Here is a 51,523-nt window from a genome sequence, read left to right on the forward strand (position 1 = left end):
CGACTTCACCGCCGTCGTCGAGCTGTCCTGCGGGTCGAGGACCGGTCGCTTCGTGCAGCCCATCCGGGGACGTCGTCGGGCGGCTGCGGGCGCAGGTGCGGGAGCGGGCGGCGGCGATCACCGCACGGTACGCGCTGCGCCGGGCGGCCGGTGCCGAGCGGGCGGTGAACAACGAGCTGGGCCGCCGGCCGGTGCCGGGGCTCGTGGTGTCCTGCTCGGTGCGGCTGGCTCCGGAGGGTGCGACCGCGCCGGTGCCGCAGCCGGTCGTGGCCGCGCCGTCGGCGGACGTGCCGCTGACCGAGATGCTGGCGCGGGCGAGGACCGTGCTCGTCGGCTTCGACGGGCCGGTCGCCCGGCTGTTCTCGGCGGCGGCGGCCCGCGCGGCCGCGCTCGACCTGCTGGCGCTGGTCAGCGAGCACCGCGACCCGGAGGACGCCCTGACGGGCCGTCCGCTGGCCGCACAGGCGGCACGCGAGGCGTCGGTGCACCCGCTGGACGTGCTGCGGGCGTTCGCCCGCCACCGGCTGGGGCCGCTGCTGCGCGAACGACTGGACGAGCTGGAGCTGCGGGCCGTGCCGGACGCGCCCACCACCCACAACTGCGCGCCGCTGGTCCGCGCCCTGCACGGCTCCGGGCGCCGGGTCTCCGTGGTCACGGACGTGGGCGTGCGGGCGGTGCACCGGTATCTGGAGCCGTACCGGCTGCCGCTGGACGGCGTGCACGGCCGCGCCGAGGACCTCACCCGGCTGATGCCGGAGCCGGACTGCCTGCTGCGGGCGCTGGACCGGCCCGCACCGGCCGATGTGCTGATCGGGTCCTCGCCCGCCGAGCTGGCGGCGGCGCAGCGGGCGGGGATCCGGTTCGTGGGCCTGGCCCGCAATCCGACCGCCGAGCGGCGGCTGCGGGAGGCGGGCTGCGAGTTCACCGTGTCCTCGCTCGGTCCGCTGCTGGAGGCGGCGCGCGCCCTGCCGCCGGCGTGATTCGCCTTTATCCCGAAACCTACTTCGGATATCTCGGGCGAAACACCCGTTCAGCGGCGCCCCGCCCGGCCCTCTCCAGCAAGCGGCCCCCCTCCCGCCCCCGCAGGATGCGAAGCAGGCCCGCCACTCTCGGGAGGAACCGCCAGCCATGACCGCCAGTCTGGAGCAGTTGCGCCGCTGCCACTTCGCCGTCGACCTGGGGGCGGCCCGCACCCGTGTCTACGTCAAGGGCGCCGGGCTCGTCGTCGACCAGCCGTCCGCCGCCGCCGTCAACACCCGCACCGGCGCGCTGATCGCGGTCGGCGAGTTCGCCGAGAAGATGACCGGCCGTACCCCCCACTACATCCGGGTGGTGCGCCCCGTGTCCGGCGGCACGGTCGTCGACATCGAGATGGCTCAGCGCATGCTGCGGCATCTGCTGGGCGACAAGACCCGCCGTCAGCTGCGCCGCAAACCCTTCCTGCGCGCCGCCGCCTGCACCCCGCACGACGCCGACCCGCTCGCCCAGCGCGCCGCGATCGAGACGCTCGTCGGACTGGGCGCGCGGCGCGTGGAACTGGTCGACACGCTCATCGCCGCCGCGGTCGGCTGCGGACTGCCCGTGGAACGAGCCGAAGCCACCATGATCATGGTGTGCGGGGCGGCGGCCACCCAAGTGGCCGTGCTCTCCCTCGGCTCCATCGTCACCGCCGAGCGCATCCCGGTCGGCGGCGAGGCCGTGGACCACGCGATCGTGCAGCACCTGCGCCACGAGCACGAACTGATGCTGCCCAGCCAGTCCGTACGGCCGCTGCAGCTCGCCCTGTCCGGCAACGGGCTCACCCCGCACGGCCCGGCGTCCACCGAGATCCACGGCCGGGACGTGGCCACGGGGCTCGCCCGCAGCGTCCGGATCGACACCGCCGCCGTGCGGGACGCCATCCAGACGCCGCTGACCGCCGTGCTCGACGGCATCGGCAAGGTGCTGCGGGACTGCCCGCCCGATCTGGTCGCCGACCTCGCCGACCGGGGGATCATGATGGTCGGCGGCTCCGCCCTGCTGCCCGGTTTCGACCAGATGCTGCGTCAGGCCACCGGGATGCCCGTGCACATCGCCGACCGGCCCGACATCTGCGCCGCGCAGGGCCTGGGCGCCATGCTGGAGGGCCGCATCGAACCGCTCAGCCTGGACCCGCTGGGGGCCTGAGCGGCACGCCGCTCTCCGCGACCGGCCCTAGGCCCTGTCGTTTGGATCATCCCGGCGTCGCGGGGTCCGGCACGCTCCCCCGAGCTCTGCGAGCAGGGGGCACCCCCTCCCCAAGCTCTTCGAGCAGGGGGGACCCCCAGCCGCGTTGTCGTCGGTTGCCAACTCCCCCAAGCTCTTCGAGCAGGGGGCACCCCCACCGCGTTGTCGCCCTCCTCCGCCTTGCAGCTGCACGCCCCCCCCCCGCTCGAATCGAGCTCGCGCGGGGGCGCCCCCATCGCCCCCGCTCGGCTCGGCCGAGACGGGACGTCACTCTCAGCCGGCCTGATCCAAACGACAGGGCCTAGCGGGCCAGGTAGCTGCGGATGGTCGTGCCGTTCCCCCCGGTGTGCGTCCGCACCAGGTCGCTGACCAGGTTCACCAGCAGCAGCCCCCGGCCACCGCGCTGGTCTCGGGGTACGGGCCTGCGGCCGGCCAGCGGATCGGCGAGCCGCCCGGCGTCGCGGACCTCGCACACCACGTGCCCGTCCTCGGCCCACACCCGCAGCGTGCCGCGGCCGCCGCCGTGCACCACGCTGTTGGTGGTCAGTTCGGCCGCGACCAGCGCCAGGTCGTCCAGCCGCACGCCCTCCAGCCCGAGCCGCGCGCCCTCACCGACCGCGTGGTGCCGGGCCCCGGAGAGCGTGGCCCGGTCGAAGTCGTGGGAGGGGACGTCCGGCGCGGGCGGCAGCGGCTCGTTGTAGCGGGCGACGACCTCGGCGGGCGCGTACGCGTGGCTGTCCCGCTCCACCGTGGCCCCGCTCGGGATCACCGTGGGATGGGTGGCGTAGGCGTCGGCGACCACCCGCTCCGGCAGCCGGACGACGTCGTACGGGCACAGGATCGTCACCTCACGGCCCTCGAACGCCGCGTTGATCAGCGCCTCGTGCTGCACGCAGGCGGGGTACTCGGTGGCGCTGCGGCCGGCCCAGATCGGCTCGCCGATGATCCGCACCCGGCGCCCGGCCGGCTGGGCGTCGGCGAAGGCGCGCAGCACCCCGGGGATGATCCGGCCGGGGTTGCGTCCGGCCTCGCGCATGTCGAGCAGCCGCACCCGGCCGGCGTCCTCGCCCAGCTCCTCGCGGATCAGCCGCAGGTTGTCGCCGGGGACGGCGACCGCGACGGGCTCACCGGCGTCCAGTCCGGCCCGGACGAAGGACACGGTGCCGACGACGTACTCCTCGGGGTCGCGGTAGAACAGGGCCGGGTGGACGAAGGGGTCGTCGAGAGCGGCGGACGCCTCGCTCGTACTCATGACATCGACACCTCGATCGCCGCGATTCCGGGCCAGAGCATATCCAGCACCCTGCGCACCACGGCCGGCGGCCGGTGCAGCACGATCCTGCGCCCGTCCGGCAGCCGCTGTGCGGCGGCCGCGAGCGCACCGACCCCGGCGACGTCGACGAACGTCACCGCGGACAGCTCCAGGTAGTACTCATCCTCGTCCTCGCACAGCACGCCCTCCAGGGCACGTTCCCACTCCCCGCGCGTCCCCAGGCTGATCTCGCCCATGGCCCGCAGACCGGACCGCCCGGGCAGCGGGAGCAGTGTCAGTGCCGGCGCCACGTCGGCGGACCCGGCCGGGATCCCGTACCGGCTGTCCACATCCGCCTCCTCCTCGACGATCACCGTCTACCCGCCCGTCCCCCGGCCATGCGCCTGGTGTGCCCGTTCCCGCCGGCCGCCCCGGCCATGTGTAGGGAGACGGTACGCCGGGCAGGCGGACCGCGAGCACGAAACCGGACCGAAAGGCACAGGGGGCGCACGACGCCGTGACGACCGTCTCAGAGCACCGGGACGCAGACCGAACCGCCACAGCCCGGCCGCCGCTGACCGGACAGCTGGACACGCTGGTCGTCGAGGCCCGCGTGACTCACGGGCGGGCCGTGCTGCGACCACGCGGGGAACTCGTCCACGGCTGCGCCCGGACCCTGGCGCGCACGCTGGACGAGCTGCCGGCCGGGGTGCGGGAGATCGAGCTGGACATGTCCGGGGTGCACTTCATGGACACGGCCGGGCTGGCCTTCCTGGACCTGCTCGACGACCACCGGTACCGGCACGGGGTGACCGTGACCACCGGGAACTGGCGGGGCCAGCCGCGCCGCATCCTGGAGCTGGCCGGCCTGGACGGCACCGAGCCGCTGCGCAGCGCCGCCCACGGCGGTGCGGGGCCCGCCGGCCCGCCGCCGCGCACCACGTCGGCGGTGGCGCTGGAGCGCGCGGAGCGACTGCGGATGCTCCAGGAGGAGGTCGCGCAGCTGCGGCACGCCATCGCCTCGCGCCCGGTGATCGACCAGGCGCGCGGCATGCTGATGGCCACGCACGGCTGCAGCTCGCAGGAGGCGTGGACGATCCTGCGGGAGACCTCCCAGCTGTCCAACACCAAGCTGCGCACGGTGGCCGCGATGGTCACGGCCGGCGCGGGGGCCGACGGCGCTCCCCCGCCGCCGAGGATCCGCACGGCCCTGCGCACGGCGGTGGCCCGCCACCGCGTCTGACGCGCGTGTGGGCCGGTGATCTCCCGGGGTACTCGGCGCTCGACCGACGGACCCGGGAGGACACCATGACCACCCAACCCACCCCGTCCCAGGCCGAGGGCGAGCCGGACACCTCCGACCCGACGGACGAGCCGACGACCCCGCAGACGACACCGTCCCAGGCGGAGGGCGAGCGCGACGACGACACCGAGGTGACGGCGACGGCCGACACCACGCAGTGATCCGAGAGGGTGGCCGGAATCGGCCATGCGACTGAACGAGGCCCGGCACATCGGCGTGCCGGGCCTCACTTGTCGTATCCGCAGCTAGAAACGCTTCTGCACCTGTGGCGCCTGGTGGGGCGGGTGGGACTCGAACCCACGGCCGACGGATTATGAGTCCGCTGCTCTAACCGGCTGAGCTACCGCCCCATAGCGGCGTGTCGCGTACACGTGTACGCGCCGTGTGCCGCAGCATAGCCGCTCATACGATCTCCTGCCTCGCAGGGGCGACCTCGTATGCCCGCCACGAGCACGTCACATCTCTACAGGACCGCCCCGTCGCGCGGACGGTTCCCACCGCAATGAAAAAGGACCCCTACGGGGTCCTCGTTCAGCATGCTCCCCCGACTGGACTCGAACCAGTAACCTGCCGGTTAACAGCCGGCTGCTCTGCCAATTGAGCTACGGAGGACCGAGCTCCCCCGACTGGACTCGAACCAGTAACCTGCCGGTTAACAGCCGGCTGCTCTGCCAATTGAGCTACGGAGGAATGCCTCGTTCGCATCGAACGGACCTCCTGGGGTATCCGCCAGGGGGCGCTCGCTCGCTGCGACACATACATTAGCGCAAGCAGGGGGGTGCTCCGCCAATCGGTACCCCCGGCGCCGACGCCGCACCGCAGGACCGACACGAGGAAGGGTGGCCGCCATGCGCTACCGGCTCACGTTCGCCGCCGGACTCGCCCTGGGCTACGTGCTGGGCACGAAGGCCGGACGCGAACGCTACGAGCAGCTGAAGAAGTCCGCCCAGCAGCTGAGGCAGAACCCGGCCGTCCGCAACACCGCCGAGACGGCCGCCCAGCAGGGCCGCCAGTTCGCGGGCAAGGCGTACCACGCGGTCAGCGACCGCGTCGGCGACCACGTCCACATCCCCGACTCGGTGGCCCACCGGGTCAAGGCCCTGCGCGAACGCAGCGCCCACAACGGAGGAGCAAGCGACGACTGGGGCACGAGCAACACCTAGCCTTTCCGGCGCAGGGTGCTCGGACCCACCTCAAGGGGCGCGGGGAACTGCGCGAGCAACCACCCACGACCCGCACCCGACGACGAAGACCAGGCACCCCGATAACGCGCCCCCCACCCAAGCCGGCGCAGCGCTACGGCACAATCGGTGCTCATGGGGATAGTCGCCGGCTTGGACAGCTCACCGGACTTCACGCGCATCGTGGTCTGCGACACGGACACCGGTGCCGTACTGCGCCAGGGATACGCCCCGCATCCCGTGGAGGGGCGCCCGAGCGACGTGGACCCGCAGGCCTGGCTGCTCTCCCTCGGTGAGGCGGCCGGCGGCGGGCTCCTCGAAGGCGTGCAGGCGATCGGCGTCTCCGCGCAGCAGAACGCGCTGATCCCGCTGGACGCGCAGGGCGCCACCGTGCGCCCGGCGCTGGCCGGCGGCGACAAGCGGGCGCAGGTCGCGGCGGCCGACCTGGTGGACGCGCTCGGCGGGCGTGAGGCGTGGGCGCAGGCCGTGGGCTGTGTGCCGCAGGCCGCGCAGCCGGTGACCAAGCTGCGCTGGCTGGCCCGCAGCGAGCCGGACAACGCGCGGCGCACGGCGGTGCTGCTGCAGGCCCACGACTGGCTGGTGTGGCAGCTGCTGGGCCGGCCCGTCCGGAGGACCACGGACCGGGGCGGCGCCTCGGGCACCGGGTACTGGTCGGCGGCCACCGGCGCCTACCGGCCGGACCTGGTCGAGCTGGCGCTCGGCCACCAGGCGATGCTGCCGGAGGTGATCGGCCCCGCCGAGGCGGCCGGTACGACACCGGAGGGGCTGCTGATCTCGGCCGGCACCGGCGAGACGATGGCCGCCGCGTTCGGGCTCGGGATCGGGCTGGGGGACGCGGTGGTGTCCCTGGGCGCGTCGGGTTCGGTGATGGCCGTCCACCCCGAGGCGCTCGTCGACAGCACCGGGATGATCACCTCGCTGGCCGACGCGACCGGGATGCACCTGCCGGTCGTCACCACGCTCAACGCCGTCCGGGCCCTGCGCGGCGCCGCCGAACTGCTGGGGCTGCCGGACCTGGAGAGCCTGTCCGACCTGGCGATGAAGTCGACGCCGGGCGCGCACGGGCTGGTGCTGCTGCCATATCTGGAGGGTGAGCGCACCCCGCACCTGCCGCACACGGCGGGCACGCTGGCCGGGCTGCGGCGGGAGTCGATGAAGCCGGAGCACCTCGCGCGCGCCGCGTTCGAGGGGATGCTGTGCGGGCTCGCGGACGCGCTCGACGTGCTGCGCGGCCGGGGTGTGGACGTGCGGCGGATCTTCCTGCTGGGCGCGGCGGCGGAGCTGCCCGCGGTGCAGGCGGCGGCGCCCTCGCTGTTCGGCGCGCAGGTCGTCGTGCCGCAGCCGGCGGACTACGCGGCGATCGGCGCGGCGCGGCAGGCCGCGTGGGCGCTCGGGGTGTCGCAGGGCACGCTCGACCCGCGCACCCCGCCGGCCTGGCAGGGCGCGGCGGCGCAGGTGCTGGAGCCCGGTGAGGAACTGGCGGTCGGTCAGGCGGTGCGCCAGCAGTTCGTGTCGGTGCGGGAGCAGACCCACCCGGGGGCGCTGCGGCCGTGAGGGCCCACAGGCCGTGCGGCTCGCCGGGCCGTGAGGACCCACCGGTCGGCTTATCGGTTGAGGTAACGCGGGTGGAGTGTTCGACGATAGGGGCCACGGGCAACCGACGTGCCCCTGACGCCGACCGAGAGAACCCAGCGTGCTCATACGACTGCTACGGACCCATCTGAGGCCCTACAAGAAACCGATCGCCGTGCTGGTGCTGCTGCAGTTCCTGCAGACCTGCGCCACCCTGTACCTGCCCACGCTCAACGCGGACATCATCGACAACGGTGTCGTCAACGGCGACACCGGCTACATCCTCGGCCACGGCGGCCTGATGATCGGCATCTCGCTGGCGCAGGTCGTGTGCAACATCGGCGCCGTGTACTTCGGCGCGCGCACCGCCTCCGCGCTCGGCCGGGACGTGCGGGCCGCGGTCTTCGACCGGGTGCAGTCCTTCTCGGCGCGTGAGGTGGGTCACTTCGGAGCGCCCTCGCTCATCACCCGTACGACGAACGACGTGCAGCAGGTCCAGATGCTGGTCCTGATGACGTTCACCCTGATGGTGTCGGCGCCCATCATGTGCGTGGGCGGCATCGTGCTGTCGCTGGGACTTGATGTGCCGCTGTCCGGGGTGCTGGTCGCGGTGGTCCCGGTGCTGGCGGCCTGCGTCGCGCTGATCGTGCGCCGGCTGCGGCCGCTGTTCCGTTCCATGCAGGTGCGGCTGGACACGGTGAACCGGGTGCTGCGCGAGCAGATCACCGGCAACCGTGTCATCCGGGCCTTCGTGCGCGACGAGTACGAGCAGCAGCGCTTCCGGAAGGCCAACACCGAGCTGACCGAGGTGGCGCTGGGCACCGGCAATCTGCTCGCGCTGATGTTCCCGATGGTCATGACGGTCGTGAACCTGTCGTCGATCGCCGTGGTGTGGTTCGGCGCGCACCGCATCGACAGCGGCGGGATGCAGATCGGCGATCTGACGGCGTTCCTCGCCTATCTGATGCAGATCGTCATGTCCGTGATGATGGCCACCTTCATGTTCATGATGGTGCCGCGCGCCGAGGTGTGCGCCGAGCGCGTCCAGGAGGTGCTGGACACGGAGTCGAGCGTCGTGCCGCCGCTCGCGCCGGTCACCGAGCTGCGCCGGCACGGGCATCTGGAGATCCGCGCGGCCGGCTTCCGCTACCCGGGCGCCGAGGAGCCGGTGCTGAAGGCGATCGACCTCGTCGCGCGGCCCGGTGAGGTGACCGCCGTGATCGGCTCCACCGGCAGCGGCAAGTCGACGCTGCTCGGGCTGGTGCCGCGGCTGTTCGACGCCACGGACGGCGAGGTGCTCGTCGACGGCGTGGACGTACGCGAGATCGAGCCGAGGACGCTGGCGCGGACGGTCGGCATGGTGCCGCAGAAGCCGTACCTGTTCGCCGGGACGGTCGCGAGCAATCTGCGCTACGGCAATCCGGACGCCACCGACGAGCAGCTGTGGCACGCGCTGGAGGTGGCGCAGGCCAAGGACTTCGTCAGCCGGCTGGAGGGCGGGCTCGACGCGCCCATCGCGCAGGGCGGCACCAACGTCTCCGGCGGTCAGCGCCAGCGGCTCGCCATCGCCCGCACCCTGGTGCAGCGCCCGGAGATCTACCTGTTCGACGACTCCTTCTCCGCGCTGGACTACGCCACCGACGCCGCGCTGCGTGCCGCGCTGGGCCGGGAGACGGCCGAGGCGACCGTGGTGATCGTCGCCCAGCGGGTGGCGACCATCCGGGACGCCGACCGGATCGTCGTCCTCGACGAGGGCCGGGTCGTGGGCACGGGCACCCACCACGAGCTGATGGCCGACAACGAGACCTACCGGGAGATCGTGCTCTCCCAGCTGACGGAAGCGGAGGCTGCCTGATGGCGGGGCCCATGGGGCGGATGATGGCCGGGGGCGGCCCCGACAGCCGTTCGCTGGACTTCAAGAACTCGGGCAAACGGCTCGTCTCCCAGTTCAAGCCGGAGCGGGTCACCATCTACGCGCTGCTGGCGTGCGTGGTGGTCAGCGTCGGGCTGAGCGTGATCGGCCCGAAGATCCTCGGCAAGGCCACCGACCTGGTCTTCGCCGGGATCATCGGCCGGCACATGCCGGCCGGCACGACCAAGGAGCAGGCGCTGGCCGCCATGCGGGAGCGGGGCCAGGAACGGGTCGCCGACATGCTGAGCGGCACCGACTTCACGCCCGGCAAGGGCATCGACTTCGGCGCGGTCGGCAACGTCCTGCTGCTCGCGCTCGGCACGTTCCTGCTCGCCGGTCTGCTGATGGCGGTGGCGACGCGGCTGGTGAACCGGGCCGTGAACCGCACCATGTTCCGGCTGCGCGAGAACGTGCAGACGAAGCTGTCGCGGCTTCCGCTGTCGTACTTCGACAAGCGGCAGCGCGGCGAGGTGCTGTCCCGGGCGACCAACGACATCGACAACATCGGGCAGACGCTCCAGCAGTCGATGGGCCAGCTCATCAACTCGCTGCTGACGATCATCGGCGTGCTGGCGATGATGTTCTGGGTCTCCTGGATCCTGGCGCTGGTCGCGCTGGTGACCGTGCCGCTGTCGTTCGTGGTCGCCACCCGCGTCGGCAAGCGCTCGCAGCCGCACTTCGTGCAGCAGTGGCGCTCCACCGGCAAGCTGAACGCGCACATCGAGGAGATGTACACCGGGCACACCCTGGTGAAGGTGTTCGGCCGGCAGCAGGAGTCGGCGCGGCAGTTCGCCGAGCAGAACGAGGCGCTGTACGAGGCCGGGTTCAAGGCGCAGTTCAACAGCGGCATCATGCAGCCGCTGATGATGTGCGTGTCGAACCTGAACTATGTGCTGGTCGCGGTGGTCGGCGGCCTGCGGGTCGCGTCGGGTGCGCTGTCGATCGGTGATGTGCAGGCGTTCATCCAGTACTCCCGCCAGTTCTCCATGCCGCTGACGCAGGTCGCGTCGATGGCGAACCTGGTGCAGTCGGGCGTGGCCTCAGCGGAGCGCATCTTCGAACTGCTGGACGCCGAGGAGCAGGAGGCGGACCCGGTGCCGGCCGAGAGGCCCGTCGAGCTGCGCGGCCGGGTGGAGCTGGACCGGGTGCAGTTCCGCTACGACCCGGACAGGCCGCTCATCGAGGACCTGTCGCTGAAGGTGGAGCCCGGTCAGACGGTCGCGATCGTCGGCCCGACCGGCGCGGGCAAGACCACGCTGGTCAACCTCCTGATGCGGTTCTACGACGTGACCGGCGGCCGCATCACCCTGGACGGCGTGGACATCGCGCGGATGTCCCGGGACGAACTGCGCGCCGGCATCGGCATGGTGCTGCAGGACACCTGGCTGTTCGGCGGCACCATCGCGGAGAACATCGCCTACGGCGCGGCGCGGGAGGTCACCCGCGGGGAGATCGAGGAAGCGGCGCGCGCGGCGCACGCCGACCGGTTCGTGCGCACCCTGCCCGACGGCTACGACACCGTCATCGACGACGAGGGCACCGGCGTCAGCGCCGGTGAGAAGCAGCTGATCACCATCGCGCGGGCGTTCCTGTCCGACCCGGTGATCCTGGTCCTGGACGAGGCGACCAGCTCCGTCGACACCCGTACCGAGGTGCTGATCCAGAAGGCGATGGCCAAGCTCCAGCACGGGCGGACGTCGTTCGTGATCGCGCACCGGCTCTCCACGATCCGGGACGCGGACACGATCCTCGTCATGGAGAACGGCTCGATCGTGGAGCAGGGCTCGCACACTGAGCTGCTCGCGGCCGGCGGGGCCTACGAGCGGCTGTACCGGGCGCAGTTCGCGCAGGCCGTGGCCGAGGTCGACTGACCCATCCGGCGGGTCGCCCGGTGCCGGGCGACCCGCCGCTCAGTCCAGATAGCCCCTCAGCTGGTCCGCGAAGGCGTGGTCGCGGAGCTTGTTGAGGGTCTTGGACTCGATCTGCCGTATCCGCTCGCGGGTCACCCCGAACAGGCGGCCGATCTCCTCCAGGGTGCGCGGGCGCCCGTCGATGAGCCCGTAGCGCAGCTGGACGACCTTGCGCTCGCGTTCCCCGAGCGTGGACAGCACGGCTTCCAGGTGCTCCCGCAGCAGCAGGAACGCGGCCGACTCCACGGGGGAGGCCGCGTCGCCGTCCTCGATGAGGTCGCCGAGGGCGACGTCCTCCTCCTCGCCGACCGGGGCGTGCAGCGAGACCGGTTCCTGCGCGAGCCGCAGTACCTCGCTCACCCGCTCGGGCAGCAGGTCGAGCTCGGTGGCGACCTCCTCGGGCGTGGGTTCGTATCCGCGTTCCTGGAGCATGCGGCGCTGCACGCGCACGACCCGGTTGATGAGTTCGACGACGTGGACGGGCACGCGGATGGTGCGGGCCTGGTCGGCGAGCGCCCGGGACATGGCCTGGCGGATCCACCAGGTGGCGTAGGTGGAGAACTTGTAGCCGCGCGCGTAGTCGAACTTCTCCACGGCCCGGATCAGCCCGAGGTTGCCCTCCTGCACCAGGTCGAGCATGGTCAGGCCGCGTCCGACGTAGCGCTTGGCGACGGAGACGACGAGCCGCAGGTTGGCCTCGATCAGCCGCCGCTTGGCGACCCGGCCCATGACGACGAGCCGGTCCAGGTCGTGTGCGAGGCGGCTGTCCAGGTCGGGGGTGCCGGCGAGCTTCTCCTCGGCGAACAGCCCGGCTTCCACGCGCCGGGCGAGTTCGACCTCCTCGGCGGCGGTGAGCAGCGGGATACGGCCGATCTCGCGCAGGTACTGGCGGAACAGGTCGGCGGAGGGACCGCCGGTCTCGGCCCGGGCGGGTGCCGCCGCCTCGACGGGCTCGGGGTCCGGCTCGGCTTCCGCTTCGGCGGCCTCCCCGGCGGCCTCGACGAGGGCCTCGGCCGGTGGTTCGGCGGGCTCGGGCACAGCCTCCGGGTGGTGCACGGCGGGGCCCTGCGGTGGGACCGCGCCCAAGAGGTCGGCCTCCGCGTCGGCTTCCGGGGTGTCGGCGCCGGTGGCCGTACCGCTGTCGTTCTGGATGAGCGTCTGGGTCTGCACGGGGGCGACCTCCAGGGTGATCGCTGCTGAGGTGAGCGGACCGCGGCGGGTGTGGGACCCGTGGGGGACGGATCGGCCGCGCTCCGGGGACTCAGGCACCACACCCAGTGTGGGGTACGACACATCGCGGAAACGAGGGGCGTGCGATGACTTTTTGCGTCCGGTTCGTGACCGGGTGGTGACCGTGGAGGCCGCGGGGGTCAGAGCGCGGCGGCGCCGTGCGCGCGCAGCGCCTGGTCGTACTGCTGCAGGACCCACAGTTCGTTCTGCACGGCGGCCAGGGTGGCCGGGTCGCCGGTGGCGCCGAGGCGGGTCAGCTGGGACTGGATCTCGGTGATGCGGCGTTCCACGGCGCGGCGGCGGACGGTGACCAGGACGGTGCCGGCGTAGGTGTCGTCGACGGTGCGGCGCAGGATCGCCTCGACCGCCAGCTCCGTGACCATGGCGCGGACCTGGTCGTCGGGTGCGGCCTCGCGGACCCGGACCAGGTACTCCTGGGCGTCCTGGATGCCCTGCTCGGCGCCGCCGGCGTCCAGGATCGCCTGGCGTACGGCGGCGTAGGGCGGGGCGGTGAACTCGTCGACGCCGTACGCGTCGAAGGCCGGGGAGACCAGCTCGGGGCGCTGCAGGGCGAGCTTGAGCAGTTCGCGTTCGGTGGCGTAGACGGGGTTGCGCAGGGTGAGGGCCGGGCCGGAGAACGCCGGTCCGGAGCCGGCCGCCCACTGCTGCCGCGGGGACTGCGCGGCGGGTGCCGGGCCCTTGCCGCCGCGGTCGCGGGCCCAGCGGGCCAGCTGGGCCACCCGCTTGACGACGAACTGGGTGTCGAGGATGCCGAGCATCCCGGCGAGCTGCACGGCGACCTCGTGCTGGGCGCCGCTGTTCTTGATGCGGGCGACGATCGGCGCGGCCTCGTCCAGGGCGGCGGCGCGGCCGGCGGGGGTGTCGAGGTCGTAGCGGGCGACGATCTGGCGCAGCGCGAACTCGAACAGCGGGGTGCGCGGCTCGACCAGGTCGGCGACCGCCTCGTCGCCCTTGACCAGGCGCAGCTCGCACGGGTCCATGCCGTCCGGCGCGATGGCGATGTAGGTCTCGGCGGCGAACTTCTGGTCGTCCTCGAAGGCGCGCAGGGCCGCCTTCTGGCCGGCCGCGTCGCCGTCGAAGGTGAAGATCACGCGGGCGCTGCCGTTGTCCATCAGCAGCCGGCGCAGGATCTTGATGTGGTCGGTGCCGAAGGCCGTGCCGCAGGTCGCGATGGCCGTCGTCACTCCGGCCAGATGGCAGGCCATGACGTCGGTGTAGCCCTCGACGACGACCGCGCGGGAGGACTTCGCGATGTCCTTCTTCGCCAGGTCGATGCCGTACAGCACCTGGCTCTTGCGGTAGAGCGCGGTGTCGGGGGTGTTGAGGTACTTCGGGCCGTTGTCCGCCTCGTACAGCTTGCGGGCGCCGAAGCCGACGACGTCGCCGCCGATGTCGCGGATGGGCCACATCAGGCGGCCGCGGAAGCGGTCGATGGGGCCGCGGCGGCCCTCCTGGGCGAGCCCGGACAGCAGCAGCTCCTTGTCCGTGAAGCCCTTGCCGCGCAGGTAGCGCACCAGGTGGTCCCAGCCCTGGGGGCTGTAGCCCACGCCGAAGTGCAGGGCGGCGTTCTGGTCGAAGCCGCGCTCGGCGAGGAAGATCCGGCCGGTGTCGGCCTCGGGGCTGGTGGCGAGCTGCTCGGCGTACCACTCGGCGGCCACCTTGTGCGCCTCGACCAGGCGGATGCGCTCGCCGCGCTGGTGGGCGGGGTTGTAGCCGCCCTCCTCGTAGCGCAGGGTGATGCCGGCCTGGCCGGCGAGGCGCTCGACGGCCTCGGAGAAGGTCAGGTGGTCGACCTTCATCACGAAGGCGATGGTGTCGCCGCCCTCCTGGCAGCCGAAGCAGTGGAAGAGTCCCTTGCTCGGGCTGACCTGGAAGGACGGCGACTTCTCGTCATGGAAGGGGCACAGGCCCTTGAGGTTGCCGCCCCCGGCGTTGCGCAGCTGGAGGTACTCGGAGACGACGGCGTCGATCGGGACCGCGTCCCGTACCGCCTTCACGTCCTCGTCTCTGATCCGTCCTGCCACGCGTGAATTCTACGGGGCGGGAGTGACACTTCCGGGGCCACCGGTCCGGCCCCCGGCCGGGGGTCCGGGGGTTCCCCCCCCCCGGGAATCACAGCACGGGGCGGGAGTGACAGGCCTGATGCTCAGGAAGCGAGGCGCTCCAGCGGCACGTGCGGGTCGGCCAGGGCTTCCAGGTCCACCGGGGTCCGGGCCCGGATCAGTTTCTGGATCGGCTCTGTGACGTCCCACACGTTCACGTTCATCCCGGCCAGGACGCGGCCCTCCTTCACCCAGAACGCGATGAACTCCCGCTTGCCGGCGTCCCCGCGGATCACGACCTCGTCGTACGTGCCCGGGGGCGCCCACCCGCTGTACTCCATGCCGAGGTCGTACTGGTCGGTGAAGAAGTAGGGGATGCGGTCGTAGACGACGTCCTTGCCGAGCATCGCGCGGGCGGCGGCCGGTCCGCCGTTGAGCGCGTTCGCCCAGTGCTCCACCCGCAGCCGGGTGTCGAACAGGGCGAGCGGGAAGGACGCCACGTCACCGGCCGCGTGGATGTCCGGGTCGGAGGTGCGCAGCCGCTCGTCGACCACGACCCCGCCGCCGTGCGCCCGGTCGGCGATCTCCAGGCCCGCGGCCTCGGCGAGGCCGGTGCGGGGCGCGGCACCGATCGCCGCGAGCACGTCGTGCGCCGGGTGCTCCTGGCCGTCGTCGGTGCGGGCCGCGAGGACCACGCCGTCCTGGCCGACGATCTCGGTGAGCCGGGCACCGAAGTGGAAGCGGACACCGTGCTCGCGGTGCAGCTGCGCGAAGACGTTGCCCAGCTCGGGTCCGAGCGCGCCGTGCAGCGGGGTCTGCGACGGCTCGATCACCGTGACCTCGGCGCCGTACTCGCGGGCCGCCGCCGCGACCTCCAGGCCGATCCAGCCGCCGCCGGCGATCAGGAGGTGGCCGTTGTCCCGGCCGAGCGAGGTCAGCACGTGCTTGAGCCGCTCGGCGTGCGCGAGGCGGCGCAGATGGTGCACACCCGCCAGGTCGGTGCCCGGGATGGCCAGCCGGCGCGGCTCGGCGCCGGTCGCCAGCAGCAGCTTGTCGTAGTGGACGACGGTGCCGTCGTCTCCGAAGCGGACCGTCTTGGCGGCGCGGTCGATCGCGTCGACCGTCTGGCCCAGGTGCAGTTCGATGTCGTTCTGCGCGTACCAGGCCGGTTCGTGCACGAAGACGCTGTCGCGCTCCTCCTTGCCGAGGAGGTAGCCCTTGGACAGCGGCGGGCGTTCGTAGGGGTGGTCGCGCTCGTCGCTGATCAGTATCACGCGCCCGGTGAAGCCCTCCGCGCGGAGCGTCTCGGCCGCCTTGGCGCCGGCCAGGCCGCCTCCGACGATGACGAATGTCTGGTCCGCGTCGACCACTTGATGCCTCCTCGTAAGGGTGCCGCCACAGGGGAGCGTCCCGCACGGAGCGTGATGCGGGAAGAGGGTGTGGCCCGATCAGGCCACGGAGGGTCACATTCGGGTGGGGTTCGTTCCGGGTCTACGGCACAGGAACCTCCAGTGTCACGCGTGTCTCGTCAGCCTGGCGTGAAGGGAACGCGCCGAGGCGTCGGTGAGGGAGGCGATCTGGTCGACGATCACCCGTTTGCGCGCCCGGTCGTCGCCGGCCTTGTCGAACAGGGCGCGGAACTGCGGGTCGAGACCGTCCGGCGCGCGGGCGGTGAGCGCCTCGGCCAGTTCCAGGACGACGACGCGCTGGTCGGCGCGCAGCCGCTCCTGCTCGTCGCGCTGCATGACGTACCGGTCGGCGACCGCCTTCAGCACGGCGCACTCCAGGCGGGTCTCCCACGGCACGACCAGCTCGGCGTCGTAGCGGGTGAGCCGGCCCGAGCCGTACGCCTCCCGGGTGGCGCCCTCGGCGGCCAGGCAGAACCGGCCGATGAGCTGGCTGGTGGCGTCCTTCAGACGGGCCTGCGCGACGGCCGAGCCGTCGTAGCCGTGCGGCCACCACGGTTCGTCCTGCAGCCGGTCCAGGGCGGCGGCCAGTTCCGCGGGATCGGTGTCCTCGGGAACGTACCGGCCGATCGCGACGCGGAAGATGTCCTGCCGTTCGGGCTCGGCGTGCAGGCACACGGGGTCGATGTGCCCGGCGTGCAGGCCGTCCTCGACGTCGTGCACCGAGTACGCCACGTCGTCCGACCAGTCCATGACCTGCGCCTCGAAGCATCTGCGCGTGCCGGGGGCCTGCTTGCGGACCCAGTCGAAGACCGGGCGGTCGTCCTCGTACACGCCGAACTTCCCCGAGGACGGGTCGGTGGGGTGGGCGCCGCGCGGCCACGGGTACTTGGTGGCGGCGTCCAGCGCGGCGCGGGTGAGGTTGAGGCCGACGGAGCCCTCCTCGGTGAAGCGTTTGGGTTCGATGCGGGTGAGGAGTCTGAGGGACTGGGCGTTGCCCTCGAATCCGCCGCAGTCCTCCGCGAACTCGTTCAGCGCCTGTTCGCCGTTGTGGCCGAAGGGCGGGTGGCCCAGGTCGTGGGAGAGGCAGGCCGCCTCCACCAGGTCCGGATCGCAGCCGAGGGCCGCGCCGAGCTCCCGGCCCACCTGGGCGCACTCCAGGGAGTGGGTGAGCCGGGTGCGGGGGCTGGCGTCCCAGGCCGTGGCGCTGCGCTCGCCGGGGGTGACGACCTGGGTTTTGCCGGCGAGCCTTCTCAGGGCCGCGCTGTGCAGGACTCGGGCTCGGTCGCGCTGGAACGCGGTGCGGCCGGGGCGTTTTTCCGGTTCTTGGGCCCAGCGTTCGGTGTCCTGCTCGTCGTACGGCATGTCTCGACAGTAAGCGGGGGGTGTGACAAACGTGCGCCTACGCGTCTGCCGAGTTCTGTTTTCGTGCGAGTACAGGTGGTCTGTGGCTGGTCGCGCCCACGCGGCGGAGCCGCATGTCGATACAGCCCCGCGCCCCTTTCAGGCGGCGGTCGTCACCGGCATCGACAATGCCTGGTCGTATCTGCTCAGCACCAGACGCGCCATCGCCGGGTGGGCTCCCAGGGGGGCCGTCGCTATCCACGGTGTGGCCTTCGCGCACTCCGTTGCGAAGCGGCCCGGGGCCGTGAAGCAGGACGCCACGGCGATGCGGTGGCGGCCTCGTGCCGTCAGGGCTCTGATCGCCGTCTCCACCGTCGGGGTCGCCGCCGAGGCGTACGCCGGGACGACCGGGACGCCGAGGCGGTCGGCGAGGAGGCTCGCCGTGCGGCGGGTGCCGGCCGTCGAGTCGGGGTCGCGCGAGCCGGCCGAGGCCAGGACGACGCCGCCGGTGCGGCGGTCGGCGTCGGTCATACGGGTCGGCCAGCCGGCCTCGGTGAGGCGGGCGTGCAGGGCTTCCACCAGGAGGGGGTGCGGGCCCAGCGGGTCGGCCAGGCGGGCGCGTACCGGGGAGGCGGCCGCCAGCTCGGGGATGTCCTGCTTGACGTGGTAGCCGCGGCTGAGCAGCAGCGGCACCAGGACCGCCTCGGTGTCGCCGAGGGCGGCGAGGGTGTCGGGCAGCAGCGGGGCGTTGAGCTCGATGTGGCCGAGATGCACCGGCAGGTCCGGGCGCAGTTCGCGGACGCGTTCCAGCAGGGCGCGCACGGTGGTCAGGGCACGCGGGTCGCGGCTGCCGTGGGCCACGGCGACCAGGGCGGGCGGGGCGGGGCGGCGTCGGCCGTCGGGACGGACGAGGCGGAGCCGGCTGGCGAGCTGGGTGCCGATCGCGTTCATCAGGTGCGCCGTACTGTCGAGGTGGGCTTCGTCGCGGGGAGGGTTCGACGCCGTCATGGAAGGATCCTGCCGGTGTGAGGTTGCGTCTCCGTTGCGTGACCGTGACGGCTGTCTTTTCCTGGGGCTCACCTCGGGCCCGTGCGCGGTGTGAGCGAACCGGATCGTGTGGTGGCGCGTCCTGATGGATCGGGACCGATCAGGAGGGGGCCGCGGAAACGATGCGCCGATGGAGACTGCCCCGCACGCGTACCGGACAGCGCCGGCTGGTGCAGGCGGTGATGGCCGCTTGTGTGCTGGCGCTGCTGCCGGCGACCTGGATGTACGCCGTCACGGGCGACCGGCTGCGCAGTGCGGCCGACGTGCCGCACACCGAGGTCGCCGTCGTGTTCGGGGCGGGCCTGTGGGACGGCGAGCCGTCGCCGTACCTGGCGCACCGGCTGGACGCGGCGGCCGAGCTGTACCGGGCCGGGCGGATCGAGGTCGTGCTGGTGACCGGGGACAACAGCCGCGCGGACTACGACGAGCCGGACGCCATGCGGACGTATCTGCGCAAGCACGGGGTGCCGACGGAGCGGATCGTCAGCGACTACGCCGGCTTCGACACCTGGGACTCCTGTGTGCGGGCCAAGAAGATCTTCGGCGTGGACCGGGCGGTGCTGATCAGCCAGGGCTTCCACATCCGGCGGGCGGTCGCGCTGTGCCAGGCGGCGGGGATCACGTCGTACGGCGTCGGGGTGGCCGAGTGGCACGACGTGACCTGGTACTACGGCGGGACCCGGGAGGTCTTCGCGGCCGGCAAGGCGGCGCTGGACGCCCTCTTCCGGCCCGATCCGCGCTTCCTCGGGCCGAAGGAGCCGGGCGTGGCGCGGGCACTGGCGAGCCGGCGCTGACCGGCACCTCACGGCGGGGCCGGCCGGGCGGGGAGGTCGCCGTCCCGGCCGTGTAACACCAGGCCGTGCGGGCCCGTAACACGGCCGACGCAGGCTGAGGGGCATGCAGAACTCCGTGACGCCCACGCACTGCCCGTACTGCGCCCTGCAGTGCGGGATGAATCTCACGCCCGCGCCCGACGGGAGCGTGGAGGTGACGGAGCGCGCGGACTTCCCGGTGAACCGGGGGGCGCTGTGCGGGAAGGGGCGCACCGCTCCGGAGGTGCTGTCGTCCCGGGTGCGCCTGACCTCGCCGCTGGTGCGCTCCGACGAGGGCACGCTGGTGCCCGCCTCCTGGGAGGACGCGCTGGACCGGATCGCCGGGGCGCTCAGCGCGGTGCGCGCCGAGCACGGTCCGGACGGGGTCGGTGTGTTCGGCGGGGGCGGCCTGACCAACGAGAAGGCGTACACGCTCGGCAAGTTCGCCCGGGTGGTCCTCGGGACGTCCCAGATCGACTACAACGGGCGCTTTTGCATGTCGTCCGCCGCCGGGGCCGGGATCAAGGCGTTCGGGCTGGACCGGGGGCTGCCGTTCCCGCTGGAGGACATCCCGAGGACCGGCTGTGTGATCCTCGTCGGCTCCAATCCGGCGGAGACCATGCCGCCGTCGCTGCGCTACTTCAACGAGCTGAGGGAGAACGGCGGGAAGCTGATCGTCGTCGACCCGCGGCGCACCAGGACCGCCGAGCAGGCCGATCTGCACCTGGCGCCCCGGCCGGGCACCGATCTGGCGCTGGCGCTGGGCATGCTGCACCTGGTCGTCGCCGAGGGCCGGGTCGACGAGGAGTACGTGCGGCGGCGCACCGCCGGCTGGGAGCAGGCCCGCGCGGTGGCCATGGCGCACTGGCCGGAGTACGTGGAGCGGATCACGGGGGTGTCCGTTCCCGAACTGCGCGAGGCGGTGCGGATGTTCTGCGAGCCCGAGGCCGCGATGGTGCTCACCGCGCGCGGTCCCGAGCAGCAGTCCAAGGGCACGGACACCGTGGGCGCGTGGATCAACCTGTGCCTGGCGACCGGGCGGGCGGGACGGCCGCTGTCCGGGTACGGCTGTCTGACCGGGCAGGGCAACGGGCAGGGCGGGCGCGAACACGGGCAGAAGGCCGACCAGTTGCCCGGATACCGCAAGCTGGACGACCCGGCGGCGCGGCGCCATGTGGCCGAGGTGTGGGGGGTGGACCCGGACTCGCTGCCGGGGCCGGGGCGCAGCGCCTACGAGCTGCTGGACGCCCTCGGCACGGACATCCGCGCGCTGCTGCTGATGGGGTCCAACCCGGTGGTGTCGGCGCCGCGCGCCGCGCACATCGAGGAGCGGATCAGGTCGCTGGACTTCCTCGCGGTGTGCGACGTGGTGCTGTCGGAGACGGCGGCCCTCGCGGACGTCGTGCTGCCGGTGACGCAGTGGGCGGAGGAGACCGGCACGACGACGAACCTGGAGGGCAGGGTGCTGCTGCGCCGGCAGGCGCTCACGCCGCCCGAGGGGGTGCGCAGCGACCTGTACGTGCTGCACGAGCTGGCCGCCCGCTTCGGTGTGGAGAAGGGCTTCCCGGTGGACCCGGAGGAGGTCTTCGAGGAGCTGCGCCGGGCGAGCGCGGGCGGGCCCGCCGACTACTCCGGGATCACCTACCGGCGGCTGGCGGAGGAGAACGGCGTGTTCTGGCCGTGCCCGGCGCCGGACGAGGCCGGATCCGACCTGGCGGAGGGGGAGGACGCCGTGCTCGACGCCCCGCCGGCGGACGACCCGGCCGGTGAGGCGCCGGCGGGCCTGATCACGGCCCCGGCCGTACATCCGGGCACGCCCCGGCTGTTCCTCGACCGGTTCGCGACGCCGGACGGCCGGGCCCGGTTCGTGCCGGTGCCGCACCGCCCCTCGGCGGAGGAGCCGGACGAGGAGTACCCGGTGCTGCTGACCACGGGCCGGGTGGTCTCGCAGTACCAGTCGGGCGCGCAGACGCGCCGGGTGGAGGAGCTGAACAACGCGGCGCCCGGACCGTTCGTGGAGCTGCACCCGCGTCTGGCGGCCCGGCTGGGCGCGGCGGAGGGCGACCCGGTGGCCGTGGTCTCGCGGCGCGGCCGGGCGGTGGCACCGGCCCGGATCACCACCGCGATCCGCCCGGACACGGTGTTCATGCCGTTCCACTGGCCCGGTGCGGGCCGCGCCAACACCCTGACCAACCCGGCCCTGGACCCGACGTCGCGGATGCCGGAGTTCAAGGTGTGCGCGGTGCGGCTGGAGGCGGTCGCCTCCGGCCGGGTCACCGGCGACTGAGCCAGTCCCCGCCCTCGATGGGCCTGCCCCGCGCCCGCAGTCGTGCCGCGACCGCGGGCGCGGCGACGTACACCCAGGCGCGCACCGGGGTGCCGTCGGACTCCCGTACGGCCCGCCGTTGGACGCGCTCGTAGAGGTTGCGCGGGTCGCCGGGGACGTAGTCCTCCAACCGGTCGAGCTCCGCGAGCAGTTCGCCGTACGCCTCCGGCCGCGCGGTGACCAGCGCGCCACTGGCCACCGAGCCGCTGTCCTCGACGCCGTAGGGATAGCCGGGCCCCTCGTACAGGCGCAGACCGGTCATTGTCGCCGGCTCCTCGTGCGCCGTGCGGCCGCGCAGGAACACGTCGTGGTTGGGCTCGCCGGGGCGCAGGGTGCCGTAGACGAAGAACGGGAGTCGCGGCGGGGTCGGGGGCGTCACAGAAACGATTCTCACTCCTCACACACCTCCCCGTACGCGCTATGGACATGACATGTCGGGGCGCTTTTAAATCTGGGTCAACATCCGCGCCGCCCCCACGCGCCCCAGGGCGCCTCCCCGAGGAGACCGATGAGTCGGATACGGCAGCACGACCCGCAGTCCCGCACCCACCGCAGCTCCCGCACCGCCCGCCTCGCCGCCGCAGGCGTCGCCGCGACCACCGCGGCCCTGCTCGCCGCCACCCTGTCCCCCGCCGCGCAGGCGGCCGACAGACCGAGCCGGGCCACCGCGATCGCCAACGCCACGGACGTCCTGCGCTCCCACGCCACCGCGCTGGACCTGACCGACGCCGCCGTGCGCACGAGCGTGCGCGACGTGATCGTCGACAAGGACGGCACCCAGCACGTGCGCTACGACCGCACCTACCGCGGACTGCCGGTGCTGGGCGGCGACTTCGTGGTCCACCTCGCCCCCGACGGCGCCTACCGCAGTGCCTCCCGGGCCACGCGGTCCCCCGTGTCGCTGCCCAGCGTCACCCCGCGGGTCAGCGGTCCCAAGGCCGCCGACCTGGCCGCCAACGCGCTGCGCGCGGTGAACCTCGGCGAGACCCTGCGCAAGCTGACCGCCAAGCCCGAACTGGTCGTCGACGCCCTGCACGGCACGCCGAAGCTGGCCTGGCGCACCAACGCCGTCGCCCAGGACGCCCAGGGCAACCCGGTGGCCCGCACGGTCCTCACCGACGCCACCAGCGGCGCCCAGATCGACGCCTGGGACACCCTGGAGCACGCCACCGGCGACGGCAAGTCCCTCTACAGCGGCACCGTCGCGCTGGAGACGACCCAGTCCGGCTCGTCGTACCAGCTGAAGGACCCCACCCGCGGCAACACCTACACCGGTGACGCGGCCAACAAGACCGACCTGTGCTTCCTCGGCATCTGCTTCAGCCGGGCGCCGGCAACCGTGTTCACGGACGCCGACAACCACTGGGGCAGCGGCACCACCGCCGACCGCGCCTCGGCCGCCGTCGACGCCCAGTACGGAACGAACGAGACGTGGGACTACTACAAGAACGTCCACGGCCGCAACGGCATCGCCGGCGACGGCAAGGGCTCGTACAACCGCGTCCACTACGGCAGCAACTACAACAACGCCTTCTGGGACGACAGTTGCTTCTGCATGACCTACGGCGACGGTGACGGCACGACGTTCGGCCCGCTGGTCGCCCTCGACGTCGCCGGGCACGAGATGACGCACGGCGTCACCTCCAAGACCGCCGCGCTGACCTACTCCGGCGAGTCCGGCGGGCTCAACGAGGCCACCTCCGACATCCTCGGCACGATGGTGGAGTGGTACGCCAACAACTCCTCCGACCAGGGCGACTACCTCATCGGCGAGAAGATCGTGAAGCCCGGCTTCGGCAAGGCCGCCCTGCGCTTCATGGACAAGCCGTCCAAGGACGGGAGTTCGGCGGACTACTGGAGTTCCTCGGTCGGGAACCTGGACGTGCACTACTCCTCCGGCGTCGCCAACCACTTCGCCTACCTGCTCGCCGAGGGCAGCGGCGCCAAGACCATCAACGGCGTCAGCTACGACTCGCCGACGGCCAACGGCTCCACGGTCACCGGCATCGGACGGGACAAGGTCGGCAAGATCTGGTACCGGGCGCTGACGGTCTACATGACCTCCTCGACGAACTACGCGGGCGCGCGTGCGGCGACCCTGAACGCCGCGAAGGACCTCTACGGCGCGGGCAGCGCCGAGTACAACGCGGTGGCGGCGGCGTGGAGCGCCGTCAACGTGAACTGACCCACCCGACATCCGACTCAGCGACGGCCGCCCCTCACCGGGGCGGCCGTTTCGCGTTCCCGGCCGGCTTCCGCCCTGGTCCGCCGCCCCCGATACGGGGCCGATGCACTCCCGGTGCGCCTGCGGAGCGGCTGCGATACCGCGGTCCGGTTGGCTCGTACCCGTAAGCCAGTTCAGCGACGCACCTCTTCCAGGCACATCCCACTTCTCGACGAACGGGGGCGCGATGAAGACGCCGGGGGCCGGGCCCACGACCGGCACCGTGGTGCAGAAGTACGGCGGCAGTTCGCTGGCCACGCCCGAACACCTGCACAAGGTCGCACAGCGCGTCGCCGCGACCGCCGGCTCCGGCCGGCGGGTGGCCGTGGTCGTCTCGGCACAGGGCAAGACCACCGACCGACTGCTCGGCGCGGCCCACGAGATCAACCCGCACCCCGCCGGACGGGAGCTGGACCTGCTGCTCGCCACCGGCGAGACCGCCTCCGCGTCGCTGACGGCCATGGCCCTGCAGCGGCTCGGCGTCGCCGCGACCGCGCTGAGCGGGGCGCACACGGGCATCCTGGGCACCGGGCCGCACGGCGCCGGGGTCGTGGCCGCGGTCGACACCGAGCGCGTCGAAGGGCTCCTGGCGGCCGGGCACGTGGTGGTGATCGCCGGCTTCCAGGCGGTCGGCGCGGACGGCGAGCTCGTCACCCTCGGCCGGGGCGGCTCCGACACCACGGCCGTGGCCGTCGCCGCCGAACTCGGCGCCGGCCACTGCGAGATCTACACCGACGTGCCCGGGGTGCTGACCGCGGACCCGCGTCTGGTGCCGGGCGCCCGGCTGCTGCCCGAGCTGGACATGGACGTCATGGCCGAGATGGCCTTCGCCGGCGCCAAGGTCATGCACTCGCGCGCGGTGGAGCTGGCCGCCCTGTGCGGCATCGACATCCACGTGGGGCACGCGGCCGGCCGGGACATCGGCACCCGAATCCATGCCAACGACGGAGAGAGCATGCTGGAGACCAGGACCGCCGTCGTGGCGGTCGTGCACGATCAGAACGTCGCGCAGGTCACCGTGCGCACCGGCCGGGCCCTGGAGAACCCCGCGCGGGAGATCTTCCGCGCCCTGGACCGGCAGGCCGTGCCGGCCGACATGACGACCGTGGTCGCCGAGACGGGCGGCGGGCACGCGGTCACGCTGACGGTCCCGCACACCCGGGTCGAGGCCGTGCGCCGCTCGCTCGCCGAGCACGCGGGCGGCTCGGCCGGCGCGGTGACCGTGGACGAGTCCGTGGCCACCGTGTCGATCGTCGGCAAGGGCCTGCTCAGCCGCCCCCGGTACGCGGCACGCATGCTCGACGCGCTCACCGGCCGCGGCATCCACGCCGGTTCGCTGACGGCCTCGCAGTCCCGTGTGTCGGTCACCGTGCCGCAGGGCGAGGTGGGCCAGGCCGTACGCCTGCTGCACACGGAGTTCGGTCTCGACGCGCCGCAGGACAGCGGCTCGCCGGTGCTGGCCGTCCGCCCCTGACCGCGTCCCTCTGCCGGCCCCGGGCGGCACCGACGACACCACAGGAGTACCCATGACCACCCTGACCGCGCCCGACGTCCATCTGCCCTTCGCCCGCAGGCTGCGGCTGAACCGGCTGCACCACCACACGCCGGGCCGCCTGCTGATCGTCCCCCTCGACCACTCCGTCACCGACGGCCCCGTCACCGGCGGCAGCCGGCTGGGCTCGCTGGTGGGCGAGCTGGCCTCGCACCACGTCGACGCGGTGGTGCTGCACAAGGGCTCGGTACGGCTGGTGGACCCCGAGTGGTTCACCCGTACCTCGCTGATCGTGCACCTGAGCGCCAGCACCGTGCACGCGCCCGACCCCGACACCAAGTACCTGGTCGCCAGCGTCGAGGAGAGCCTGCGCTGGGGCGCCGACGCGGTCAGCGTGCATGTGAACCTGGGCTCCGGCGAGGAGGCCCGCCAGGTCGCCGACCTCGCCGCGGTCGCCGACGCCTGCGACCGCTGGAACGTCCCGCTGATGGCGATGATGTACCCGCGCGGCCCCCGGATCGACAATCCGCGCGACCCCGCGCTGGTCGCCCACGCCGTCCAGCTCGCCGCCGACCTCGGCGCCGACGTCGTCAAGACCCTCTACGTCGGTGACGTGGAGGCGATGCGGGACGTCACCCGGACCGCACCCGTCCCGGTCGTCGTGGTCGGCGGGCCGCGCACCGACGACGAGAGCGCCACCCTCGCCTACGTCGCGGACGCCATGAGCGGCGGCGCGGCCGGCGTCGCGATGGGCCGCAACGTGTTCCAGGCCCCGGACCCCGGGGCGATGGCCGACAAACTCTCCGACCTCATCCACAACGGGTCCACGGCCGGGCAGGCATCGCCGGCCAAAGGAGCCGTGCCCGCCTGAGCAGCGCCCGGGCACCTCGCACCACGTTCGCGACCGCTCCTCCAGTGACACACAGGAAACGAGGCATACGTCCATGAAGATCAGCTGGCTCGACATCCGTTCGCTCGGCGAGGCCCGGGACGCGATCGTCCAGGAGGCCCTGCACCACCGGGTGGAGGCGATCGTCGCCGACGACGTGGCGGACCTGAAGGACCTGCCGCCCACTGTCACGAAGGTGCTGCTCCCGCTGGGCAAGCCGCTGCCGGAGGACTTCGGCGAGGCCACGGTCGTCGTCGTCGACCCGGCCGCGCACGGGGTCACGCCCGCCGAGCTGGCGCTGCGTCACCCCGAGCTGGAGTTCGGGCGGTTCGTGGAGATCGTCGACGCGCCGACGCTGGAGGACGCCTGCGAGTCGGCGCGCACCGAGAAGTGGAGCGTGCTGCTCTTCCGCGACCCGACGAAGATCCCCCTGGAGATCGTGATCGCCGCGGCGGCGCGGGCCAAGGGCTCGCTCATCACGGTCGCCCAGGACGTCGAGGAGGCGGAGATCATCTTCGGGGTGCTGGAACACGGCTCGGACGGCGTGATGATGGCGCCCAAGGCCGTCGGCGACACCGCCGCGCTCAAGCGGGCCGCCGAGGCGGACGTGCCGAACCTCGCCCTGGTCGAGCTGCGCGTCGTGAAGACGACGCACATCGGGATGGGTGAGCGGGCCTGCGTGGACACCTGCACGCACTTCCGCGAGGACGAGGGCATCCTCGTCGGCTCGCACTCCAAGGGCATGATCCTGTGCGTCAGCGAGACCCACCCGCTGCCGTACATGCCGACCCGCCCCTTCCGGGTCAACGCCGGCGCGATCCACTCGTACACGCTGGGCAAGGACGAGCGCACCAACTACCTCAGCGAGCTGACGGCGGGCAGCAAGGTGACCGCCGTGGACGTCAAGGGCAACACCCGGCTGGTGACGGTGGGCCGGGTGAAGATCGAGTCCCGCCCGCTGATCTCCATCGACGCGGAGGCCCCGAACGGGCAGCGGGTCAACCTGATCCTGCAGGACGACTGGCACGTGCGGGTGCTGGGCCCGGGCGGCGCGGTGCTCAACAGCACCGAACTCAAGCCCGGTGACACGGTGCTGGGCTACCTGCCGAGCGAGGACCGCCACGTCGGGTACCCGATCAACGAGTTCTGCCTGGAGAAGTAGCCCCGTCCTTCCCCCGGCACCCGGCCGTGCCGCCCTGCGACGGGCGGCACGGCCGTCGCGTGTCAGCGGCCCGGTTCCCGCGCCGGCTGAGGGGGCGCGGCCGGCTGCCGCGGACCGGCCGCACCGGCCCGCAGCAGCCGCGGAGCCAGCAGGACGGCCGTCGCACCCACCGCGCCGGCCAGCGCGAACAGCGGAAAGCCCCAGTGCTCCTGGTGACGGCTGATCAGATGGCCGCCGAGCCAGGGGCTGACCACCGCACCCACCCGGCCCACACCGGCGACCCAGCCGAGCCCCGGCGCGCGCAGGGACGGCGGATACAGCCGGCCGGCCGCCGCGTAGACCATCGTCGAGGCGCTGTAGAGCCAGATCCCGGCGAGGGTGATGACGACGTACGTGACCGCCACCGGCAGATGGACGGCGAGCAGGAGCAGCACGCCGGCCGTCAGCAGGAACCAGATCCCGGACACCCGGACCGGGCCGAAGCGCTCGGCGACCGTGCCCGCGATCAGCATGCCGACGACGCCCCCGGCGTTGAGGGCCATCAGCATCCCCACCGACGAGGTCACCCCGTACCCGGAGGACCGCATCAGCTGCGGCAGCCAGGTGCTGACCCCGTACACCAGCATCAGCCCGCAGCCCGAGCCGAGCCACAGCAGCGCCGTCGACCAGCGGCGGCCCGGTGCGACCAGCCGGCCCACCGCGCGCAGCCGCCCGCCGGCCCCCTCGGCCTCCTCGGCGCGCTCGGCGGCGGCCGGCACGCCGTGGCGCCGGGCCACCGCCTCGGCCTGTGCCGTGCGCCCCTTGAGCCGCAGCACGGCCGGCGACTCCGGCAGCAGGAACAGCAGCAGCGGGGCGGCGACGACGGCGGGCAGCACGCCGGCGCCGAACGCCCACCGCCAGCCGTGGTCCGGGATCACCGCCAGGCCCAGCCCGGTCGCGGCCATGCCGCCCGCGTGATAGCCGGACATCAGCACACCGGTGGCCAGAGCGGCCCGACCGGCTGGGGCGAACTCGGTGACCAGCGCGATACAGACCGGGATCAGCCCGCCGAGACCGAGGCCGGTCACCAGGCGCCCGGCGGCGAACACCGGGACGGAAGGGGCCAGGGCGCACACACCGGAACCGGCCGAGAAGGCCAGCACACAGCCGACCAGCACGGGCCGGCGGCCGAGCCCGTCGGTGAGGCTGCCGCAGCCCAGCGCGCCGAGCAGCATCCCGAAGGTGGTCCAGCTGCCGATGGTGCCGGCCGTCGCCGCGCCCAGGCCGAAGTGCGCGTCGTCGAGCAGATACGGCAGCGCGGCGCCGTAGACCATGACGTCGAAGCCGTCGAAGAAGACCGCCGTCCAGCACAGCGCGAGCACGGCCGCGGTGGCCGCGGGGAACGTCCGGGGGGTCGTGGAGAGGGACATGGTGAGCCTTCGGTGTCCGAAGCGGAAACGGCGGCGCCGGACCTCGGGCCGTGTGGGGCTGTTCCGAGGTCCGGCGCCGCCGGAGGGGAGCTACTTGTCGTAGCGGTACCACTTGGTGTGGTCGATGAGGTCCGCCGGCGTCATGGTGTGCCAGGGGCCGAGCGGGGTGTGCAGCGAGGGCACGTCCTCGGTGTCCTCGATCGGCAGGTAGTGCGGCACGTGCGGGTGCCGCTGCTGCCACAGCGACCAGCACCGGTCGATCATGCAGTGGTTGAGGAAGAACACCGGGTCGTTCGGGGAGCCGATGTACATCATGTGGCCGCCCACCCAGACGTGCCCGGCCGCGTGCAGCTTGCCCGCCTTCTCCTCCCAGGGGAACTTGGTGTAGCCCTCCAGGTGGTTGCGGAAGCTGTTGTACGGCGCCTCGCTGCCCGAGGTGTGGTTGAACGGCGCGCTGTCGTAGACGGTCAGGTTCAGGGTGTCGTCCAGCTCCTTGGGCGTGGGGAGCTTGTCCGTCAGGGTGCCCATGTCGCGGACCAGGTAGTCGCGGTCGTCCTGGGTGTAGTGGCCGTTGAGGGCGGGGTTCTCGTCACCCACCGGCACGACGCTGACGTTGAGGACCCAGCCGTTGTCCCGGGCGAACGCGCCGGTCATCACCCGCCGGTCGCCGGGCCGGCCGTTGCCGCCCATGAACTCCTCGTCCCACAGCGGGGAGTCCTCGCCGTGGTCGATGCTCCAGTCCCAGTACGGCAGGGTGACCCGCGGGTCGACCTTCTGCAGTTCGCGTTCGAAGCGCAGCAGGTACTGCCGGTGCCAGGGCAGGAAGCCGGGGTTGATGTGGCCGAGCCGCTTGCCGGTCTCCTTGTCGAGGTAGTCCGTGGAGTTGACCCGTATGTGCAGGGCCACGAACCGGTCGTAGATCCCTCTGCGCTTGATCTCCTTGACGGCGTGGATGAAGCGGCGCTTCTCCTCGCGGGTCATGTCCAGATGGTTCTTGCGGATGTGCGCCATGGCGGGGTGTCCGTTCGTCCTTGATGAGGTCGCGGGGCGTGTCAGGCGTCGACGACGGTGATGTGGGAGCCGTGCGGCGAGGGCAGCAGGGCCGCTCCGCGCAGCTCCTCGACGGCCCGGCGCGCGGCGTGCAGCGGGGTGGGCGCCATCTCGTAGTGGCACATGGAGCTGAGGTAGGCGTGCTCGCCGAACTTCATCAGGTGCAGCGGACGCCCGTCGATGGTGACGCCGCCGCCCTCGGAGGCGGGCGCGACGCGGATGGTGCGGCCCTGGTAGCGCTCGGTGTGGCCGGTGTCGGCGGCGCCGGCGGCCGCGGCGGCCGGCTCCTGTGCGGTGTCGCCCGCGGCGCCGGTGGCGAACGGGACCGCTCCGGCGGCGGCGACGAAGGCCGCGCCCGCGGTGAGTTTGACGACGTCGCGCCGGTCCATGGACATGTGCGTGCCTCTTTCGTGAGTGACGGGGAAATCGGTCGCGGTTGCCTCAGCCGGCGACCACGACGCCCTTGGGCTCCAGCAGGAACTGGGTGTAGTTGTCGTCGTGCGGGATGCCCGGCACGGCCGTCCACGGCAGCACGGTGCCGCGCGTCACCTTGCGCACGCTGGGCTCGCGCACCGCCGCGTCCAGCAGGTCCTCGCGGTCGGTGAGCAGGTTGAGGACGAGGGAGTCGCGCAGCGGTGCCGTGCCGTCGGCCTCGGTCCAGGGCGCGACGACGACGAACGGGAAGGGCAGTTCGACACCGACGGCCGGATGGTCGGCGCGGTCGGCGGACAGCACCAGCGGGCGCAGCAGGCAGGAACCGTCGGGCAGCTCCACCACCGGTCCGGCGCCGTCGTGGCGGGCGCTGTGGTCGGTCAGGCCGGCCGGCAGCGCCGCGATCTGCCCGCGGATGCGCTCGGCCCGCTCCCGGTCGGTGACCAGCAGGGTGGCGCCCTCGTCGGTGGCGGACACCGACGGCAGGGCGGCGAGGTGCCGGGCGAGCCGGTCGGCGACGTCGGGCGCGGGCCGGGTGGTGAGCACCGCGGAGAGGTTGGTGCAGCGGGTGCCGCCGTCGAACGCGGCGGACAGCGCCAGATGGGCGACGACCGTGTCGTCCGGGTCGGTGTCCAGCAGGGCCTTGGTGCGGCCGGGCCCGCGCACCGCGACCGACTCCGCGCCGCGCCAGCGCCGCACCGCGCTGTCCCCGCCGTAGACGATGCCCCGGTCGGCCTCGCTCAGCAGGAACTCGCCGGTGCGGTGGGAGCAGGGCAGATACGCGGCCTTGTGGGCGGGCAGGCCCGCCGCGAGCAGGGCGCGCAGCAGCCGCAGCGGGGTGAACGGGTCGCGGCTGCCGGGCCGTACGACGACGCTGTAGCCGTGGTAGAGGGCCTGCGCCCAGGTGACGTTGGGCACCGGGTGGTTGCTGGCCATGACGGCGGCGAACACCCGGCCGCGGGGCACCCAGCGGGTCTCGTAGCCCTCGCCGAAGCCGGTGCCGGGCAGTTCGGCGGCGGTGGTCTCGGGCAGTTCGCACAGCTCGGCGGTCAGGTCGCGGATCGCCTGCCGCAGGGCGGCCCTGGTCAGACCGGTGGCGTGGGCGGTGTGCCGGAGGTAGTCCTCGGGGCTCTCGCCGTCCAGGTCGGCCGCGGCGAACAGCTCGGCGGCACGCTCGAAGACATGGGCGCCGGGCGGGCGGCCGTCGGCGTGCCGGCGCAGCTCGCCGAGTGCCGCGACCGCCATCAGCTGGGGCGCGGTGCCGATGTCGGCGAGGTCGCCGCCGCGCACGCTGGGCAGCGGGGCGCGGTCGGAGCTGGGCTGGGTGCGGCCGCAGACGAACGGGTCGACGGTGAGCAGGGCGGCGGTGGCCATCAGTAGACCCCCTCGATGACGCGGACGTCGTCGACGCTGCGGTAGGTCTGCACATCGGCCAGCCCGTCCACGGGTGAGCCGTCGGCCGCGGCGACGCGGATCGCGCTGTCCCGCTCCAGCACGTTGGGCAGGAACATCTCCTCGCTCACCAGGTGCAGCCGCACCCGGCCGCGCTCCCCCGGCGCCACCAGCGCGCCGTCGTCGTCGACGAGTTGGAGCCGGGTGGTGTCCGGGTAGGGCTCGAAGACGCAGCGGTGGGTGTCGTCCGGCCGGGGCGGGCGCTGCGGGGCGACGCCCATGAGGCTGTTGCCGTAGATGCCGACGACCGCGGCCTCGGGGAAGAACACCTCGTCGAGCTGGCGCAGGTTCTCGGCGCTGATGGAGGTGCCCGCCCAGATGATCGCCCGCACACCGCGGCGCACCGCCTCGTACAGCTTCGGCCGGGCGCAGATGGCCTCCAGCAGCGGCGGGGTGGTGCTCAGCACGGTCACCGGCTGGCTGCTCAGGACGGTCTCGGCCTGGTCCAGGACGTGCTGGACGTACTCGTCGGTGTCCGCCTGGCGGCCCTGGCCCAGCAGCCGCTTGACCCAGCGCGGGTCGAGGTCGACGGTGTAGAACAGGCCGCGGCCCAGGGCGGCGTACCCGGCGACGTCGAAGCCGATGACGTGCGGTCCGCTGGGGCCCAGGTGAAGCCAGTTGCCGCGCTCGGGCACGCCGGCGTCGATGAGGCGCTGCCGGGCCCATTCGAGCATCACGGAGCGGTAGCCGCTGTCGACGATGCGCTTGGGCGAGCCGGTGGTGCCGCCGGAGTCGTACACCCGGAAGGCGTGGCCGGACAGGCCCCGGGGGATCAGGTCCTCGGCGGGCACGGTGCGCAGCTCGGCGCTGACGTCGGGGAAGTGGGCCAGGTCGGCGAGGCCCCGCACGTCGGTGACCGGGTCGAAGCCCAGCGTGGGCCGTTTGGCGAGCCAGAACGCGGAGCCGGTGTCCGCCCCGAAGTGCCAGGCCATGGCGGTGCGTATGTGCTGGTCGAATGCGGAGTCGGTACGGGTGGCTGTGGTCATGGCAGCGATGCGCTCCTCGACATGGAAAGGCGCCGACCCGCTCATCCTTCGGTCGGCGCCTATCGCTGCTGTATCGCTGTTGTTTCGCGGGGTCGTGACGTGCTCAGTCGGCCTTCCTGCCGAGGGTGAGCGCGGCCAGGGCGCCCACGAGCGGGAAGACGGCGACCAGGGCGAGGACGTCGGTGAGGTCGAGCGACTTCACCAGCGCGCCGGCGGTGGCGCTGCCGACGCCGCCGCCGACGAAGAAGCTGAGGTTGAGCAGGCCCATCGCGCCGCCGCGCAGGGCGGGTTCGACGCGGGCGGACATCAGGGCGGTGGTGATGACCTGGGTGACGGCGAACGCGGCGAAGCCCAGGGAGGCGCCGACGACCGGGGGCGCCGGGTTGCCGGTGGCGGCGGTCAGGGCGACCACGGCGGCCATGGCGAAGGCGATGCCGCTGAGCAGCAGCCGGCCGCCGCGGCCCCCGGCGACCCGTCCGGCGACCCGGGAGAGGACCGCGCCGAAGGCGGCGCCGGGCAGCAGCCAGGAGCCGACGGCCAGCACGCTCCAGCCGTGCTCGCGGACCAGGATCTGCGGTACGGCGTACATGGCGGCGAACAGACCGGCGTAGACGCCGACGCCGGTGAGCGCGGCCCGCAGGAAAGTCGCGTCCGTGACGAGCACGCGCGGCACGAACGACACCGGGTTGGTGCGGACCCGGGCGGTCAGCGCGGCGGCGGACACCAGCAGGGCGACGGCCAGGGCGATCACCACGGGGGCGGTCAGGCCGAGCGCGTAGGACTGGATCAGCACCAGGAACGACATCGCAGCCACCGTGAGCAGGACCGCGCCGGGCAGGTCCAGCGTGCGGCCGCTGCCGCGCCTGAGCGAGGCGGGGCGCAGGCACAGGGGAACGGCGAGCAGGGACAGGGCGGGCAGGACGAGGGTGACGCGCCAGGTCACCCACTCGGTGAACACGCCGCCGGCGAGGGTGGCGCTGGCCGAGAACACGGCCATGGTGGCGCCGAACCCGCCGAGCACCTTGGGCCGGTCGGCCGGGTCGGCGGCGGCGGACAGCGCCAGCGCGCCGGAGGTCATGGCGCCGGAGCCGGAGGCGAGCACGAACCGGCCGACGACCAGGGTGCCGATGTTCGGGGCGAGCAGGCACACGACGGTGCCCAGGGCGAGGACCAGCGAGCCGAGCAGCAGGGAGGTGCGCAGGCCCCGGGAGTCGGCGAGCCGGCCGAACAGCGCGGTGCCGACGCCGAGGGCGAGGGCGTGCGCGGTGAGCACCCAGGCGGCGGCGGACGGGGTGGCGTGCAGGGAGGCGGCCACGTCGGGCAGGGCGACGCCCGCCGCGGTGACGCCGAAGACGGCGGGGCCGAACAGGGCCCCGTAGCGCAGTCCGGCGGAGCGGGCGCTGAGGACGAGCGGGGGCGGGCCGGCCGTGGTGGTCACGGCCTGTTCAGTGGTCATGGGTTTCCTCACAGGAGAGCGGAAGAGTCAGGGGTGAGGGGGGATCAGGGCAGCTCGGGTCGCAGGGCGATGCCGCGGCGGAAGAGGTTCTTCGGGTCGTAGGCGTCCTTCGCGCGGCACAGCCGGGCGTACGTCTGCGGGTCGTAGCAGTCGGCGGCGGTGTCCGCGGCGTCCGGCCCGGCGAGGAAGTTCAGGTAGCGCCGGCCGGTGCCCCAGGGCGCGAGCGGGCGAAGGACGCGGTCGGCGCGGCCGGGCAGCGACAGGGTGGACAGGGTGAAGGCGCCGTCCCGGTTGCCGACGGCGTTGGGCACGGCGGGCGGCCGGGCCAGGGCGCCGCCCAGGTGGCGCAGTTCCACCATCGGGTCGGTGCAGTCGGCGTCCGGCCCGGCCACGGTGAGCAGGGCGTCCAGGGCGGCGTCGTCCAGGTCGCGCAGCACGATGTTGCGCTCGTGGTAGGGCAGGGGCTCGGTGGGGTCCTGGTGGATGTCCGCGACGGAGGCGTACGGCATCTCGCCGACGGTGTCGCACAGCGTGGTGCCGGCCGCGCGCAGCGGCCGGACCAGTGCCTCGCCCTCGTCGGCCGGGCCGGTGGAGGCGATGCGGACGTGGACGGCCAGTGCTCCGCTCGGATGGCCGGGCACGCCGGGAAGCTCGGGCAGCCGCAGCAGGGCCACGGAGGACGTCATGGACTCGGGCACCTCCCGTGTCCAGTCCCGCCAGGCGCGCAGCACGGCGGGTGCCTGGTCGCCGGGGAAGTACAGGCCGCCGCCGTAGAGGCGGGCCACCGGCATCAGGCGGAACTCCAGGGAGGTGACGATGCCGAAGTTGCCCTTGCCGCCGCGCACGGCCCAGAACAGCTCGCCGTCCTGCTGCGGGGTGACCGTGCGGTGTTCGGCGTCGGCGGTGACGATCCGGAAGGAGGTGACGTGGTCGGCGGCGTAGCCGTACTGCCGGCCGAGCGGGCCGAGGCCGCCGCCCAGGGTGTAGCCGACGACGCCGACCAGCGGGGAGGAGCCGTTGAGCGGGGCCAGGCCGTGCCGGGCGGCGGCCGCGATGACCTGATGCCACTGGGCGCCGGCCTCGACGCGGGCGGTGCGGGCCGCGGGGTCGACGCGGACGGCGTTCATCCGGCGGGTGCCGATGAGCAGGGCCCGTTCGTCGGGGGCAGCGATGCCGTGCCCGGTGGCCTGTACGCCGACCGGCAGGCCCAGCGCGTCGGCGAACCGGACGGCGGCGCTGACGTCCTCCTCGCGGGCCGCCGCGACCAGTACGGCGGGACGGTGGCGGGCGATCAGGTTGAAGCCGGCGAGCTCGGCCTCGTAGCCGGGGTCGTCCGGGAGCAGTACCTCGCCCTTGAGCTGGCCGGCGAGGCCGTCCAGGGCGCTGTCCTCGACGGGTGAGTGCTGCGGCAAGCGTGCCACGGGCGGTCCCTTCCTGTGCGTGCGGCCAGTCGCGCCGCGTTGACGACACAGGCGAGTGTTCCGGCCGCCCGGTGCGGCCCCCATCCCCTTCCGGCGAGGGAGTTCACGACGCGGCGCCCCCTCATTCGAGGGGGCGCCGACGGTGGTTCAGCCCCCGTAGGAGGCGGTGGGCCGGCTCGCGAGGTCGTCCGGGCAGAAGGGGAACGCGCCGCTCCCGCCGCTGCGGTCGGCCGCGCCGCCGAGGATGAACCGCTCCAGTGCCTGGAGCCGTTCCCCGGGCTCGATGGCGAGTTCCTCGCGGAAGCGCCGGTGGGTGTCCCGGTACAGCGCCAGCGCGTCGGCCGTACGGCCGGAGCGGTACAGGGCGATCATCAGCTGGGCGACGAGCGTCTCCCGGAACGGGTGCTCGGTGACGTTGTGGGTCAGCTCCCCGAGGATGCCGCGGTGGCCGCCGAGCTGTAACTCCAGCTCGAAGCAATCCTCCAGGGCGGAGTGGTAGTCCTCGTGGTACTTCAGGGACACCGCGTCCAGCAGGGCGCTGCCCAGTCCCGCGCCGAGCGGGCCGCGCCACAGGGCCAGCGCGTCCCGGTAGAGCAGCGCCGCGGCCGTGCCGGGCGAGCGGTGGGCCTCGGCGCGGGCCTGGGCGAGCGTCCGGGTGAACCGGATCAGGTCGACGTCGTCCTCGCTGACCCGCAGTTGGTAGCCCGTGCGGTGCGTCTCGATGACGGCGGGCACGTCACCGGCGCAGAACTGCCGTCGCAGGGACGACACACAGATCCTTATCTGGCTGCGTGCGGTCACCGGCGGCGCGTCGTCCCATATCCCGCGGATCAGGCGCTCGACGTCGACCACCCGATTGCTTTCCAGGAGCAGCATGATCAGAAGAATGCGCTGCCGGTTTCCACTGAGCTTCACTTCCCCCTTGGCGCCGTGCACGACAAGAGGCCCGAGTACCTGAAATGTGGGCCGCCTACTCAAGATCTCCCCCATGATCTTCGTCGGCGGCGTGGTCATTCGCCGCCTGTTCAACAGCTCACCAGCTGGGCAGGAACTTTAGCCCCCATCCTTCAACCGCTGCCAACTGGTGACTGATTTCACTGCCCAGACGCACCATTTCGTCGAGCAATCGCGCGCGGTCCAGGCCGCCCGCGTCCAGCGCCCGCAAACCGGAGCGATTCGCCAGCTCGATCACCCGTACTTTGGCGTTCTCGTCGTCGGACGCCACGAAGACATCGACGGGTTGCTCGTCGATGTCCCCGCGGAAGATCGACTCGGCGTCGCCCGCCGCGCACGCACGCACCCATCTGGCCTGGGGGTACGCGGTGACCAGGTCGCGCATCCGCCCGTCGAGCGGAGACCGGCCCGGCGGCGCGGTGACATCGACGAGGATCTTCCCGTCCGGTTCTTCACTCAACATTTGCAGAAAGCACACAGACTCATGACGGTTCAGCGCGAGGATCACGAATTCTGGCCGAAACGCCACAGTCGGTGACGTGGCGACGACGCCGCCGGGCGCACCCGCGGCGGCCTCCACGGCCACCTCCCGGGCCCGGCCCTCCGCGGGGTCGGCCAGCAGGACGTGCGCGCCCGCGAGTGCCGCGCGGCGTGCCATCGCCCTGCCCATGTCGCCGGCCCCGATGATTCCCACCTTCATATCTCGCTCGACTCCTCGTCACGGACCTGCGGCCCCCCACCTCGTCCCCTCGTCGAGGCCGCTGCGGGCCGGGGGCGCGGGACGCCGGGCCGGACCGCCACCGCAGATGCTGGCGCCGCCGGACCGCGGCCGCATCCCCGCATTCGCGGGGTTCCGGGCCGGTGCGCCCGTGCCGCCAAGCGGCCGGCCGCACCCCCCCCTCAAACGTGGGGTTGGCCCGCCCCGCCCGGGCTGGAAGGATCGGAACGTGACCAGTGCCTCGCGTATCGAGACCGGCCGTACGGAACTGCTCGCGCGCGCCGCCAAGAGCTCCGACCCGCTCGCCCTGTTCGCGCAGGCCTCGCAGCACCTGCGCAGGCTGCTGCCGTACGACGCCGCCGTGTGGCGGGCCACCGACCCGCACACCGGGATGATGTCGGCGCCGATCCGCGCGGAGAACCTGGACGAGACCGGCTGTGCCGTCTACTGGGAGAGCGAGCTGTTCACGGAGAACGTGAACCTCTTCCGCGACCTGGCCCAGGCACCGGTCCCGGTCGCCGGGCTGCGGGAGACGACCGGCGACCTGCCGGCCCGCAGCAGCCTGTACCAGGCGTTCATGAAGCCGCGCGGGCTCCAGGACGAACTGCGCGCGGTGCTGCGCGTCGGAGGCCGGCCGCACGGGCACATCAGCCTCTTCCGGGCGGCCGGCCGGCCCGCGTTCGGACCGGCCGAGACCCGGCTGGTGGAGAGCCTGGTGACCCCGCTGGCGAAGAAGCTGCGCTCGTTCGCGGGGGCCGCCCCGCACTCCCTGCCGGACGCCCCGCACGGGCCCGGCCTGCTGCTGTTCGACGCGTCCGGGGCGCTGATGTCGGCCAACGACGACGCCCGCGCCCATCTGGAGGACCTGCCCGACGCGCCCGCCGCGCCGGCCGCGGGCGGGCTGCGGGTGCCGGCCTGGGTGCAGTCCACCGCGCTGAAGGCCCGCGCCATCTCCGAGGAGCGCGACCGCGGCCACGCGCGGGTACGGGTCCGCTCGCGCAGCGGCCGCTGGCTGGTGTGCCACGCCTCCTGCCTGCGCGAGCCGAACGGTTCTCTCGGCCCGTCGGCCGTGGTCATCGAACCGGCGAAGACCTCCGAGATAGTCCCTTTGATCGTCGACGCCTACGAACTGACCGACCGGGAGACGGAAGTGACCGGCTGTATCGCCCGCGGGCTGTCCACGGGGCAGATCGCGGAGCAGTTGCTGCTGTCGCCGCACACGGTCCGCGACTACATCAAATCCGTCTTCGAGAAGGTCGGGGTCTCCAGTCGCGGCGAACTGGTGGGGAAGTTGTTCACGGAGTACTACGCGCCTTATGCGGAACCCGGCATTCTCCGGGTCCACGACTAATTCCCGGGGTATTTCCGCTTCCCTCTCCGCACCCCTCCGTCCGCCGTAAAACCTTTCACCGAACCTTTTTCTGATTCAACGAAAGGCGCTCTTCCCCCGGCTGTCAGGAAACGGTCGTGGCGTAGGAGCTGAGCAGGTTGAAGTTCTGCACGTACGCGTCGTGCGGGGCGTCGCCCTCCAGACGCAGCAGCGCCTCGTCGTTGTCCCGCAGGGAGGACTCGTCGAGGTTGTGCGAGCCGGTGAAGGTCCACTTGGTGTCGGGGTGGCCGGCGTAGTTGCCCTCGATCGTGAAGTACTTGGAGTGCACCAGGTAGCCGTCGGTGGTGTTCAGCTTCTTCAGCGAGAGGTTGGCGTGGCCCTTGAGGGTGGCCTCGTCGTTGCTGTTGGCGTACACGATCTGCACCGAGCAGCCCTGGCCGGCCAGGTTGACCAGCGCCTGGGCGACCGCGTCGCGGTGCAGGGCGAAGGCGGCGACGCGCACGACGGACTTGTGCGTGGAGGTGCCGACGGTCGTGTTGCCCGGGCAGGAGACGTTGTTGAGGATGTCGACCACGACGTCGCCGGTGGACTGCGGGAAGAAGTAGTACTTCTCGGTGCCGACCTTGGCGGTCGTGTAGTAGTTGCTGGTGCGGTTCTCGGCGGCGAGGTCGTTGAAGTAGTTGACGTACGCCGTGTACAGCTCGGTGTTGCCGACCACGGTGTAGGCGTTGTTGAAGTACTTGTCGACGTTCAGCGAGGTCTGGTTGGCGGAGGCCTGGATGACCACGTCCTCGGCCACGCCCGCGTCGCCGATGCGGGAGAACGTGAAGAACTTGTTGTGGTTGATCGGGTTGGTGCCGCCCGTGGCGATGCAGGCGCCCTGGCTGCCGCACACGTGCACCCAGGAGGTCGCCGACATGGAGGTGCCCAGCTCGGCCTTGAGGCTCGCCACGGCGGCCGAGTCGGCGTACTGCGCGTCCAGCACGACGCGGATGTCGACGCCGCGCTGGTGGGCGCGGATCAGGGCGTCGGCGTAGTCCTGGTCCTTCAGCGCGTACATGCTGGCGCGGATCAGGCGGCCGGGCTGGGTGTTGTCGATCGCCTTGATGATGTGGTCCTTGACGGCGTTCTGTTCGGCCGTCGTGCCCTTGGGGTTGTTGAACACCGCGCCGGTCACGATGGGCGCGTCGACCGCGCTGGAGACACCGGTGGTCGGCAGGAACATGGTGGTGGCCAGAAGGGTCGTCACGAGCAGGCGCTTGCGCACGCGGGGGCTCCTCGAAGATCGTCGCGGATGCGGGCACCAGATGAGACCACACTTCTCCACGTCTTCGCCATGCTCATGACTGTGAGGTGGGAGACGGTCCGTCAGGGGTGACGGACGGCCCGTCAGTCGCCGGTGAAACGGATGCGATGGTCGCCCTCCGGCGCCGCCACGCACCGCCGCGCCCACGCGCCGAGCGTCTCCAGCACCGTCGCCTCCGACGGCGTGAGGTCGCCGGCGTCGACCCGGTCGAGGTCCGCGAGCAGCAGCTCGCACCAGTAGGCGTCGAAGACGTGGTCGGCGTAGGGGTCGAGGCGGGCCGTCGTCGGCAACCGGTCGCGGCCCTGGCGGTCCACCAGGCGGGCGATCTCGCCGTCCTCGATCAGGAGGTCCAGGACCTCCTCCCGGTGTCGCTTGCGTCCGGCCTTCGCCGCCTTGGCCTGAGCCGGCGCGTATCTGACGAGTTCGATGGTGAAGCCCATGGGTGGCCGTTTCGGTGAGGGAACCGCAGCACGCCGGCTTCGGTACGACGGCGACGCCGCCCGCCACCAGTGTGCTGTCCACCGGCCGACCGGTGCGGTGCTCGGCGCACGCCTGTGACCGAACCGTGCCCGCTCCCCCGTTCACACAGGTGGGCCACGCCCATCCGGTGCTCTTCGCCGGCCGGCTCGATCCCCCCGGTGACCTGCTGAAACAGCGTCGGGGGCGGACTGTGCGGCTCCCTGACGACACCCGTTCGGCGTGCTTTTGACGAGCTCTCAGGAAGCGGACGCGGCGCGCTGCGACTTACCTCGGAAGGGCAGGGGCAACCGATCCGCTCGAAGGAGCACCGATGCGACGCACCGCCCGCGCGCTGACCGCAGCCGCGTTCGCCGCCGCCGCCCTGGGCGCACTCGCCGCGCCCGGTCACGCGGCCGACACCGGCGCCCTCCAGGTGTACCCGACCACCGCGGTGCCCGGCGCCGACGTCACGGTGAACACCGCGGCGTGCGGCGACGGCAACGCCGCGACGGGCGACGCCGGCGCGGTCGGCGCGGGCAGGTTCACGCTGGCGCCCAGCACGCACGAGGGCGAGGCGATCGGGCAGTTCCGGGTGCCGCCGAGCGCGCAGCCGGGGACGTACGAGATCGTCGCCACCTGCGCCGAGGGCGGCCGCGTCGTCCGCGGTGACCTGGTGGTGGCGCTGGACGCCGGGCGCGGGCAGTTGCAGCCGCACGGCAGTGTGAAGACGGGGGTCGGCGGAGCCCTGGGCCCCGACCCCGTACAGACCGCGGCAGGCGTGGCGGCTCTCGCCGTCGCCGCCGCGGGCGGTACCTGGCTCCTGCATCGCCGGGCGAGAGGCGACGGGATCTGACGGACACCCTCCGCTGTCCGTCCGCCGGTACCGCGGGTCCCTCCCCCTCCGGGTCCGACGCCCCTCGCGGCCCGGAGGGGGGCACGGGGCCGCCACAGCTCCGGGCGGCTCAAGCAGCCGTCCACGTCGAGAGGGGTCACCATGCGCCGGGTCGGCAACACCCCGATAGCGGCCGTCACCGCCGCCGCCCTGTGCACCGGCGCCTGGCTGCTGCACAACGGCACCGCCGGGCACGCCCCGCCGCAGCCGTCGGCCGCCGAGGCGTCCGCCGACCCCGGCGCCGAGCGCTCCGCGGCGCCCGCGCTGCCGCCCTCCCCGCCCGACCGGATCCGCATACCCTCGATCCGCGTGAACGCCCCGCTGATGGGCCTGTCCCTCACCCCCGCCGGCAGCCTGGACGTGCCGCCCGCCGGCCGCAGGAACCTCGCCGGCTGGTACGAGGCCGGCACCACCCCCGGCGAACGCGGCACCGCGATCGTCGCCGGGCACGTCGACAACGCCGACGGCCCCGCCGTCTTCTTCGCCCTCGGCGCGCTGAAGAAGGGCGCCGCCATCGAGGTGGACCGGCGCGACGGCTCCACGGCCGTGTTCACCGTGGACGCCGTCGAGGTCTACCGGGCGCGGGACTTCCCCGACGACAAGGTCTACGGCGCCGCCCCGCGCCCCGAGCTACGCGTGATCACCTGTGGCGGCGGCTACTCCCGCTCCACCGGCTACCAGGGCAACGTGGTCGTCTTCGCCCACCTCACCGGAAGCCGCCGCTGACCCCTCCCCCAGCACATGCTCCTTGCCCCACTCCCCCAGCGGCGCCAGCGCGGCGTTCAGCGCCTCGCCGCGCGCCGTCAGGGAGTACTCCACGCACGGCGGCACCTCGTCGTACTCCGCGCGGTGCACGATCCCGTCCGCCTCCAGCTCCCGCAGATGCGAGGCGAGCACCTTCTCCGTGACCCCGGGCAGCGCCCGGCGCAGCTCGCCGAAGCGGTGCGGGCGCTCCGACAGCGCCCACAGGATGAGCACCTTCCACTTGCCTCCGATGACGTCCATCGCCGCGTCGATCCCGCACTGGTACGCCCCCGGCCGCCGTCCGATCGGCATGCCCTCCCCTTCCTGCCTGCTCGCTTTCCCGGTGGTAACCACCCACTTCCAAGTACGTACTTGAGCAGGCCGTTCCCCCCTACCAGCCTTAACGGCATGACCGACCCGAACCGTTCCCCCGTCGACCTACCCACCACCCTTCCCACCGCCGGGCCCATCACCCTGCTCGGCACCGGTGACATGGGCACCGCGCTGGCCCGTGCCTGGCTCGCCGCCGGCCACCCCGTCACCGTCTGGAACCGCACCGCCGCCCGCGCCGAACCCCTCGCCGCCGAGGGCGCCACCGTCGCCGCGAGCGCCGCCGAGGCCGTGGCCGCGAGCCCGCTGGTCGTGGCCTGCCTGCTGGACGACGCCTCCGTCGGGGCGGCCCTTGAGGACGCCGACCTCACCGGCCGCGACCTGGTGAACCTCACCACCGGCACCCCGGCCGACGCCCGCGCCCGCGCCGAGTGGGCGACGGCGCGCGGCGCCCGCTTCCTGGACGGCGGGATCATGGCCGTACCGCCGATGATCGGTGCGCCGGACAGCGGCGGGTACGTCTTCTACAGCGGCTCGGCCGAGCTCTTCGAGGAGCACCGCAACGCGCTCGCCGTCCCCGCCGGCACGGTGTACGTCGGCGCCGACCCCGGCCTCGCCGCGCTGCACGACGTGGCGCTGCTGAGCGCGATGTACGGCATGTTCGCCGGGATCACACACGCCTTCGCGCTGATCGGCGGGGAGGACGTCGAGCCGAAGGAGTTCGCACCGCTGCTGACCTCCTGGCTGGGCGCGATGGCGCCCATGGCCCTGCAGACCGCGGAACGGCTGACCACCGGCGACTACCGCACCGGGGTCGTCTCCAACCTCGCCATGCAGGTCGCCGGCAGCGCCACCCTGCTGCGCACGGCCGAGGAGCAGCAGGTCAGCGCCGAACTGCTCACCCCCGTCCTGGCCCTCATGCGGCGCCGGCTCGACGACGGCCACGGCGAGGAGGACACCACCGGCCTGGTGGACCTGCTGCGCCGGGCGGGCCGGCCGCACTGACCCGCTGCGGCGACCGCGCGGGCGGTCGAGCGGGGCGGACATGACCCGGCCCCGCTCTCCCGGTACCGGGAGAGCGGGGCCGAAGGGAGCAGGCGCCGGCGTCAGCGGGTGCGGACCTGGTAGGCCGTGACCCGGACCGTCTCGTCGTCCAGGCACTGGCCCGAGGCCAGGTCGAAGCGCTGCTTGAGCAGCGGGGAGGCGACGTAGGGGCGGCCCTGGTGGGTGCCGGTCAGGCCGCGGGAGAGGACCGCCGCGCCGGTGAACGGGTCGCGGTTGTCGATGGCGTACACCGCGCCGGTGCGGTCCTGGAAGACGGCCACCTGCCGGCCGTCGGGCAGCAGGGCCGCCACTCCGCGGCCCGGAGTCAGGACGCTCAGGTCGCACACCGTGAACCAGGCGTCGGCGAGCTGCAGCTGAACCTTCAGGTCGGTGGTCTCAAGAGCCAGGGTCATCGCTGGGCGCTTCCTTCCAGGACGTCCACCGCGTCACCGGTGGGCCGCATGCCGATGGACAGCAGCGGCAGGTCGGGCTTGATCTGGTCGCGTTCGGGGACGAAGGCGACGACCGGATCCGGGATGTCCGGCGCGTTCACGAAGGAGACGAACCGGGCGAGCTTGTCGGGGTCGTTGATGGTCTCGGCCCACTCGTCGCGGTAGTGCGCCACGTGCGCCCGCATCAGCGTCTCCAGCTCGTCGCAGATGCCGAGCGAGTCGTGCACCACCACGTCCCGCACGTGGTCCAGGCCGCCCGGGATGCGCTCCAGCCAGGTGCTGGTGCGCTCCAGGGGCTCGGCGGTGCGGATGTAGAACATCAGGAACCGGTCGATCAGACGGACCAGTTCGGCGTCGGACAGGTCCTGCGCGAGCAGGTCAGCGTGGCGCGGGGTGGCGCCGCCGTTGCCGCCGACGTACAGGTTCCAGCCGTTGGCGGTGGCGATGACCCCGAAGTCCTTCGACTGCGCCTCGGCGCACTCCCGCTGGCAGCCGGAGACCGCCGACTTGAGCTTGTGCGGGGAGCGCAGCCCCCGGTAGCGCAGCTCCAGGTCGATCGCCATCCGGACGGAGTCCTGCACGCCGTAGCGGCACCAGGTGGACCCCACACAGGACTTCACGGTGCGCAGCGCCTTGCCGTAGGCGTGCCCGGACTCGAAGCCGGCGTCCACCAGCCGGGCCCAGATCAGCGGCAGCTGCTCGACGCGCGCGCCGAACAGGTCGATCCGCTGGCCGCCGGTGATCTTCGTGTAGAGCCCGAAGTCCCGGGCGACCTCGCCGATCACGATCAGCTTCTCGGGGGCGATCTCACCGCCGGGGATGCGGGGGACGACGGAGTACGAGCCGTTCTTCTGCAGGTTGGCGAGGAAGTGGTCGTTGCTGTCCTGCAGCGCCGCCTGCTCGCCGTCCAGGACGTAACCGCTGGCGCCGATCGTCGGGGCGAGGGAGGCGATGATCGACGCCACCGCCGGCTTGCAGATCTCGCAGCCGTCGCCGCCCCGGGCGCCCTCCCGGCCGTACCGGTCGAGGAGCTCCTGGTAGGAGGTGATGCGCAGGGCGAGGACGATCTCGTACAGCTCCTCGCGGGTCTGGCCGAAGCAGCCGCACAGCCCCTTGTCGACCTCGACTCCGGACGCCTCCAGCTCGGCGGTGACCAGCTGCCCGAGCACCTTCACACAGCTGCCGCAGCCGGTGCCGGCCTTGGTGCACTTCTTCACCTCGGGCACGGTCGTGCACTGGTGGTCGGTGACCGCGCCCCGGATGGTGCCCTTGCTCACGTTGTGGCAGGAGCAGATGATCGCGTCGTCGGGCAGGGCGGAGGGACCGATCTGGGCGGGTGCGCCCGCGCCGGCCGGCAGGACCAGGGCCTCCGGCGCGACGGGCGGGACCGACCCGGTCAGCGCCCGCAGGGTGCCGTACGCGTCCGCGTCGCCGACCAGGATGCCGCCGAGCAGTGAGCCGTCGCGGCCGATGACCAGCTTCTTGTACAGGCCGGCGCGGGAGTCGGAGTAGACGACGTCCAGGCAGTCCTCGGTGGTGCCGTGCGCGTCGCCGAAGGAGGCCACGTCGACGCCGAGCAGCTTGAGCTTGGTGGACAGGTCGGCGCCGGTGAAGGACGCCTCGTCCGCGGCGATGGTGGCGGCGGCCGTCTCGGCCTGCTCGTACCCGGGCGCGACCAGCCCGTACACGCGCCCGTCCACGGCCAGCGCGCACTCGCCGATCGCGAACACGTGCGGGTCGGTGACGGTGCGGCACTGCGCGTCGACGCTGATGCCGCCGCGCTCGCCGACGGCCAGGCCGCAGTCGCGGGCGAGCTGGTCGCGGGGCCGGACACCGGCGGAGAAGATCACCATGTCGGTGGCGATCTCGGACCCGTCGGACAGCTTCATACCGGTGACGGCGCCGTCGGCGCCGACCAGGATCTCCTGTGTGCCCACACCCGTGTGGACGGACAGGCCCATGTCCGCGATGGTGCGCAGCAGTGCCGCACCGCCGCCCTCGTCGACCTGCACCGGCATCAGGCGCGGCGCGAACTCCACGATGTGCGTCTCGACCCCGAGCCCCTTGAGCGCGCCGGCGGCCTCCAGGCCGAGCAGTCCGCCGCCGACGACGGCACCGGTGGACGCCTTGCTCCTGGCGTACTCCTCGATGGCCAGCAGGTCCTCGATGGTCCGGTAGACGAAACACCCGGTGGCGTCCTTGCCGGGCACGGGCGGGACGAACGGGAACGACCCGGTGGCGAGGACCAGGGTGTCGTAGGCGAAGACCCGCCCCGAGCGGGCGGTGACGGTGCGCTCGTCGCGGTCGACGGCGACGGCCGGATCACCGACGTACAGCTCGATGCCGTGCTCGTCGATGAACTCCATGTCGGTCATGGAGAGGTCTTCCGGCGTCCGGCCGGAGAAGTACGAGGTGAGGGCGACGCGGTCGTAGGCGGGGCGCGGCTCCTCGCACAGCACGACCACGCGGTGCGTGGCGGTCAGACCGCGCTCGGCGAGCGCTTCGAGGAAGCGCTGGCCGACCATGCCGTGGCCGACGAGCACGATCGTGGGGGTGGTGTCCGTGGACATCAGGAGCCTCCGTCATGGGTGAGCAGGTGGAGCAGGGGGCCGCCGTCCGACGGGAGCGGCTCTGCTCCCTCCCAGGCGCGGGCGAGCGCGCCGACGGTGCGGAGTTCGCCGACGAGAACCCCGCCGACCAGGCGGTCGTCGCGGACGACGACCTTGCGGTAGGTGCCCCGGGTGGCGTCGGTGAGCTGCACGACGTCGTCGCCGGGAAGCGGAACGGTCTCGCCGAACGCGGCGAGGTCGAGACCGGCGAGGGTGAGCCGGGTCAGGGAACGGGTCCCGGTGTAGCGGGCGGCATCGCGGCCGGCCAGCAACTCGGCCAGCACGTCCGCCTGTTCGAGGGCCGGGGCGGCGAGCCCGTAGACGTTGCCGTCGTGCTGGGCGCAGTCCCCGATGGCGCGGATCGCCGGGTCGGAGGTGCGCAGCTCGTCGTCGACGAGGATGCCCTTGTGGACGGCGAGCCCGGCGTCCTTGGCGAGCCCGGCGCGCGGATGCACTCCGCAGGCGAGGACGACCAGTTCGGCGTCGAGCGCGAACCCGTCGCCCATCTCCACGGACCGGACCGCACCGCCGACGCAGCGCACGTCGCGCACCCGGCACTCGGTGTGCACCTCGACGCCGAGATCGGTGAGGTGCCGCTTGACCAGCTTCGAGGCGTTCGGGTCGAGCTGCCGTTCCATGAGCCGCTCGGACTGCTGGGCGAGCACGACCTGGGCACCGCGGACGGCGAGCGCGCGGGCGGCGGAGACCCCGAGGAGCCCGCCCCCGATCACGACTGCCTTGCTGCCGGGCCGCACGGCCTTCGACAGCCCGAGACAGTCGTCCATGGTCCGAAAGGCGTGAACGCCCTCGGGCAGTTCATGATCAGGCGTGAACAGCCCCCGAAGCGGCGGCAGCACGGGATTCGACCCGGTGGCCAGAACCAGCGTGTCGTACGCGATCCGGGTCCCGTCCGCGCAGCGGACGGTCCGCTCGGCGCGGTCGATGCCGGTCACCCGGGCACGCACCAGGTCGGCCGGCGCGGGGAGGGCGATCACGTCCGGGCTGTACCGGCCGGCCAGCACCTCGGCGAGCAGCACCCGGTTGTACGGGCGGTGCTCCTCCTCACCGACCAGCGTGGCGGCCACACCCAGCTCACCGAGCCGCTGGGCGAGACGAACGCCCGCGAGCCCGGCGCCGATCACCACCACACGCGTTTTCGAGGTCATGCCCAAGAGCGTGCGGCGCGGGTGTTTCCCGGTGGGTTCACCTCTGTTTCCCCGGAGGAACGCTGCGCTCAGCGGGGGCGGGGGTGGGTGTGAGGGTTCGGGGTGGGGGTGGGGCGGCTGTGAGGAAGGCGTTTTGGCAGGTGGGGAGCGGGGTCCGAGCACCAGACCCCGCCCGCCGGAGCCGCTCGCACGGGGGGCGTCAGTCCCTGCGGATCAGCTCGGGATCGATCCGCCGCCCGATCAACGGCAGGGACCCGAGCGCGGCGACGCCTACGGCGCCGATGGCGCACCCGATCAGCAACGGCACCCCGTCCCCGTCCCAGAAGATGTCCCCGCCCCCGGTGACGAGATAGCTCGACTCGGCCGCCTTCCCGGCGACCACGGCCAGCACGAGCCCCACGGCCAACGGCACGACGACCTGCGCGACCTGCACGGCCCGCAACGTCCGGGGCCGGGCCCCGAGCAAGGCGAGCGCGGTGACCTGCGAACGCCGTTCCACGGCCCGGTCGGCGGAGGCTACGAGGTAGGCGGCTACGCCGATGATCAGGCCTAGGACCATGCCTACGGCGAGGAGGGTTTTGACGATGCCGATCTGCTGAAGAGCGGTGACATTGATACCGAAGGGCTGCACGTCGATCGTGGGATCGACGCTGCCGACGCTGTCCAGCACGTTCCGCACAGTCGCAGGATCCGAATCGCTGAGCAGCGTCAGCTCCCCGCTCACCGGCAGGTAGCCGGCCGGAAGGAACGAGGGAGGTACAAGAAGCTCGGCGTCAAGCGCTCCGATCTCCGGCCAGTCCCTGTACCGGATGATCTCCTCGGGCACCCTGACTTGAACGACCCGTTTGTCGCCATGCTTCTGCACTTCGAAGGCATGGGGACTTCCGGGCTCCCCCAGACCTTCGTAATCGCCCTCCTCCCTTAGGCGAACGACACGGTTGTCCACGCAGTGATCCACCTTCGGCAGCAGGGCACGCAGCTGGCTGCACGTCGCCACCAGCGCGCTGATGGGACTGCCGTCGTCACCGCCTACTGCGTCCGTTGACCTCATCTCGACTGCGTGCGCACGCAACCCCGGCACCTCCTCCAGCCCTAGCTGCTGCTCGGTGGGCAGGCCGTCCAACATGACGTTGTAGATCTGCACGGGAGAGTTGTGCTTGGACACTTGGTCGAGCTCGATCAGGACACCCTGCACGAGGGAAGCGGCATACACGAGTAGTACAAGGCCCGTCGCAACACGCAGGGCTCCGCCTGGTTCCACCTCGTTGCGACGCATGGCGATACCGAGAGGCAAGGAGCTGCTCGAACGCGCCACCCGTCGGGCGAGAAGTCGTGAGAGCAGTGGCAATGCGAGTACGAGACCGGCTCCGACGAGGACGACGGCAATCGGCATGAGAACCGCGGACAACCCCGTCTCGTGGGGGGCGTGACCCGTCGCGCCCGCAACGCAGTACCCGGCAACGATGCCGAGCCCAGGAACGAGCGGGAGCAATCCCCATTTGCCCGGTGGCTTCTCCACCGCGCTGCGCCGCACGGCCAGCGGATTGGCAGCGGCCTTGCGGGCACTGGCCCGGCCCACGAACCAGGCGAGGGCAGGGCAGCCGATCAGGCAGACCAGGCTCGTCGGCAGAGTCAGAGTTCCGTCGGACGGATACCACGTGAAGCCAGGCAGGCCCACCCGGCTGATCAGTTGGTTGAGGATCCAGTAGGCACAGAGACCCAGGACCGCCCCCAGCAGAGCGGCGGCGACGGTCTCGGCGGCGTTGACCCGCTGGACGCCCTTCTTGCTCAGTCCGAGCAGCCGCAGTGCCGCAAGCCGACGTGATCGTGCGGCGGCTGAGAGCCTGGCGCACACGGACAGGAAAACGGCCAGGGGCAGCAGGACGACGCCGGCCAGAGTGAACCGCACGATGTCGAGGGTCGAGGATTCGACCGTGGGGTCGGGCGGGTAGGACATGCCGAAGCGAGTGATCGGACCGCCCTCCCGGAGTTGGTCGCGTCCCACGCCGACGTAGGCGAAAAGCTCGTCCGGGCGGGCCAGTCCTTCCGCGCCGACGAACCCCTTCTCACGCCCGGGCAGGAGTTGGGCGAGTTGGGGGTGGTTCTGGAGCGCGGCGTGCAGACGCGGAGACAGGAAGACCTCACCCGCCTCGGGGAACTCCCGCAGACCCGGTGGTGGCTCGATGCGGCGAGTACCTGGTGCGAGAAAGACACGGGTCATCGGCCGGGCACCGAGCGGATCGGTCCTGGTCAGTTCCAGTGGAGCGCCATCGCCGTTGATGCAGTGGGCCTGAGCATCGATGTCGCACGTGGGTTGGCGCTGCGCGACACGAGCATCCTGAGCCGCCAGGACGCCGGGAATGGCCAGCACCACCGCAAGACAGCACACACCGACTGCGCTGCCCACACTCATGAGGAAGAAGCGCACCCGATTGCCCCGCCCGCTGCCCAACAGCAAGCGAAGGCCCAGCAGTAGCTCCGTCACGTCGCCTCCCTCGCCCGAGGAGTCAGCGCACCGTCGCGCATCGAGTACTGGCGGTCTGCACGATCAGCCACCTGGGGGTCATGCGTGACAAGCACCACCGCGGTGCCCTGTGACCGCGCGAGGGTCAGGAACTCGTCAAGGACAGAGCTCGCATTGGCGCTGTCGAGCGAGCCGGTCGGTTCGTCGGCGAAGACTACGGCGGGCTCGTGGACCAGGGCCCGGGCCACCGCGGCACGTTGGCTCTGCCCACCTGAAACCTGCGAGGGCCGCCGCTTGCGCAGATCCGCGAGGCCGAGCCTGCCGAGGACTTCCCCGGCGGCGGCGAGCGCCTCGGCCTTGCGTTGTCCGGCCAGCCGAAGCGGCAGAGCCGTGTTCTCCTCGATGGTCAACTCGGGCAGCAACTCGCCGTATTGGAAGACGAATCCGAACCGCTCACGGCGCAGCTTGCCGAGCTCCTCATCGTCCAACTCACCGAGGGAACGCCCTTCGAAGCGGACCTCACCTCTGGCCACAGGCAGGACTCCGGCGAGGCAGTACAGCAATGACGACTTGCCCGAGCCGCTCTGCCCGGTGATCGCCGCGACTTCTCCACGGCTCAGTGCGATGTCCACGTCCTGCACGGCTGTGGTGGCGCCGTAGCGCAGCTCGATTCCCCTGGCGCTCAGGACTTCTGACGTATTGATGATGTTCCCCTATGCCGAGCGGGGAGCCCAGGCGCACCGCCTGGGCTCCGTGGGCCGATCAGGTCCTAGCGCGCCTTCTTGTTCTCGAAGTCCAAGGTCTCGGAACAGTTGTCGGGGCGCAGGCTGCCCCTGTCACGACAAGCCCGCAGATGGGCATGGTGGGTGTACAGCTGAGCACCGTCCCAGTTGGACTGGTGCAGCTTCACCGTGGTCTTCTGCTTGCCGTTGTAGCGAACCCACCCGTGTCCTTCGACACGAGCCTGCATGTAGACGTTGTGACCGTCTCCGTGGTTGGCGTCCTTGAGCATCCCCTCCCATTCGAAGGCTCCGTGGTTGGTGTGTGGGGGGTTGAACTTGTACTGGCCGTTGTAGAACTCGACGCCGCCGGAACCGAGGGTCTTGATCGGCGTCCCCCAACTCGCCCCGAACGCCGCCCCCGCAGCCGTCAGGAACAACCCCGCCGCCGCCCAACTCACCAGCAGCTTCTTCATCTTGCGCACTCCGTCCTCACTGGCGGCCCCGTTCAGCCACCCCGTGATCACGGACTGTAACGCCACGAAAACGCAAAGAAACGATCTGCCTAGCCCATCACCACCACATCAGGTGATCCAGCAGCGCACCGATGCACAACCGCAGCGAAACGAAAGAGCGGCACCCCCGCACAAGGGTGCCGCTCTTTCTTCGTGGTCCGGAGCCGTCGCCGATCGGTGAGGGTCGGGTGACAAGCAACGGCTCCGGGGCTCGGCCGGTCTTCCTCAAGGCCGGGGTTCACCAGCCCCGGGGGGCCGGGGTCA

The 51,523-nt window shown here is 72.3% G+C and carries 44 protein-coding genes and 3 tRNA genes; 18 read left to right on the forward strand and 29 right to left on the reverse strand.

The window, feature by feature from the left end:
- The coding region (locus C3489_RS26650; RefSeq protein WP_374936782.1) for an HAD family hydrolase at positions 1-980 on the forward strand (980 nt) is incomplete at its 5' end.
- 148 nt (positions 981-1,128) lie between these two features.
- Complete coding sequence (locus C3489_RS26655; RefSeq protein WP_103784620.1) at positions 1,129-2,166, forward strand: rod shape-determining protein; 1,038 nt, start codon at positions 1,129-1,131, stop codon at positions 2,164-2,166.
- Positions 2,167-2,506: 340 nt separating this feature from the next.
- Here the strand turns inward: C3489_RS26655 and C3489_RS26660 are convergent, their stop codons facing one another.
- The gene (locus C3489_RS26660; protein ID WP_103784621.1) at positions 2,507-3,457 is read right to left on the reverse strand and encodes an anti-sigma factor RsbA family regulatory protein; all 951 of its coding nucleotides are present in this window, start codon (positions 3,455-3,457) and stop codon (positions 2,507-2,509) included.
- The gene (locus C3489_RS26665) at positions 3,454-3,807 is read right to left on the reverse strand and encodes an STAS domain-containing protein (protein ID WP_258054953.1); all 354 of its coding nucleotides are present in this window, start codon (positions 3,805-3,807) and stop codon (positions 3,454-3,456) included. The genes C3489_RS26660 and C3489_RS26665 overlap by 4 nt, the downstream gene beginning before the upstream one ends.
- Before the next feature lie 245 nt (positions 3,808-4,052).
- Here C3489_RS26665 and C3489_RS26670 point away from each other — a divergent pair, with 245 nt between their 5' ends.
- Together C3489_RS26670 and C3489_RS38820 are read left to right on the forward strand one after the other, a co-directional pair.
- Complete coding sequence (locus C3489_RS26670) at positions 4,053-4,700, forward strand: ANTAR domain-containing protein (RefSeq protein ID WP_374936783.1); 648 nt, start codon at positions 4,053-4,055, stop codon at positions 4,698-4,700.
- A gap of 65 nt (positions 4,701-4,765) precedes the next feature.
- Positions 4,766-4,921 carry a hypothetical protein gene (locus tag C3489_RS38820; protein ID WP_181139858.1) on the forward strand — a complete coding sequence of 52 codons (156 nt, stop codon included), beginning with the start codon at positions 4,766-4,768 and terminating at the stop codon, positions 4,919-4,921.
- Between the two features lie 112 nt (positions 4,922-5,033).
- On the opposite strand, the gene C3489_RS26675 is transcribed toward C3489_RS38820, so the two are convergent.
- The 3 genes from C3489_RS26675 to C3489_RS26685 form a co-directional block, all read right to left on the reverse strand.
- Positions 5,034-5,110 (reverse strand) — tRNA-Ile (locus C3489_RS26675).
- A 189-nt stretch (positions 5,111-5,299) separates the two neighbouring features.
- Positions 5,300-5,372 (reverse strand) — tRNA-Asn (locus tag C3489_RS26680).
- 5 nt (positions 5,373-5,377) lie between these two features.
- Positions 5,378-5,450: transfer RNA gene (locus tag C3489_RS26685), tRNA-Asn, on the reverse strand.
- 158 nt (positions 5,451-5,608) lie between these two features.
- Here C3489_RS26685 and C3489_RS26690 point away from each other — a divergent pair.
- From C3489_RS26690 to C3489_RS26705, 4 genes are all read left to right on the forward strand, one after another.
- Positions 5,609-5,923 carry a hypothetical protein gene (locus C3489_RS26690; RefSeq protein WP_103784622.1) on the forward strand — a complete coding sequence of 105 codons (315 nt, stop codon included), beginning with the start codon at positions 5,609-5,611 and terminating at the stop codon, positions 5,921-5,923.
- Between the two features lie 153 nt (positions 5,924-6,076).
- On the forward strand, positions 6,077-7,516 hold the full coding sequence (locus C3489_RS26695; protein ID WP_103784623.1) for an FGGY family carbohydrate kinase: 1,440 nt from the start codon (positions 6,077-6,079) through the stop codon (positions 7,514-7,516).
- Positions 7,517-7,655: 139 nt separating this feature from the next.
- Positions 7,656-9,389 (forward strand): ABC transporter ATP-binding protein, encoded by a 1,734-nt coding sequence (locus C3489_RS26700; protein ID WP_103784624.1) that lies wholly within the window; start codon positions 7,656-7,658, stop codon positions 9,387-9,389.
- Positions 9,389-11,317 (forward strand): ABC transporter ATP-binding protein, encoded by a 1,929-nt coding sequence (locus C3489_RS26705; protein WP_103784625.1) that lies wholly within the window; start codon positions 9,389-9,391, stop codon positions 11,315-11,317. The genes C3489_RS26700 and C3489_RS26705 overlap by 1 nt, the downstream gene beginning before the upstream one ends.
- Positions 11,318-11,356: 39 nt before the next feature.
- On the opposite strand, the gene C3489_RS26710 is transcribed toward C3489_RS26705, so the two are convergent.
- The 5 genes from C3489_RS26710 to C3489_RS26730 all read right to left on the reverse strand — a co-directional run bounded on the left by C3489_RS26710 (position 11,357) and on the right by C3489_RS26730 (position 18,407).
- On the reverse strand, positions 11,357-12,625 hold the full coding sequence (locus C3489_RS26710) for an RNA polymerase sigma factor (protein WP_103784660.1): 1,269 nt from the start codon (positions 12,623-12,625) through the stop codon (positions 11,357-11,359).
- 101 nt (positions 12,626-12,726) lie between these two features.
- A complete protein-coding gene (gene dnaG / locus C3489_RS26715) occupies positions 12,727-14,631 on the reverse strand; it encodes a DNA primase (RefSeq protein ID WP_103784626.1) in 1,905 nt (634 codons plus the stop codon).
- Positions 14,632-14,753: 122 nt separating this feature from the next.
- Positions 14,754-16,019: an NAD(P)/FAD-dependent oxidoreductase gene (locus C3489_RS26720; RefSeq protein WP_103784627.1), complete on the reverse strand. Its 1,266-nt coding sequence runs from the start codon at positions 16,017-16,019 to the stop codon at positions 14,754-14,756.
- 144 nt (positions 16,020-16,163) lie between these two features.
- Positions 16,164-17,420, reverse strand: a complete 1,257-nt coding sequence (locus C3489_RS26725) for a deoxyguanosinetriphosphate triphosphohydrolase (RefSeq protein WP_103784628.1) — start codon at positions 17,418-17,420, stop codon at positions 16,164-16,166.
- 138 nt (positions 17,421-17,558) lie between these two features.
- Positions 17,559-18,407 carry a sirohydrochlorin chelatase gene (locus C3489_RS26730; RefSeq protein WP_103784629.1) on the reverse strand — a complete coding sequence of 283 codons (849 nt, stop codon included), beginning with the start codon at positions 18,405-18,407 and terminating at the stop codon, positions 17,559-17,561.
- A 161-nt stretch (positions 18,408-18,568) separates the two neighbouring features.
- On the opposite strand from C3489_RS26730, the gene C3489_RS26735 reads away from it, so the two are divergent.
- Together C3489_RS26735 and C3489_RS26740 are read left to right on the forward strand one after the other, a co-directional pair.
- Positions 18,569-19,240, forward strand: a complete 672-nt coding sequence (locus C3489_RS26735) for a vancomycin high temperature exclusion protein (RefSeq protein ID WP_103784630.1) — start codon at positions 18,569-18,571, stop codon at positions 19,238-19,240.
- A 103-nt stretch (positions 19,241-19,343) separates the two neighbouring features.
- A complete protein-coding gene (locus C3489_RS26740) occupies positions 19,344-21,545 on the forward strand; it encodes a molybdopterin oxidoreductase family protein (protein ID WP_103784631.1) in 2,202 nt (733 codons plus the stop codon).
- On the opposite strand, the gene C3489_RS26745 is transcribed toward C3489_RS26740, so the two are convergent.
- Positions 21,532-21,963: a gamma-glutamylcyclotransferase family protein gene (locus C3489_RS26745; protein ID WP_103784632.1), complete on the reverse strand. Its 432-nt coding sequence runs from the start codon at positions 21,961-21,963 to the stop codon at positions 21,532-21,534. The two genes, C3489_RS26740 and C3489_RS26745, sit on opposite strands and share 14 nt — an antisense overlap.
- Positions 21,964-22,092: 129 nt before the next feature.
- On the opposite strand from C3489_RS26745, the gene C3489_RS26750 reads away from it, so the two are divergent.
- The 4 genes from C3489_RS26750 (at position 22,093) to griH (ending at position 27,351) form a co-directional block, all read left to right on the forward strand.
- A complete protein-coding gene (locus tag C3489_RS26750) occupies positions 22,093-23,769 on the forward strand; it encodes a M4 family metallopeptidase (RefSeq protein ID WP_103784633.1) in 1,677 nt (558 codons plus the stop codon).
- Positions 23,770-23,995: 226 nt separating this feature from the next.
- Positions 23,996-25,282, forward strand: coding sequence for an aspartate kinase (locus C3489_RS26755; protein ID WP_103784634.1), 1,287 nt, complete (start codon positions 23,996-23,998; stop codon positions 25,280-25,282).
- A gap of 52 nt (positions 25,283-25,334) precedes the next feature.
- On the forward strand, positions 25,335-26,171 hold the full coding sequence (locus C3489_RS26760) for a 2-amino-3,7-dideoxy-D-threo-hept-6-ulosonate synthase (protein WP_103784635.1): 837 nt from the start codon (positions 25,335-25,337) through the stop codon (positions 26,169-26,171).
- 73 nt (positions 26,172-26,244) lie between these two features.
- Positions 26,245-27,351 carry a 3-amino-4-hydroxybenzoic acid synthase gene (gene griH, locus C3489_RS26765; RefSeq protein WP_103784636.1) on the forward strand — a complete coding sequence of 369 codons (1,107 nt, stop codon included), beginning with the start codon at positions 26,245-26,247 and terminating at the stop codon, positions 27,349-27,351.
- Positions 27,352-27,413: 62 nt separating this feature from the next.
- Here griH and C3489_RS26770 read toward each other — a convergent pair whose 3' ends face one another.
- The 9 genes from C3489_RS26770 to C3489_RS26810 all read right to left on the reverse strand — a co-directional run bounded on the left by C3489_RS26770 (position 27,414) and on the right by C3489_RS26810 (position 37,211).
- The gene (locus tag C3489_RS26770; protein WP_103784637.1) at positions 27,414-28,760 is read right to left on the reverse strand and encodes an MFS transporter; all 1,347 of its coding nucleotides are present in this window, start codon (positions 28,758-28,760) and stop codon (positions 27,414-27,416) included.
- Positions 28,761-28,850: 90 nt separating this feature from the next.
- Positions 28,851-29,771, reverse strand: a complete 921-nt coding sequence (gene griF, locus C3489_RS26775) for a grixazone synthase (protein WP_103784638.1) — start codon at positions 29,769-29,771, stop codon at positions 28,851-28,853.
- 41 nt (positions 29,772-29,812) lie between these two features.
- Complete coding sequence (locus tag C3489_RS26780; protein ID WP_103784639.1) at positions 29,813-30,205, reverse strand: tyrosinase family oxidase copper chaperone; 393 nt, start codon at positions 30,203-30,205, stop codon at positions 29,813-29,815.
- A 46-nt stretch (positions 30,206-30,251) separates the two neighbouring features.
- The gene (locus C3489_RS26785) at positions 30,252-31,616 is read right to left on the reverse strand and encodes an aldehyde dehydrogenase family protein (RefSeq protein ID WP_103784640.1); all 1,365 of its coding nucleotides are present in this window, start codon (positions 31,614-31,616) and stop codon (positions 30,252-30,254) included.
- Entirely contained in the window at positions 31,616-32,680 is a 1,065-nt protein-coding gene (locus C3489_RS26790) for an AMP-binding protein (protein WP_103784641.1), read from the reverse strand. Before C3489_RS26790 ends, C3489_RS26785 begins: the two co-directional genes overlap by 1 nt.
- Positions 32,681-32,783: 103 nt before the next feature.
- Entirely contained in the window at positions 32,784-34,136 is a 1,353-nt protein-coding gene (locus C3489_RS26795; protein WP_103784642.1) for an MFS transporter, read from the reverse strand.
- A 44-nt stretch (positions 34,137-34,180) separates the two neighbouring features.
- Entirely contained in the window at positions 34,181-35,557 is a 1,377-nt protein-coding gene (locus tag C3489_RS26800) for an FAD-binding oxidoreductase (protein ID WP_258054954.1), read from the reverse strand.
- Between the two features lie 147 nt (positions 35,558-35,704).
- A complete protein-coding gene (locus C3489_RS26805) occupies positions 35,705-36,571 on the reverse strand; it encodes an AfsR/SARP family transcriptional regulator (RefSeq protein WP_103784644.1) in 867 nt (288 codons plus the stop codon).
- A 19-nt stretch (positions 36,572-36,590) separates the two neighbouring features.
- A complete protein-coding gene (locus tag C3489_RS26810) occupies positions 36,591-37,211 on the reverse strand; it encodes an NAD(P)-binding domain-containing protein (protein ID WP_103784645.1) in 621 nt (206 codons plus the stop codon).
- A gap of 247 nt (positions 37,212-37,458) precedes the next feature.
- Between C3489_RS26810 and C3489_RS26815 the strand changes: the two genes are divergently transcribed.
- Positions 37,459-38,580 carry a helix-turn-helix transcriptional regulator gene (locus C3489_RS26815; RefSeq protein WP_258054955.1) on the forward strand — a complete coding sequence of 374 codons (1,122 nt, stop codon included), beginning with the start codon at positions 37,459-37,461 and terminating at the stop codon, positions 38,578-38,580.
- A gap of 103 nt (positions 38,581-38,683) precedes the next feature.
- Here the strand turns inward: C3489_RS26815 and C3489_RS26820 are convergent, their stop codons facing one another.
- Together C3489_RS26820 and C3489_RS26825 are read right to left on the reverse strand one after the other, a co-directional pair.
- Positions 38,684-39,826 carry a phosphatidylserine/phosphatidylglycerophosphate/cardiolipin synthase family protein gene (locus C3489_RS26820; protein ID WP_103784647.1) on the reverse strand — a complete coding sequence of 381 codons (1,143 nt, stop codon included), beginning with the start codon at positions 39,824-39,826 and terminating at the stop codon, positions 38,684-38,686.
- A 122-nt stretch (positions 39,827-39,948) separates the two neighbouring features.
- The gene (locus tag C3489_RS26825; RefSeq protein ID WP_103784648.1) at positions 39,949-40,305 is read right to left on the reverse strand and encodes a hypothetical protein; all 357 of its coding nucleotides are present in this window, start codon (positions 40,303-40,305) and stop codon (positions 39,949-39,951) included.
- 350 nt (positions 40,306-40,655) lie between these two features.
- Between C3489_RS26825 and C3489_RS26830 the strand changes: the two genes are divergently transcribed.
- Complete coding sequence (locus tag C3489_RS26830) at positions 40,656-41,177, forward strand: hypothetical protein (RefSeq protein WP_103784649.1); 522 nt, start codon at positions 40,656-40,658, stop codon at positions 41,175-41,177.
- Between the two features lie 141 nt (positions 41,178-41,318).
- Positions 41,319-41,942 (forward strand): class F sortase, encoded by a 624-nt coding sequence (locus C3489_RS26835; RefSeq protein WP_103784650.1) that lies wholly within the window; start codon positions 41,319-41,321, stop codon positions 41,940-41,942.
- Here C3489_RS26835 and C3489_RS26840 read toward each other — a convergent pair.
- On the reverse strand, positions 41,847-42,272 hold the full coding sequence (locus tag C3489_RS26840; RefSeq protein WP_103784651.1) for a helix-turn-helix domain-containing protein: 426 nt from the start codon (positions 42,270-42,272) through the stop codon (positions 41,847-41,849). The two genes, C3489_RS26835 and C3489_RS26840, sit on opposite strands and share 96 nt — an antisense overlap.
- Positions 42,273-42,368: 96 nt before the next feature.
- On the opposite strand from C3489_RS26840, the gene C3489_RS26845 reads away from it, so the two are divergent.
- A complete protein-coding gene (locus tag C3489_RS26845) occupies positions 42,369-43,295 on the forward strand; it encodes an NAD(P)-dependent oxidoreductase (RefSeq protein ID WP_103784652.1) in 927 nt (308 codons plus the stop codon).
- Between the two features lie 101 nt (positions 43,296-43,396).
- Here the strand turns inward: C3489_RS26845 and nirD are convergent, their stop codons facing one another.
- From nirD to C3489_RS26875, 6 genes are all read right to left on the reverse strand, one after another.
- Positions 43,397-43,747: a nitrite reductase small subunit NirD gene (gene nirD / locus C3489_RS26850; RefSeq protein ID WP_103784653.1), complete on the reverse strand. Its 351-nt coding sequence runs from the start codon at positions 43,745-43,747 to the stop codon at positions 43,397-43,399.
- Positions 43,744-46,356, reverse strand: coding sequence for a nitrite reductase large subunit NirB (nirB, locus tag C3489_RS26855; RefSeq protein WP_103784654.1), 2,613 nt, complete (start codon positions 46,354-46,356; stop codon positions 43,744-43,746). Before nirB ends, nirD begins: the two co-directional genes overlap by 4 nt.
- A complete protein-coding gene (locus tag C3489_RS26860) occupies positions 46,356-47,561 on the reverse strand; it encodes an NAD(P)/FAD-dependent oxidoreductase (RefSeq protein WP_103784655.1) in 1,206 nt (401 codons plus the stop codon). The genes nirB and C3489_RS26860 overlap by 1 nt, the downstream gene beginning before the upstream one ends.
- A gap of 199 nt (positions 47,562-47,760) precedes the next feature.
- Positions 47,761-50,046 (reverse strand): FtsX-like permease family protein, encoded by a 2,286-nt coding sequence (locus C3489_RS26865; protein ID WP_103784656.1) that lies wholly within the window; start codon positions 50,044-50,046, stop codon positions 47,761-47,763.
- Positions 50,043-50,666, reverse strand: a complete 624-nt coding sequence (locus C3489_RS26870) for an ABC transporter ATP-binding protein (RefSeq protein ID WP_258054956.1) — start codon at positions 50,664-50,666, stop codon at positions 50,043-50,045. The genes C3489_RS26865 and C3489_RS26870 overlap by 4 nt, the downstream gene beginning before the upstream one ends.
- A 128-nt stretch (positions 50,667-50,794) precedes the next feature.
- Positions 50,795-51,220 (reverse strand): hypothetical protein, encoded by a 426-nt coding sequence (locus tag C3489_RS26875; RefSeq protein WP_181139860.1) that lies wholly within the window; start codon positions 51,218-51,220, stop codon positions 50,795-50,797.
- Positions 51,221-51,523 lie beyond the last annotated feature (303 nt).

The sequence above is a fragment of the Streptomyces sp. Ru71 genome (assembly GCF_002920535.1).
Classification (GTDB): domain Bacteria; phylum Actinomycetota; class Actinomycetes; order Streptomycetales; family Streptomycetaceae; genus Streptomyces.

Coding starts and splice junctions, on each gene's coding strand:
- C3489_RS26655 (WP_103784620.1), top strand. CDS start 1,129: ATGACCGCCAGTCTGGAGCAGTTGCGCCGCTGCCACTTCGCCGTCGAC.
- C3489_RS26660 (WP_103784621.1), bottom strand. CDS start 3,457: ATGAGTACGAGCGAGGCGTCCGCCGCTCTCGACGACCCCTTCGTCCAC.
- C3489_RS38820 (WP_181139858.1), top strand. CDS start 4,766: ATGACCACCCAACCCACCCCGTCCCAGGCCGAGGGCGAGCCGGACACC.
- C3489_RS26690 (WP_103784622.1), top strand. CDS start 5,609: ATGCGCTACCGGCTCACGTTCGCCGCCGGACTCGCCCTGGGCTACGTG.
- C3489_RS26695 (WP_103784623.1), top strand. CDS start 6,077: ATGGGGATAGTCGCCGGCTTGGACAGCTCACCGGACTTCACGCGCATC.
- C3489_RS26705 (WP_103784625.1), top strand. CDS start 9,389: ATGGCGGGGCCCATGGGGCGGATGATGGCCGGGGGCGGCCCCGACAGC.
- C3489_RS26725 (WP_103784628.1), bottom strand. CDS start 17,420: ATGCCGTACGACGAGCAGGACACCGAACGCTGGGCCCAAGAACCGGAA.
- C3489_RS26730 (WP_103784629.1), bottom strand. CDS start 18,407: ATGACGGCGTCGAACCCTCCCCGCGACGAAGCCCACCTCGACAGTACG.
- C3489_RS26735 (WP_103784630.1), top strand. CDS start 18,569: ATGCGCCGATGGAGACTGCCCCGCACGCGTACCGGACAGCGCCGGCTG.
- C3489_RS26740 (WP_103784631.1), top strand. CDS start 19,344: ATGCAGAACTCCGTGACGCCCACGCACTGCCCGTACTGCGCCCTGCAG.
- C3489_RS26750 (WP_103784633.1), top strand. CDS start 22,093: ATGAGTCGGATACGGCAGCACGACCCGCAGTCCCGCACCCACCGCAGC.
- C3489_RS26755 (WP_103784634.1), top strand. CDS start 23,996: ATGAAGACGCCGGGGGCCGGGCCCACGACCGGCACCGTGGTGCAGAAG.
- C3489_RS26760 (WP_103784635.1), top strand. CDS start 25,335: ATGACCACCCTGACCGCGCCCGACGTCCATCTGCCCTTCGCCCGCAGG.
- griH (WP_103784636.1), top strand. CDS start 26,245: ATGAAGATCAGCTGGCTCGACATCCGTTCGCTCGGCGAGGCCCGGGAC.
- C3489_RS26770 (WP_103784637.1), bottom strand. CDS start 28,760: ATGTCCCTCTCCACGACCCCCCGGACGTTCCCCGCGGCCACCGCGGCC.
- griF (WP_103784638.1), bottom strand. CDS start 29,771: ATGGCGCACATCCGCAAGAACCATCTGGACATGACCCGCGAGGAGAAG.
- C3489_RS26780 (WP_103784639.1), bottom strand. CDS start 30,205: ATGTCCATGGACCGGCGCGACGTCGTCAAACTCACCGCGGGCGCGGCC.
- C3489_RS26785 (WP_103784640.1), bottom strand. CDS start 31,616: ATGGCCACCGCCGCCCTGCTCACCGTCGACCCGTTCGTCTGCGGCCGC.
- C3489_RS26790 (WP_103784641.1), bottom strand. CDS start 32,680: ATGACCACAGCCACCCGTACCGACTCCGCATTCGACCAGCACATACGC.
- C3489_RS26795 (WP_103784642.1), bottom strand. CDS start 34,136: ATGACCACTGAACAGGCCGTGACCACCACGGCCGGCCCGCCCCCGCTC.
- C3489_RS26805 (WP_103784644.1), bottom strand. CDS start 36,571: ATGACCACGCCGCCGACGAAGATCATGGGGGAGATCTTGAGTAGGCGG.
- C3489_RS26810 (WP_103784645.1), bottom strand. CDS start 37,211: ATGAAGGTGGGAATCATCGGGGCCGGCGACATGGGCAGGGCGATGGCA.
- C3489_RS26825 (WP_103784648.1), bottom strand. CDS start 40,305: ATGGGCTTCACCATCGAACTCGTCAGATACGCGCCGGCTCAGGCCAAG.
- C3489_RS26830 (WP_103784649.1), top strand. CDS start 40,656: ATGCGACGCACCGCCCGCGCGCTGACCGCAGCCGCGTTCGCCGCCGCC.
- C3489_RS26835 (WP_103784650.1), top strand. CDS start 41,319: ATGCGCCGGGTCGGCAACACCCCGATAGCGGCCGTCACCGCCGCCGCC.
- C3489_RS26840 (WP_103784651.1), bottom strand. CDS start 42,272: ATGCCGATCGGACGGCGGCCGGGGGCGTACCAGTGCGGGATCGACGCG.
- C3489_RS26845 (WP_103784652.1), top strand. CDS start 42,369: ATGACCGACCCGAACCGTTCCCCCGTCGACCTACCCACCACCCTTCCC.
- nirD (WP_103784653.1), bottom strand. CDS start 43,747: ATGACCCTGGCTCTTGAGACCACCGACCTGAAGGTTCAGCTGCAGCTC.
- nirB (WP_103784654.1), bottom strand. CDS start 46,356: ATGTCCACGGACACCACCCCCACGATCGTGCTCGTCGGCCACGGCATG.
- C3489_RS26860 (WP_103784655.1), bottom strand. CDS start 47,561: ATGACCTCGAAAACGCGTGTGGTGGTGATCGGCGCCGGGCTCGCGGGC.
- C3489_RS26875 (WP_181139860.1), bottom strand. CDS start 51,220: ATGAAGAAGCTGCTGGTGAGTTGGGCGGCGGCGGGGTTGTTCCTGACG.